This window comes from Pseudomonas sp. A125 (assembly GCF_055409485.1).
The window spans coordinates 1-57,059 of record NZ_JBUZVP010000015.1 but is presented as its reverse complement, the minus strand read 5'-3'; the positions used below and the strand labels follow the sequence as shown (position 1 = coordinate 57,059).

The following is a 57,059-nucleotide window of genomic DNA, read 5'->3' as shown; positions in this document are numbered from 1 at the left end:
CGGCCGTAACGGGTCGATGACAAGGGGTCACCAATACCGCTCCAATGCTGATAGGCCACTTCCCCCATAAGGGAAAGGGTGTCCGCACCCACCATACGCCCGAGGTAGGCAAACGACTGGATCGTTGAAACCTGGACCTGAGTCTTGTCCTTGACATCGTAGCCGCGGACTATCCCGCCAGCCGGGATATTAGCGAACGGTCCCTTGGTCTGGCCAAGGATGCCACCCTTCTGGATGCCGTAGCCGCCGACCAGGTCAGCCCCGTTGATCTGTACCGGGAAATCCTGGGTATGACTGACTTCTCCAAACACCGACCAGCCGCCCAACTCAGTGGCGGCACTGAGTCCGTAGACCTTGATGTTGTTAGCGCTCCAGTCCCAGAAGCCTTGTATGGCAGTGGCACCGCCAGACAGCGGGCCTCCTGCCGTGGACGGGGTGTTGCGAAGACTGATGCGCGGCGAAGTCGTCGTGTAGTTGATGAAATAGGCACCCACATCGACGTCCCCGATCATTCTCTTGACGGAGAATCCATAGGAGCCGGAATCCCTTGGGTACTGGTTGACCCCCGTGATTCTCCCCAAGTTGGCGGCCAGGGCATCGCCATCAGACATGCCGGTCAGGTTCACCAGTGCATAGGTCGAGTCCTGGCAGTTCATGCTGTCGCTGACGCTCCAGTAAGTACCGCACCCCTCCAGTACCGTGCGCTGGACCTTCAATTTATAGAAGGTTTCGAAACTCCACTCCCCTACCCCCAGGCTGAGCGAAATCTGCGGCGTTGGCAGAATGATTTCCTTCACCTGCGCCCCAGCGCGGCGCGCCGCCGAAACATCGATCGGGTTGTACTGGTTGATGCCGCCGCTAACGAACAGGCTCTCGCCCCAGTTCACCGCATGGCTGCCGAGCTTGAAGCCCAAATAGGAATTATCCGTTGGCGCAAAACCGCCAAAGCCGTACCAATCCAACAGTTCGACGCCACTGAATTTGGACAGGCGGTCATTGTACTCGCTGTCTTCAAGACGGCTGTCGGCAACGTACCCATTGGCAGTGCTGCCATGGGAAACCTTGCGATCCTTCTGGGTATAGTCGTACCAGCCCTTCCCGCGTAGGAATACACCGAAGCCGTCCTTTTCGACCTGGAGCTCACCAATGACCTTGGCGATAGTCGAGAAGTTGTCGCCCTTGTGCTTGTAGTTCAGATTACCGTCGTCGGTGGATGAGGACGGCATCGATCCACCATTCTGCCTGCCGATCAGCGCCGAACTGGCATCGCGGGTGCGCCAGGACGAACCAAGCGACATATCGAGACCCCAGCGCCCCGAAAAACCATTGTCGAGTTCAAACGGGCCGGCCTGCGCTATGCCAGAAACGCATGCAATACCTGCCAACGCGGCACAGCATTTGATTTGGTGATAGATACAGCCCCGCTTAAGATCGATTTTCAGTAACATCGCTCCACCTCTTATTGTTGTTCTTGTCCGGACTATTGCTCGTGGTGTTGATACGAGCCACCACCATGAATCCAGACGGCTCCATGGTCATCGTCCAAAACGACAATTTTGGATTGGTGCAGCGCCCTACCAAACAAACCTCTAGCCAAATCGCTCCCCTTTCAACGCCTAAAGATCGGCAAGCAACGCTTGCCGTAATTTACTGATTGCTCCCTCGCTCAGCCCAGCAAACGCAACAAGATAATCGTCAACCGAGCCAAAATCGCACACAGATGTTCAATGGATGCACCCAGGAACTCGACCCGAACATCATCCAGGATCGGAGCAGCTTGCATCGCCCGAGCGGGAACGTCCTCGGGGAAGATAGGTCGCGGCGCAGTCTCGCCCCATCCGGTCAACCTTCGTTTTTCTGAGAGACTTTCTGAACCTCGGACCTAAAAATCGTCGTTTCCGATGATGGCAAACGAGGGGGACAGCCGCACACTGTTCGAAGGGAACCAACCAATGATGATGCGGGACACTCGACTCTCCACAGCATCGTAACTACGGGGTCCAGAAGCGGACCAATATCTGAATTGATACCTCTTGTTCCTAGTTGTAGCGAGGGGAGCTGTTTTGCTTATGTGGATAAGGAGGGGGGATGGAGCGCGAGTCCATGGAGTTTGACGTACTGATCGTGGGTGCAGGCCCGGCCGGATTGGCGGCAGCGATCCGTTTGAAGCAGCTCGCCGCTGAAACCAATCGCGAAGTTTCGGTATGTCTGATCGAAAAAGGAGCAGAGATTGGCGCCCACGTTTTATCCGGAGCGGTGATGGATCCGCGTGCGCTCACCGAACTCTTTCACGACTGGAAAGAGCGCGGCGCGCCGCTTAAGACCCCGGTCACCGAGGACAGACTGATCCTCCTCAACGAAACCGGCGGACGCATGATCCCACATAGCCTGTTACCAGACTGTTTCATCAATCACGGCAACTATATTGTGCGTCTTGGAAACGTCGCCAAATGGCTCGGTGAACAGGCTGAGGCACTGGGTGTGGATATCTATCCTGGCTTCGCCGGTGCCGAGTTACTTTACGATGATTCAGGGGCGGTGAAAGGAGTCGCTACTGGCGACATGGGCCTCACCCGCGAAGGCGAGCCTGGCCCCAACCACCAGCTCGGTATAGACCTGCACGCCAAGTATACGCTGCTAGCCGAGGGCTGCCGTGGTCACCTAGGCAAGCAACTTGAAGACAAATACAACTTGCGCGACGGTGTCGATCCGCAGACCTACGGAATCGGCATCAAGGAGCTATGGGAGGTACCGGCCGAGAATCACCACCCTGGTCTGGTGGTACATACCGCCGGCTGGCCAATGAACAGTGCCACCTACGGTGGCGGCTTCGTCTATCACTTGGAAGACAACCTAGTCTCGGTCGGCTACGTGGTTGGACTCAACTACGCCAATCCCCACCTATCGCCGTTCGAGGAGTTCCAACGCTATAAGACGCACCCCGAGATACGTACGTACCTCGAAGGCGGTAAGCGCCTAGCCTATGGAGCCCGCGCCATCACCGCAGGCGGCTTGCAGAGCCAACCCCGGCTGGTCTTCCCCGGCGGCGCGCTGATCGGCGACGATGCCGGTTTCCTCAACGCCGCGCGGATCAAAGGTAGCCACGCCGCAATCAAATCCGGCATGCTCGCCGCCGAGGCCGCCTTCGAGGCTCTCGCCGCCGAGCGCCAACGAGACACACTCACGACCTTCCCGTCCGCTTTTCGGGAGTCTTGGTTGTACGCGGAACTGCACAAAACGCGCAACTTCAAACCCTACATGAAGCGCGGTCTATGGCTGGGGTCTTTGCTCTTCGGCATCGACCAAAAACTCTTCGGCGGTAAAACACCGTGGACCCTGCACAACACCGCCGATCACGACAAACTCAAACCGGCTGCCGACTGTCCGAAGATTGACTACCCGAAGCCGGACGGCAAACTCAGCTTCGACCGCCTTTCTTCGGTGTTCCTGTCGAACACCAACCACGAGGAAAAACAACCCTGTCATCTTGCGCTAAAGAATACCTCCGTACCGATCACAGTGAACTTGGCAATCTATGACGCACCCGAACAGCGTTACTGCCCGGCCGGTGTGTATGAGATCGTCCAGGACGGTGAAGCCAGCGTCCCCCGGCTACAGATCAACTCGCAGAACTGTGTGCACTGTAAGACCTGCGACATCAAGGATCCGACCCAGAACATCGACTGGATGACACCCCAGGGTGGCGAAGGACCGATCTACCAAGGCATGTGACAGCTTCACCTGCGTCTAACAGATACGTACGGCTAGGATCAATGCATGCTGCTCGATGTCCAGGCTCCGAGACCACTCTTCTCATTAGAACTTAAAATTCGGTGTTCATAATGACCATTCGAGCACATACCCAAAGCGTTGTTATCGCCATCAAATTGTTTATTGGCGGCCAGTTGATTGATCCACCACCTGTCAGTGGCGCGACGTAGTCAATCCGGCGACTCAGGACGTACTGACACGCGTACTTTCGCCACTACGAGGAAATGAACTTCTACACCCAGTCCAACACCATCAAGCAATGCTAGTTCGATGAAAGCGAAGTTGGTGGCTCGGTAAAAACCACCATCACCTTGAAATGATCAAATCGAGTTGGCGCCGTTGCGTCAGCTCTTAGCAGGAGGAATTACAATGGAATATGAAAGCCTATTGCTCGACGTTCAAGGAAGAGTGGGAGTCATAACTCTCAATCGTCCCAAGGCGCTCAACGCTCTAAACGAACAGTTGATCTGCAAGCTGAATCAAGCGCTGGATCACTTGGAAAAAGATCCAAGCATTGGCTGCATCGTCATCACTGGTTCGGCGAAAGCTTTCGCCGCCGGCGCGGACATCAAGGAAATGGCCGAGCTGGCCTTTCCGCAGATCTACCTGGACGACTTCTTCGCCACCGCCGACCGTATCGCCAATCGCCGCAAACCGATCATAGCCGCGGTGGCCGGCTACGCCCTAGGCGGCGGGTGCGAGTTAGCACTGATGTGCGACTTCATCTACGCCGCCGACAACGCTCGTTTCGGCTTGCCGGAAATCAACCTCGGAGTGCTACCAGCCCTTGGTGGCACCCAACGCCTGACTCGAGCAATAGGCAAAACTAAAGCCATGGAAATGTGCCTGACCGGGCGCCAAATGGACGCTCAAGAAGCCGAACGCACCGGTTTAGTGGCGCGCGTCCTGCCGCTGGACAGCCTATTGGAGGAAACTCTCAAGGTCGCTCATAGCATCGCCGCGAAATCCCTACCGGCCACCATGTTGGTCAAGGAGTGTGTCAACCGCGCCTTCGAGGTTAGCCTCGGCGAGGGTCTGCGCTTCGAGCGTCGTGTGTTCCACGCGTTGTTCGCCACCGTCGACCAGAAGGAAGGAATGACCGCGTTCCTCGAAAAACGCCCCGCACATTTCCAGAATCGCTAAGCCTCTTTAAAGACAAGCTCAAAAGGTATCCATCATGCACATCGGCTTTCTCGGTCTCGGCAACAAGGGTGGCCCTGTGATCCGAAATCTGCTCAAAGCAGGGCCTGCGCTGACGGCCGTCGATCTAGGCGTTTTCCTACGCGTGAACGCCGGAGTTATGATCGGCATCGTCGATGCATCCAGTGGCCTCGGCTGGAGTTTGGATACCTACACTCCCTTCCCTAGCGCACTGGAAAACGTGCCGAGAATCGATCGTTATGGCGGGGGTTTTGACTTCGACGCAATGCTCACGGATCTTGGCCTTACGGCTGAAGGGGCGAAACATGCATATCGATCGCTAATATTCGGCACCCCCGTGCAACATCGTTATAAAACCTTCAGCCAGAACGAGCACAGAGGGCTGGCCTTCTCCACCCACATAAACCTTTATCCCAAGAAAGAAGCATCAGCATGAGTGATGCCGACCTATGCGTTCTGACGGCAGTACGCAACCGTATTGGGCACCTGACACTCAACCGTCCGGGCAGATTGAACACTCTAACCTTGTCAATGGTTCGTGCTCTCTGGAAACAGTTGCAAGCTTGGGAGGACGATCCAGAAATTCTCGTCGTAGTTCTGCGCGCCAGTGGAGAAAAGTCATTTTGTGCTGGCGGAGATATCCGCTCTCTCTACGATAGCTACATTACTGGTAATAACCTACACACCATATTCTTCGAAGAAGAGTACACCCTCGATCACTATATCCATGGCTATAGCAAGCCCATCCTGGCATTGATGGACGGCTTCGTTCTCGGCGGTGGTATGGGACTGGTTCAGGGTGCGTCACTGCGAGTAATCACCGAACGCGTCAAGATGGGTATGCCAGAAGTCAGTATCGGTTATTTCCCTGATGTTGGCGGGAGCTACTTTCTCTCGCGATTACCTGGCGAACTAGGGCTGTACCTGGGCGTTACCGGTGCTCAGGTTAGGGCTGCTGATGCGCTTTATGCGCGTTTGGCCGACTGGTGTTTACCCAGTAATCTGCTCGCGGAGTTTGACCGCCGACTCGACAACATGGTCTGGGCTACACCTCCCCTGGAAGCCTTGTGCACCCTCCTCGCCACAGTGGCTGCTAACAAAATACCAGGGGCGGAGCTCAAAGCTTTTCGCCATGTAATCGATGAGTACTTTTCTATTCCGGATCTGCAATCCATTCGTGAAGCCCTACTGACAGAAACCCGCCCTGAGTTTCAGGACTGGGCCGAGGAAACCGTCAAGCTGCTAGATAGTCGCTCGCCGCTCGCCATGAGCGTCACGCTAGAGTTACTACGCTACGGCCGAACACTGTCTCTTGTCGATTGTTTCAAGTTGGAACTGCACCTCAATCACCAGTGGTTCGCCAAGGGCGACGTCATGGAAGGCGTGCGTGCACTGATCATCGACAAGGACAAAAAACCAAACTGGAGTCCGCCGTCTCTTGCGCAGGTCAGTACCGGGCAGGCACGCAATTTTTTTAGCGGTTTCCAGCCGCCTAACGGTAAAGCCAGATCTCGGTTTGATTAGTGACATTCTTGGAGATCGGCGATCTTCGTGTTTGCTCTACATGTGCCACTCAACTATTTGTTACTATCCGACTACAGTCAGCTTTGCCTCAGAAAGGAAAATCCATTTGGCAAAACAGAAGACAAAATTCAGGGACAGTCACCGCACGGAAGCCCAGGTCAACAGATAATCACCCAGAAACGTACCTAGCGGGACGTCCTCCCCATGAGACGAGGCCCCCTATGTACGCATCTCTTAGCTGCAACCCGTTAGAAAAAGTGTTTTATCGCCCGATCGATGCCGCCATACGTTGGTGCAATCTTATGGCTCATGAAACTCAAATTCTTAAGTCCGCCTGGTATGGTTCATCACCGCTATCAGCAACCTTTCCCCAATGGCCATGTCTTCATGTCAATACCGAAAAAATCTTCGATGCAGTCCACAATGGAGAATTACCTTACGGGTGCCTCGGTGTATCTGTTTCCATAGGAACACCCGTCGATGGCGACCAACTAACTGTCCGTCACTCTGATCTTAAAATATGGATGTCTCGCTACTATCCTGACCAAAACCCAGCGTTCCTTTTCGGAGGACTCTCCACCCAACGAGAAAATATCAGCATTGGCAGTTATTTGGCACTTCAAGCCGACCGGGATGCATTACAGCTACAGGTCAGAAGTACTGAGCTCGCTTACCAGGCATTGCTTGAAAAGCTGCATGCAATAGGGCTGGAACGAGAAAACGTAGACCAATTGCTCAAGACCAACAGCATAGTCAGCGACCGTAGCGAAACTGTTTACCTCCACATTATTGGTGCAATGATCAGTCTTTTCCTAGACCACTCTCCCTCGGGGAAGCCTCATTCAGTTTTCCGATCCCAAGCCGCCATTGTCGACGCCCTGACTGCTCATTTTAATAATCTATCTGGCATTTCAAAGCGCACTCTGGACGAGAAGTTTGCGGCCGCGAAACGCAGCCTCGCTAAGAGTTGAATCACATTGCACTGCAATCGCCCCGATTGCGGTGCAATGCATCCCTCTCGCTTCTGCTATTCAATTCAGGTCACTTCCCATAAAACGCCAGTCGGCGCCAGGAGTGACCAGCATGTCCAGCCAATCCTCACCCATCGTTGAAGCACCTCAACCACAGGTGGAACGTCACATCATGCGGCGTGAAGAGGTGGAGCGAAAAACCGGCTTCAAGCGTGCACACATCTACAATTTGATGAAGGAAGGTAAATTCCCTCAAGCCAAACGCATCGGAATGCGCGCAGTCGGCTGGGACTCGCTGGAAATTGAGCAGTGGGTCGTTGAACGCTTAGGCCAGCAGGCCTGATGTTATGCGTGTGGTATTGGTGGTTTCCACCAAAGGTGGCGTAGGCAAAACCACAGTAGCGGCCAACCTCGGTGGTCTGCTGGCAGATGCTGGCCTACGCGTCCTGCTGCTGGACCTGGATAGCCAACCCACCCTCTCCAGTTATTACGCCCTGAACCAGAAGGCTGATGCAGGTGCATACGAGTTCATCGCACTCAACCTAACAACTCCTGCACAGATAGTTTCCAGGACAGTGATCACAGGTCTCGACCTGATCCTCTCCAACGACGATCAAGGTCGACTTCGCACCTTGCTGCTGCATGCCCCTGACGGGCGATTACGGCTGCGCAATTTGCTCGACAATTTCCGCCCACGTTACGACCTGCTTCTGATCTACACCCAGGGCGCACGTAGCGGGCTGCTGGAGATTGCCGTCCTGGCCTCCGATCTCGCCCTCTCTCCCATCACCCCGGAAATGCTCGCCGCTCGCGAACTGCAGCGCGGCACCTTGAAGCTACTCAGCGAACTCGAACCATTCCGACACATGGGCATTCCACCACCACCCTTACGACTTCTGCTGAACCAGGTGAATTCCATTCGAGTGGACACACGGATGATCATCCGTGGCCTGCGCGAAACCTTTGCTGGGACTACCAATATCTCGGTTCTAGACACCGTAGTTCCAGATCGAGTGGCGTACCTCAATGCCGCCTCCCTTGGGCTGCCGGTCCATCGAATCGAGACGCGCCAGTCAGGTGAACGACGCTCGCCATCAGCGCGGGAAACCATGCAAGCGCTGGCCATCGAACTGTTTCCGGAATGGCGCGAAGCGATCTGCAGGTTGAGCAAATGCGCGGAGGTTCAATGAGACGAATCACCAAGCCGGCATTTCTCACCCAGTCATTGGGTTTGATCGACCTTGAGGCCAATAGCGTTTGGCAAGGAGTCTTTTGATGCTGGATCAACTGTCCATCTTCGTTCAGCCATCCATTCGACCACACCACCCGCCTTGCGAGGAGTACTGCACCGTGGTCTTTCGCCTGCAGGGTGGGCGCTCGGCCATGGGTTGGTTCCTCGCAGAACTTTCCCACCATTTCGAAGGTTCAGGGACTGCCGAGATCGTGAAGTTCGAAGTCGGTGACCATTTGCGCAACCAGCGTTAACTGAGGTTGTTCCGATGAAGAAGCTCAGTCAGGAGCAGATCACCGACAAGCTGCACCAGGACCACGTCCCTCGGGGTCCAGAACTGGAGCGGCTGTCCGATCCAGTCATCGACACACCCATGCTGGTCACGCTGGAGCAGTTGCGGCCCTACGAACACAACCCGCGCTTCATCCGTAATCCGCTGTACGACGATATCAAGGCCTCGATCCGTGAACGTGGGCTGGATCAACCGCCGCCGATTACCCGCCGCCCGGGTGAAACCTATTTCATCATCCGCAACGGCGGTAATACGCGCTTGGCGATTCTCAGCGAGCTGTGGCAGGAAACCCGCGACGAGCGCTTCTTTCGGATTCATTGCCTGTTCCGACCTTGGAGCAATGAAATCACTGCCCTGCTCGGCCATCTGACCGAAAGCGATCTGCACGGCCAACTCACCTTCATCGAACGGGCTCTGGCGGTGGCCAAACTCAAAACCATGCTCGAAGCGGATGGCACTGTGCTCTCGCAACGTGAACTGGCACGACGTCTTACCGCTGGGGGTTACCCTATTTCACAGTCGCAAATCAGCCGGATGCTCGACACCCTCGAACACTTATTGCCCGCTATTCCACAAACCCTGTATGCCGGTTTGGGCAAGCCCCAGATTGAACGCCTGATCGCTCTACGTAGTCAGGCAGAGCGAACCTGGAACCGTTATCCAACCGCCACTATTACGTTCGCCGAATTTTGGCTCGAGACTCTGGTCTACGTCGATGCCGACCCCGAGTCCTTCGATCTTGAGCAGCTCCAAGATGAACTGCTCGAGCGCATGAGCCGTTTGCTCGGACAGTCCTACCGCATGTTGGCCCTAGAGCTGAGCGATACCCAGCGAGTCATCTCAACGCCAGGCATCGTCGTGACCACACCCTCAGAGAACAACCATCTGTCGGGCGTTGATGTCGCCGCAGCAGGAGCTCCCTCCTCCGAGCCCCATTCCCAATCAACGGATGCCAGACCCCAGACCGAACCAACGCGAGAGGAATTGCTTACATCGCCTGGAACGAACGTCGTATCAGCGGTCAGTCCTCCATCACGCGTTCAACAGATTCGTGAACAGATCGATCGCGAGACCGCCACCGACGCAGCATCTTCGGTCGACACCTATGCGATCGACGACATCTGGACCATCGCACCAGCACTGGATAGCCCCGAACAACTGCGTTTAGCCATTGCTGGATTGGCGCGGGAAATGGCGGCCTATGCCGGACATCCCGAGAGCGTCATCGATCAGCAGCTTGGCTTGGGCTTCGCCCTGGACATCGAACGGCTTGATCTTGCCGCGCCTCGCGCGACCAGCATTCACCTACTGCTCCTAGCCCTGTTGCGCGCTCAAGACGACGTGAACTGGGACGATCGCAAGCAACTGCCCTCAGCCCTGTTCGGTCAACTGTTGCTGGGGGTTTACCAAGTTCCGCTGCCAGACCGTCCCGCCGTGGACGTGGGTCTGGAGCGACTGCCCGACGCTCTGCTCATCAAGCTGTATCGTCTGATCCGCTTGGCTCGTCGCCTGATCGACTTAACGCTTCCCCCTGAAGACAACTCACCGAAGGAGCTGCCATGAACCTGTCCTTCAATGTGCTCAATCAGGCGATGCTGACTCAGGTGCTGCATGAGCTGCGCTTAGGTAACCTGCAGCGCTGCAAGGCACTCGGACTGGGTGAGGACGACATCTACCTGTTGCAGTCCTTACCGCCCACTACGTTATCGCGCCTGGCCCATGCCACCGTCCCCTGGGTTGAGATCAAGATTGACTCGCCGGTGCTGCATCGGTTGATCGAGCAAGCCGAACGCGACGAACAGAACGAGCGCTTGATCAACCGGGCGCTCAAGCTCGGCGCCAGCAGCACCATCATGTATCAATGCTTCGGCTTGGCGCATTCGGAAACCGCCCTGCGCCGACGCCTGCTCAAGATCGAAACCCGTAAGGGCCGCCCTCAGCATTTGAGCGAAGCGCAGGAACATGCGCTCTGGCAGCGATGGTGCCAACTACGCGCTCAGGACGGTACCGAGGATCAGCTCGACGCCATGATGATGCTGGCGGAGGAGCAACAGATTAGCTTGACCATCGTGTGGCAGCAAATTGACCAGTACAGCAACGGCACATGAACACTGCCCCTTCCAGTCGCTGGCAGCGTGTCCTGCAGCAATGCACCCAGCAGCTGAGTGAACGCTGGCCCGCACGCCCTGCCGCTGAACATCCCTTTAACCAGGCGCTGCAAGCTGGCTTTTTGTTCAGCGGCCAGTCACACGAAGTCGTGCCGCGTCGGTTGCTGTTGGATAATCGGCTGACGCCATTGGAACGCAATGCCTGGCAGGTGTTTCGGCTCATGCTACAAGGCCAGGGCGTTGTCACGCCGCGCTATGAGGATTTGCAACCTTACCTGTCGAGCGTGCCCTACGGTGCATCAGCTTCCCGTGAAACCATCGCTCGCGTCTTGACGATGCTCAGGCTGACACGCTGGCTCAGCTTGGTGAGTCGGGGACGCGATCAGCTTAACGGACGTCTTCAAGGTTCACTGTATGTTCTGCATGATGAACCGTTAACCCCCGCCGAAGCCATGGAGCTGGATCAGGATTACCTGCAGCTGGTCGGACATGCCCTCGGTCATGCGACGAAGGCCGTGCGTATTGTCGCTCAGCACGTTGTGGAGGAGGTCCGCCAGGACACGAATATCGATCGGGATCGGTTACCGACGCGGCTCGACAGCTGGGGCGAGCACTGGACGCAGCAAGGATTGGATCAGCTAGCCGATGATGCCTTCCACGATTCCGAACGGGGGGAAGATCACCGCGTTCGGAATCGTGCAGGCCCTCGTTCGGATTCCGAACCGAGTCTGAACGCCAGTGTTTCCGGCACCGTTCGGAATCCGAACGCCGCCTGTACTGTATTAAAAGAAAGTATTTGTACAGTACCGCGCGCGACCCCAGAGGTGGACAACCTGCACTGGCCTGATCCGCTGCACCTAAGCCCAAGCGAGCGTCAGGCCGTCGCCGTGGCGCTGAACAAGCTCAAACCAGTGGATCGGCAGGCGGTGCTCAACGAAGCGGGGGCACGCTGTGCGGCTGGAGGAATCCGCAAGCCAGCAGCCTATCTGATGGGCCTGATCCAGCGTGCGCTGAAAGGCGACTTTCGTCCTTGGGCAGGTCAGGCAGAACCGTCACCCATTGCAGAACCGCCCCCACCCGCCCCCTCGCGGCCATCTCGACAACAGGGCGCACCCGCTTCTGCCCTTGCCCAAGCGTGCCTGAATGAGCTGCGCCAACTGCGCGGCAAATGCGGTGGACGTCAGTAGATTTGATGCCAGTGGCATCAAATCCATGGAGTTCCAATCTGCGAACACGTCGGACCAAACTATAAAACTTTTAGGGAAAAGCAGGGACACCCTTCCCATGAACGCAGACGTCAATGGATTTGATGCCACTGGCATCAAATCCATTGAGTTCCAACCTATGAACATGTCGGACCTAACCATGGAGCTTTTAGGGGAAAGCCGGGACGTCCTTCCCATAAACGTAGACGTCAGTAGTTAGCCCTCTTAAACCAAACCGAACAGACCGCATTCAGCTTTTTGGCTGCTCTTGACCCGCGTTTGTCGCAACGTTCCCGTCCAAGCTTATGAGAGGACGACACCGTGGCCGATCACTATCAACTCAACCTGGGTTCATTGCGCAGCAGCATCACCCTGACCCTGCACACCCACCACGCCGCCCGTATCTGGCAAGGTCGGAACGCACGCGAAGGCGTCCACTCGATCATGGGCATGGCCGGCTACATCAGTGTCACCAACCTGATCAAACAAACCGCGGCCCAGGACGATCCCTATGCCGACTGGGCCATCGTGCAACTCGAGGAAAAACTGATGCAGGCCAAGGCTGGGATGCTGGAACTGACCCTACAGCTGGATCGGATCAGACAGGACCTGCCGACACAGATCGACATGAGCGACAACCTCAACATCCACCCCGTCACCTTGCCGTTGTACATCGGCAGCCAGCTGGGTTTTCTGGCGGTCTACCTGCTGACCGACTACGACACCCTGGTACGGCGGACTCTATTGGCCCATCACACCGCCCTGATCGGCCGTATCGACATGGAAGCCTGGATCGACGACGGCGCCCATCTTTTGCGCAGCCTATTCGGCCAGGCCCAGCGCTATCGGCATGCTGGCGTCACCCGTGATGACATGGCGGCGAACAATGCTCGTGCTCTAGCGGCCATCGAGAAATTGGGTTTGCCCCCGATGGACGTCCTGGAGGGGCATCGCCGCTCCCAGTTCGCGCCGCCAATCAATCGTCGTGGTGCGGTGGCAGTGGATGATGCTGACGCGTTGGCAGAGGAAGCGGATGAGTCGTCTGCGACAGTGGATGAGCCGAAGGACGAAGTATGAATCCCCTGACCTCTGCTCAACCAATGCCCTTCGACGCGCTGACACAAGATGCCTATCGGCAGCTCGAACACGCTACCTCCCTAAAAGGCCTTTTAAAGCCTTTTAAGGGTAAGGGGGAGTTGGAGCACCTGGCGCAGGTGGCGAGGGAAATCGAGGCGCAGTTATGTCGCCTGATGGAGGCTGTTGTGCAGCAGGCCGGACAGCCTCCTTACTCACTGCTGGATATTCGATTGGTGCTGCAGAACACCAGCGCTGGCAGCACCTTTTTGCGTTGGCGCACCCGTGACTTTGCCCGTATGGGGGTCTCGGTCTGGGAACGCCAGGTATCCAACAAAGCCCTGCCGCAGGTCGTACGCGAGGGATTGCGCCGTTTCGAATGCAATCGCATCGCACTGAACCTACAGATGAGTGTGGTGCATTCGCTCTACCGCCAGGCTACGACCTGCGCGATCAAAATGGACAGTGCCGAACGGCTGCTGCGCCAGTTCACAACCGCAGTGGAGGTATAACGATGAGTACTTTTTTCGTCGGCGAAGGCAACATCGGAAGTGCGCCAGAGTTCCAGGAATTCGCCTCAGGCAATGACGAGCCACGGCGTTTGCTACGGCTGAATGTGTACTTCGACAACCCCGTGCCACGCGAGGGCAGCTATGAAGATCGAGGCGGCTATTGGGCGCCGGTTGAGCTCTGGCACCGCGAGGCTGAACACTGGAGCACGCTGTACCAGAAAGGCATGCGTGTGCTGGTCGAAGGCCGCACCGTACGCGATGAGTGGGAGGATAGCGAAGACAATGCGCGGGTCACCTTCAAGATCGAGGCCCGTCGAGTCGGCATCCTGCCTCACCGGGTGCACAGCGTGGTCATGCGGGAACGATCCAGTGAACCCGCGGCATCTGCGACACACGTCGAGAAAAGTACAGAACAGGCCAGTTCACCTGCGTCGAAACCCAGAAAGCGCAGAGGGCAGCCACCTACGGACTGACAGACTTTCAGGCATAAAAATTGCGCCTTTGCGCGAAGTTGCTGGCGTGTTACTTCGCGCTGCTCGTGAAGATCCACACTGCCGTCGCAACGGGTTAGCAGCCTCGGCCCATTCAAGCCTGCCCTCACCGACTAATATGAGGAACCTGCAATTCAGGTTTTTCATATCTCGCAACTGCTGTTTCCAACAACGCTGCTCCGAACTCAATCCGGAGCAGTTCTATGCGCCTCTTCCTCTGCGAAAAACCTTCCCAGGGTCGGGACATCGCCAAGGTACTCGGGGCCACTCGGCGTGGTGATGGTTGCCTGATCGGTACTGACTCAACCGTCACCTGGTGTATCGGCCATCTGTTGGAGACAGCACCGCCTGAAGCTTATGGTGATCAGTACAAATCCTGGTCGTTGAATCATCTACCGATCATTCCCGCGCAGTGGAGGGTCGAGGTCAAACCCAAGACTGCGGCACAGTTCAAAGTCATCAAGCGCCTGCTCAGCGAAGCCTCTGCTGTCGTCATCGCGACCGACGCCGATCGTGAGGGTGAAATGATTGCCCGCGAGCTACTGGAACTCTGCAAGTATCGAGGTCCCGTTCAACGTCTTTGGTTGTCCGCACTCAACGAGGCGTCGATTCGCAAGGCACTGTCCTCACTGAAGTCTGGTCAGGAGACCTTCCTGCTTTACCACTCAGCCCTCGCCCGCAGCCGTGCTGACTGGCTGATCGGCATGAACCTGAGTCGTTTGTTTACCCTTCTTGGTCGGCGGGTGGGTTATGACGGCGTATTGTCGGTTGGTCGCGTCCAGACACCCACGTTACGTCTGGTAGTCGATCGGGATCGTGCGATTGCCAGCTTCATCTCGGTGCCCTACTGGGAAGTGGAGGTGCACCTGTCCTCAATGGGGCAACAATTCATCGCGTCGTGGTTACCACCAAGCTCAGGACGCGATGAGGCCGGTCGTTGCCTGCAGCAGGCGCTTGCCCGTCAGGCGGTGCAAACGATCTCTAGCGGTAAGACCGCCACAGTACTCTCGCTGCAGACTGAGCGTTTCCGAGAACCTCCGCCCCCGCCCTTCGACCTGAGCACACTGCAAGAAGTCTGCTCGCGCAAGCTGGGACTCGGCGTTCAGGAAACCCTGAACATCGCCCAAGCCCTGTATGAAACCCACAAGGCCACCACCTACCCACGCAGCGATTGCCGCTATTTGCCAGAGAGCATGTTCAATGAGGTACCCGCGGTATTCGATGCCCTGCTCAAAACGGATCCGGCGCTGCAGTCCACATTCGGAAGACTCGATCGATCACTGCACTCCCGCGTGTGGAACGATGCCAAGGTCACCGCGCACCACGGCATCATCCCCACCACCGAGCCGGCGAACCTGGCGCGGATGTCCGAACAAGAACGCCATGTCTACGAACTGATCCGTAGCCACTACCTTGCGCAGTTTCTTCCGCATCATGAGTTTGATCGAACCCAGGTCGAACTGGAATGTGCCAAAGAACGTTTGACCGCTGTCGGCAAACAGATCCTGATCCAGGGCTGGAAAAGCTTGCTCTGCGAAAACACCGAGGAGGATGAGCCCAGTCACAAATCCGAAGTCTTACCCGTCTTGCAACAGGGCACGCAGTGCGCAGTGGACGATGCGGAGCTCAAATCCATGCGCACTGCCGCTCCCAAACCTTTCACTGAGGGCGATCTGATCAAGGCGATGAAAAACGTCGCCAAGCTGGTCAACGACCCACGCCTGAAACAGAAACTTCGGGACACCACCGGTATCGGTACCGAAGCCACGCGAGCCGGCATTATCAAAGGGTTGATTGATCGCGGTTATTTGCTGAAGAAAAAACGCGCCTTGATGGCCTCCGCCGCGGCCCATACCCTGATCGAGGCGGTACCCGCCGCAGTCGCAGATCCGGGTATGACCGCAATCTGGGAACAGGCTCTGGACGAAATCGAAGCGGGGCGTCTGACCCTGGATGCGTTCGTCGCCAAGCAGGCGGACTGGATTGCGCAGCTAGTCGCACACTGCGGAACGCTCACCTTGGCAGTACCTGCCATAACCGGTCCGACCTGCCCCATGTGCAACGCCTCAATGCTCAGGCGCAAGGGGAAATCAGGGCCGTTCTGGTCATGCTCCCGCTACCCGGATTGCAAGGGCACTGTGTCGATCAGTAAAGATACGCGTCGCTCATGATGTTCCTGGGACGATCATCATGAGAACGGTTCGCTCTCTGCCTTGACGTCGTCCCACCCTCTCTGCTGTAGTGCCTCAGGATCATCGCCAACGGCGACCCAAGACCGATTTGCTCCGGGTAGCTCGGTCGAACTCTTCGAGTTCGGAGCCTTCTCTTCTGCGGAATTTAATTCCCGTTTTTTGCTCGACCTGATTGTGGTGGCGGATGACCACTGTTGCCTCTACCCGGCAATAGCGGTCATCCGCTTCGGCGATCGTATTCAGTCCCGGAGCCCACCGGGGAAACACTGGGCACCCTTTGTGCGCGGATGCGTGCCAGCATGTTCCGACCCAGGCCACGACAAGGGTCGGTTGGCGAATCATGGCGCAGTTCAACCAAGTTTTGCGAGGCGCTTGTCGACTGCGTAAGACCGTCAAAGGTGGTTTTTCTCTTCCTCGCCTGGTACCCCGCCAGGCCCACTCTTCATTTTTTCCTTTTCTTAATTCCAGTGACTGCCACCGTATTCCGGCCTTAAAAAAACGGGTGGCAGCGTCTTGACGCTCCCCTGTGACAGGCTTATACAAAGGGCGTGGTTCGCTGTCGTTGACAGCCCAGGTAGTCAGAACCTTCAAGGCTACGCCATGTTCGTGGTGGTTTACCCAAGTGCGATCAGCGTTCGGAAGCTCGCACGGTTACCGCTTCAGCGGTGATGAATGCCCACTACCCATATCCGTAGCTCAACACTGCGAATTCTCATTTGCTGCATCGCTATTCCTCAGACGCACTGTTCTGCTCGTCATCGGCTTGCCGGTGACGAGTCGTTCATCGCTCGCCTTCACCTTACCCACCCTGACGGGGGCTCACTTCCCCATCAGGGATTGTGCGTCGCCGTTTTCCCTTGAAACAGGAGAACCACCATGGTCCACGCCAACCACTCCCAAGAAGCGACCACTTACTTCAATCTGCACACCGTCGGTATCGGCTACCTCAACCGTGTTCGTGAAGTACAAGTCCGCCGCGGCCAGCCATTCATGGCCTGCGATATCGCCGCCCTGCACGGTGCCACCGATGCGGTGGAGTACACCCGCTTCGACTGCAAGGTCGCTGGAGGCGAAGCTGAACGTTTGATTCGTCTCTATATGGACGCCGTCAAAGCCGAGAAAAAGGTCTTGCTGTCGTTCCGTATCGGCGACCTGTGGATAGATCCGTTTCTCTACGAGAAAGGCGCTAAGCAGGGTCAACCGGGCGCCAGTTTGAAAGGTCGTTTGTTGTTCATCGACTGGATCAAGGTCAACGGCACGTTCGAATACAAAGCGCCTGCCAGGCAGGAAGCAACAGCACCTGCTGAGCAAGCGCCAACCAGTGAGTCCTTCCCAGCGTCGGCTGATGCCGAAGCTGAGGAGACCGCAAACCCAACAGAGTCCAGGATTGAACCTGAATCTCCACCCACTCCCCGCACGGCCCGCCGTGTCGCCACGCGTACTGTTCAGTCTGCCTGAACAATCCACGACGTTTTACATCAAGGCGCTCAATCGAGCGCCTTTTCTTCAATCAGCACAGGAGAACCTTATGGAATCCTTCTGGCTTTGCGACGAGTGCCTGTTCGCTTCGGCTTACGAGGACTGCAGCACGTTGTCGCTATATCACTCGCAGGATGAGGTCGAACAACGCATCGCCGCGATACACCGTGGGCTGGTTCGGTTGATGCCCATCAGTGCCGACTTCGATCCCGAAGCCGGCTGGGGAATAAGAGCCTTTTCTCCATTGCCTTGCGACGGCTGTGGTTCACATCTACACGGTCAACGCCACCGATTCACTCGGCTGTAAACAGCGCGTCATCTGCTAACGCCCGCGACTCCACACCCACCTTGGGGATACCACTCCCCTCGGGCGTGTACCCCTGATTGTTCCCTTCGGAGGTACCCCTGTGAACACCCAACTCACACTGATTGACACCCCGAATGTCGAGGCTGATCGTATCGTCCAAGAAAACCAGGTGATCGACGAAGCGCTGCATATTCTGGATCGTCGACTGTTCAGCCGCGGCCCTAACCTGACATCGCCTGACGTCGTGGCCTCATACCTAAAACTGCACCTTGCGCAACAAGAGCATGAAGTCTTCGGTGTGATTTTTCTCGATGCCAAGCACCGGGTGCTGGCATTCGAAGTCCTCTTTCACGGCAGCATTGATGGCGCCAGCGTTTACCCGCGCCAAATCGTTAAGCGTTCCCTCGTGCATAACGCTGCGGCCGCCATTTTTGTTCACAACCACCCCTCAGGTTGTACGGAACCCAGCCAGGCGGATCGCGTCTTGACCGCACGATTGAAAGAGGCCTTGGCCTTGATCGAAGTGCGCGTACTGGATCACTTCATCGTCGGCGAAGGCCGTCCCCTCTCTCTGGCCGAACATGGCTGGCTTTAACTCTCACAGGCGCCTTCGGGCGCCTTGTTCATTTTCATCTGGAGAACCCTCATGCACCCCACACACCAAGCCCCAGCCCTGCTGCCGGCCTCAAACCCATTTGCTCGTGGCTACGACAATCTGCATATCGAACGGCTGCTCCTGATCACCTACGAAAACGACTGCCCTCCCTGCTTTCGCCCCGTGCATGACGCACAAGCCAATCTGCCCGACGATGAGCTGCAACTGTTCCCCTGCCTGTTCAACGACGATTTCGCCTTGATCAGCGAAGGCCAATCCATTCCGGATGATTTGGATGAACGCTGCCAGTCCACCGGGCTGGTACGCCAAGTAATCTACGCCGTGATTGGCGAAATGCTCAACGAGCGGCATCACCTCGGTGACCTGTACTCCCTGGAAGAGGCACAAGCCATGGTCCATCGCTTGAGCTTCGAAACGGGACACTACAGTCGAGCCTGGGAAATCAGTACCGCACACCTTCCCGAAGAAGCGATGCTTTATCTGGAAGAGTGGGTCAGTCACTTCGCTCCGCGGCAAACCGGCCTCTTGTTCGAGCTTTTCACTATGCCAGATTGCTGCGGTATCGGTTGCAAACTAATCGGCACACCATGGACGGACGAGAACTTGCTGAACATTGAGGGCAATCGTTATTCGAGCTTGAGACAAGAGCAACTCGACGCAGGCACACCGGAAGCCTTGGTCAACGTACTGTACCTAGCGGCATTGGCGGATGTGCGATTGTTGATCTTCGACCCCGACGCTACCGTCTTGGATGGGCTCGCCATTTTTGATGAATAGCAACGTGTTCAACGTTAACACGACTCGTCTTGAATCAACTTTCTCACTGAATCGCTCCTTCACCTCATGTCAGGTTCTGCACTGAATCTGACATGAGGTTTTTTCCATGGAGCGTTTTTTCACGCCTGTCTGCCTGCTCGGTTTGTTGAGCGCCTGCACCGCGCAAATTCCCACCCCATTGCCAACCCATCCAGAGATCGACAGCGGCTCCAATCGGGCCCAGTTCTCGAGAGGTACAGCCAAAGAAAGTCATCCGGCAGAACTCCGCTATGGCCGCTATACGCTGGTCAGCACCGGGCCCACCACGGAACAACGCGATCTTCTCGCCCAGATCATCGACGTGAGTATTCCGTCCAACCTAAATCCTTCGGTACAGGAGGCGATGCACTACGTGCTGCAGCGCTCGGGCTATTCGCTCTGCCCTGCTGCCGACCCAGTGAAGGTACTTTTTACCCGGTCTCTACCCGCAGCCCATTACCGGCTCGGCCCAATCTCTTTGCGCAGCGCGCTACAAGTGCTGGCTGGCCCCGCCTGGCAACTCACGACCGATGAAGTCAGCCGTTCGGTCTGCTTCGAACAGCAAAAAACTGATGCCGGCATCGTGCTGATCACCCCAGTCTCGCCCCATCAGTCGGAGTCACGCCCATGAAAGCCTCGACGTTTCAAACCCTCATCATTGGGCTGCTGTGCCTGGCGGTCGCCGGCCTGAGCGGTGGTTTGTATAACCAGTATCAACGCGTGGCCGAACTGCAGAGCACGAACACGCAATACCGACAAACCCTGGACACCCTGCAACATGATTCAAGCGCCCTCAAGGACGCCCAGGAGAAGTTGCAGTACGCGCTGAAAGACCTGAAGCAGATGGTCGATACCGGTGAGCAACAGGCCAATACCCTCGATCCCATGTTGGATCAGTGGGCGCAAGAGATACAGGAACTGCGCGATGGTCTCGCAGCCTGCGCCACCCAGGCAGACCTGACAGCGCTGCGCGCACGCCTTGAACAGGTCGAGCAGCAGCTCCTGGACCTCAGGAAAAAGCCATTCCCTCCACCACCGACGCCTTCTGCGACCAAACCGAAAAAGACCGTTCGCCCCAACCCCGCCCCGCTCTCGCCACCATTTTCAGTATTGAGTGTCGAGTCCCGCGGTGGTGAGCGCTTTCTGGCGGTTGCACCTCATGACAGTCGCTCGCTCACGGATGTCCGGCTGCTACATAGCGGTGAGCAGCAAGGGGCTTGGCGCCTGAAAATACTGGAGCCGAACTCAGCCATCTTCGCGGTGGCCGCTCAGCCAGATCAGACCGTGCACCTCCCTTGAGACGCAATCATGAACAGAGCGCAACTGCCCGCCGTTGTCTGTCTCGTTTCGCTGCTGACCACAGGCGTTGCAATGGGTAACCCCATCACGACACAGTCACGGACCCAGGACACGCAGTCTGCTCCGCTGGGGCGCTCTGACTCTGAACAGGCAGCGAGCTGGGGTCTGACGGAGCAGGAGTGGACGCGCTTCGAACAGATCCAAGCCGGCCCGCGCGGTTTCTGGAGCCCGAACCTCGATCCGTTGACCGCACTCGGGGTCGAGGCCCAGACCGACCAAGAGCGCCAGCGCTATGCCGAATTACAGGTAGCGCTGGAAGCCAAACGTGCCGAGCACGAGTTGGCTTACCAAAACGCTTACACCGCGGCCTGGACCAAGCTGTTTCCCGGGCTGCTGCCGATCCAGGGCATGGCGTCCCCGCCCCCTGCCAGCTCATCGGTCATGCCACGCCAGGCCCTGTTTGTGGAGGACCACTGCCCGGCGTGCACCGCCGAAGCGCAGCGTCTGCAAAGTAGTGACACTGCGTTCGATATCTACCTGGTGGGCAGCCAAGGCGAGGATGAACGCGTCCGTCGCTGGGCTCGGCAAGCGGACATCGATCCGGTCAAGGTCCAACGCCAGCAGATCACCTTGAACCATGACCGTGGTCGCTGGTTCGGCCTGGGTGCCCCGGGGCCGTTGCCCGCCACGTTCCAACAGGTGAATGGACAATGGCAACGCCTCGACTGAGTGGTATTGCGCTCATGCTGACGATGCTCGCCGTCCAGGCTGACGAACTTCCGCCTCCTGCCTACCAACTGGCGGCGCATGACGCCGATATCCCTTCTACGGTGCTGTTCGCGATTGCCCTGCAGGAGAGTGGTATCCGCGTCCGTGGTCGACTGCTGCCCTGGCCGTGGACCCTGAACATCGCCGGAACCCCCTACCGCTTCGCCACTCGCCAGGCCGCCTGTCACGCCTTGCTTCAGGCACTCGCCCGACATGACGCCAAGCGGGTCGATGCTGGACTCGGCCAAACCAACCTGGGTTATCACGGACAACGTTTTTCCAGCCCCTGCGAAGCCCTCGACCCCTACCGAAATCTCGCCGTGACCGCCGCGCTGTTGCAGGAGCATCACGCCGCCACCGGTGATTGGGTGTCAGCGGCCGGACGCTATCACCGCCCGGCGGGAGGAGCGCTGGCCGCACGTTACCGCGCAGGTTTTTCCCGGCAACTTGAACGACTGCTGGTTTCCTTCGAACAAGGCACACCGCCATGAAGCGAATCCCCCTTACCTGTTATTTCATCCTGCTCTTCGCACCTTTCGCCCAGTCGGAACTGACCGTAGCTCGGGATCAGCCTAGCGACTTCACCCGCCCCCATTTTCAGGTTGCCAGGTCGCCCATAAACAACAAGACCCAGCCTGATCGGGCCATGCATGCGGACCTGTCCACGTTTGCCGACGAAGCCTGGATACTGCCCGTTCGCAGCTCTCACTTGAGCCCCGGCAAGATCACGTCTCGCGCCCTGAACATGCCGGGCTTGCGGCCTTTTTTCCTGGTGGGTGACGACCCCCAGTCACTGGCTTGGTTGCGTCAACGCGCGACTGAACTGCAGGAAATGGGCGCGGCCGGTCTAGCGGTTGAAGTAACCGATACCGAAGCTTTGGCCCGAATTCGCGCAGCCGCTCCGGACATCACCATCCTGCCGGTCAACGGCAACGACATCGCCACCCGCCTGCAGATTGAGCACTACCCCGTCTTGATCACCGCCACCTCACTGGAACAGTGAGTCCAGGTCATGGCCGAGCATGCGATGGAGTCCAAGCTCCGGCCAGCGGTGGAGCTGTTCACCGTAGCGATCTGCATCGCCGCCGCGGTGTTGTGCGTGTACTCGCCCTGGGCCGTGGCGCTGTCACCCGAGATCGGTCTGGTTGCAGCACTGGCCTATGCCCTGTTCGGCCTTATCCGATTGCGACAAGCCTGGGAGGTGCTGCGTTATCGGCGCAATATCCGCCGGCTGCCCCGCTACGAACTGACCAGCCGACAGATTCCGGTCAGCCGCAAGCGTCTGTTCATGGGCCGCGGCTTTCGCTGGACCCGCCTGCACACCCAGCGCTTGGTCGAGGCCCAGGATCCGGCTGTTGCTCACTATGTCGACCAACCGACCCGCTATCGTCTGGCACGCGGACTCGAACGCCGCCTGGAACATGCACCGTTTCCGCTCTCTACATTGGCCCGTGTCACCGCCTGGGACAGTGCCTTCAATCCGTTGCGCCCTTTGCCCCCAGTAGGTGGCTCGCCGCTGTTGCATGGGGTCGAGCCCAACGAAACGGAGGTCAGTCTGCCACTGGGCGAACGGGTCGGACATACCCTGGTGCTGGGCACGACCCGTGTCGGCAAGACGCGACTCGCCGAGGTGTACATCACCCAGGACATTCACCGCGTCGAACATGAAGTGGTGATCGTCTTCGATCCGAAGGGTGATGCCGACCTGCTCAAACGCATGTACGTCGAAGCCAAGCGAGCCGGGCGGGAGAAGGAGTTCTATGTCTTCCATCTGGGGTGGCCAGAAATCTCGGCCCGCTACAACGCCGTGGGACGTTTCGGTCGTATCTCGGAAGTGGCGTCACGCATCGCCGGGCAGCTTAGCGGTGAAGGTAACTCCGCGGCCTTCCGCGAGTTCGCCTGGCGTTTCGTCAACATCATCGCCCGCGCCCTGATCGAGCTAGGACGACGTCCGGACTACCTGCAGATCCAGCGGCATGTGGTCAACATCGACGCACTGTTCATCGAATACGCCCAGCAGTTTTTCGCCAAGACTGATCCGAAAGCGTGGGAAGTGATCGTCCAGCTTGAAGGCAAGCTCACCGAGAAAAACATTCCCCGGCATATGATCGGGCGCGAAAAGCGTGTGGTGGCCATCGAGCAGTACCTGGCGGTGAAGCGGGTATTTGATCCGGTAATGGACGGACTGCGTTCGGCGGTACGATATGACCGTACTTACTTCGACAAAATCGTTGCCTCGCTACTGCCGCTGCTGGAGAAACTCACCACCGGCAAGACCGCCCAGTTACTGGCCCCCAACTACACTGACTTAGATGACCCGCGGCCAATCTTCGACTGGATGCAGATCATCCGAAAACGTGGCATCGTCTATGTCGGCCTGGATGCACTGACCGACGCCGAGGTGGCCGCCGCTGTGGGCAACTCCATGTTTGCCGACTTGGTCTCGGTCGCCGGACACATCTACAAACACGGCATCGACCATGGCCTGCCCCAATCGGGTAACAACAGTGACAAGTTGCCGATCAACCTCCACGCCGATGAGTTCAACGAGTTGATGGGGGATGAATTCATCCCGCTGATCAATAAGGGCGGCGGTGCCGGTATCCAGGTAACCGCCTACACCCAGACCCTCAGCGATATCGAAGCACGTATCGGCAACCGCGCCAAAGCTGGCCAGGTTATTGGTAACTTCAACACTCTGCAGATGCTGCGGGTGCGCGAAACCGCGACCGCTGAGCTGCTCACCCAGCAGTTGCCCAAGGTTAACGTGCTGACCAAGACCCTGGTGTCGGGTGCCACCGACACCTCCGATCCAGAGGCGAATACAGACTTTACCTCGTCCTCGCAGGACCGCGTCAGTAGCACCAGTGTGCCGTTGATCGAGCCTGCTCATATCGTCAGTTTACCCAAAGGGCAAATGTTCTCCTTCCAGGCCGGTGGGCAGCTCTGGAAAGTCCGCATGCCATTGCCAAAACCCTCCAACGACGATGCCATGCCCAAGGACCTGCAGGAACTCACCCAGCGAATGCGGACCACCTACAACGCGCAGGCAGGGCAATGGTGGAGCGCAAGCGGTGGCGGTCCAACTACCAACTTCGATCTGGATCAGGTGGGGTAGCCCGCCCCTGCCACCGGTTTTTATTCAACAGAAAACTATCCAGAAGGCGTCGTGACCACATCACCTCTGCAACGCACAATGGAGTGAACTATGGCGACTTCCGCCCAGAACACGCCGCCACAACCGATCCAGCGTCCGGGATTGATCATCTCTGCGATCAGCCTGGTCCTGCGCATCATCGGTTTGCTGATCGCCTCGTTGCTGTTCTCGATCCTGATCGAGTTCGTCGGGCTGCTACTGTTCTGGGGTGATCAGGGTTGGCGGCATAGTCAGGCCATGCTAACCAGTGAGTTGGGCTGGCTCAGTGAGTACTTCAAATCGTCACTTATCCTCCAACAACCTGGGCCAACGATTGTCCAGTTACTGGAATTCCTCAATCAGTGGCTGTTGGTCAAGACCGGCTTTGCAGATTTTGCCCAGCAGGCGCGGGTGTCAAGCCTGGGTAACGGCTTCTGGAGTTGGGTAAACCAGTTCTACGTGAGTATCGAGGATTTTGTACTGGCAGCAATGTATGTCACCTTCACGTTCGTGGTCCGCCTGACCATTCTGGTCCTGGCCACGCCGCTGTTCTTGCTGGCCATGTTCACTGGTTTTGTCGATGGTTTGATGCGCCGTGACCTGCGCAAATTTGGCGCGGGGCGAGAAAGCAGCTTTGTCTATCACCGCGCTAAGCGAGCAGTGTTACCACTGTTGATCGTGCCCTGGATCATTTACCTATCCCTGCCCTTTTCGCTCAACCCCATCGCTGTGCTTTTGCCTTGCGCAGTACTACTTGGAGCGGTAGTAGCGATCACATCGACGACGTTCAAAAAATATCTCTAAGTGCTTAGTTAAGCTGTTTCCCTCAACATCTCAGACGCGAAAATGTGCGCCCTGCTGTCTTGGTCGCGCACTTCAGGGCGAGCTTGTGGTGTACCTGAGCGTTTTCATCGCCGTCCGACCAGTATTCGGACAGGCCTTATCACTATCTCTCTCGACGCTGTGGATCAGTCATTAAGCAGATCGGTGATCTCTTACGATCCGGTAATGTAATTGGTCGTTTGTCCAAAATCAGTGTCGGTTCGGGCAACCTCCTGGCCAATCATTACCAGCCATTACGTTACTGAGCCGGGATGAACGAGTTCAGCATTCTCAACAGCAAAAAATCGTCCGGCGCGTCGATAAGTAGTTCACCGTCATCCGCTACTGTCACTTCGCAAAGGCGCGGATGGCTCAAGAAGCCCCGCGGTATCGGGTATTTGGCAAATGGGTTATGGAGCACAAACAGTCCATCCATCAGATGCTCGCTGTAGTCACGCTTTAACGCGGCGCGCACCACCGGAATGAGCTCTCCTGGATTGGGGTGAAGGGTTGTGTAGGCACTCATTGCGCCTGGGTTGTCGGCCAGAGCCCGAACCTTTCCCCATGTGGCCAGGCTGCTGTAGACGACTGCCGACACCTCTGGATAGCTGTCATCACAGAACAGCCCCACTTTGATGTTGGTATTTTCATTCTTGGGAGCTGCCGAGACGTTGTAGGACGGGACGTGCGTATCGGTTGCCGTTGTTGCCGCCTCATCATGGTAGAGGCCATAGAGTGCCGCCAGGATGGGACGCCCGGCGGCAAAGTGTGCGTGTGGCCTATCAAATGAAGCAATGCCAATGACGAACGGCTTGTCTTGGACATGAACGAGTTTCGAGTACTGGCCCCTGTATTTCTTCACTTTACTGTCAAAGCTATTGCAGATGCGCACCGTAGACTCAATGTTAAACGCCGTGAAGTCAGCAGGCGGATCAACTTGCGAGCACCCATATGCTGATTGGCCACCAGCGGGCGGATTCGCGATTGTCGCTTCAAGGCAAAACGGAATCGGCCCACCAACTAGGAAATCGGGCGCATGGTGCCGCAGATCGATGGAGAGGCCCCATACCTTCAAAGCCGCATGCAGATACAGTTCCCAAAACGAGGACTCAAAGGTCTTTTGGAATTCTTTGACGAATTTTCCATCCCGGTCCTCGAAGCCTTCCGCCCATTGATTAAGCACCTCACGTTCCGGTCTATACGGCTCTCGCAGCATCATCCGAAAAATCGGATGCTGTTGGTCTTCGGCCGTCAATGGGTTGAACAGGTCAATGGGCATGCTGTGTCTCTCCACTTTTTTGACTGGTAATTGACAATCCATTTTAGCTTTTCAAAGCATGCTCGGTTCAGAGCTGAAGAGCGTGGTCTGTGTGAGTCCGCTCCTGGGAATGAGCCGGGAGAAGTGGATTGTGACGATATCGTCATCAACGAAACTCATCGAGAGTGGAGTGTCCCTAGAGCCTCAATAACTCCCCCCGCCCAAGGTCGAAGTGCCATATTAGCTGTAATGCAAGCATCCTCAGTCCTTCCCCAGAAAAAGCGATTTATCAGACCTCAGGTTTCTTACAGAAAAATTCGACCTCTGACTTGATTCTGTTCCCAGATCCATATGGGCCAGCATCATGCCAACTACCGTCTTTCGCTGCTTGTTACTGTTCTCGCTTGCTATCGTCGATGGCAGCAGTTATGCCGCATCTGCTCATGAGCAGGATCAGCTCAGCCGAGTCCAGCAGCAGCTCGACATTATCGAACGCTTTGCAACGCTAGCCGAGGTAGCCAGTACCTCTGAACCAAGCGAACGCTATCGCTTCGACTATCCCCGGCTGACTCAGGACATCCAACGCATCCGTCACGGTGTGCAGAACTATCTGTCTCCCTCCCGTGCTCAACCCCGTGATCCCAGTGAACTGGTCGGTGATTACCGCCTTGACACTCCGCCTGCGGAGCCTTCGCCATGAGCATGACTGACGCTCAGACAGCGGCTTTCCAAAACGCCTCCGGCTTTTCGGCACAGAGCAGTTCGACACTGTGGCTGTCCCTGGTTCTCGTCCTGGCTTTGCTGTGGTGTGCCTGGGTGATGTGGACGGCTTACCGAGGTTGGGCAGCCGGCAGTGTGCGCTTTGGAGCCTTCGGCGGCAGCGCCGCGCGCGTGCTGCTCACCTTGCTGGTTCTGATGTTCTTCACCCTGTCCTAACACCGGAGATCCATCATGCTCAAGTGCCTTGCCCCCCTGAAAAACAACCTGCGTAATCGTGCAAGCCAGCGCTTGATCGGTCTGCTGTTGGTACTCGGTCCAAGCCTGGCTTTTGCTGAACTCCCGACCATGGAAGCTCCTTCACGTGGTGAAGGTTCCGGGTTGATCGAGACGATCAAAAACTACGCCTACGACGGCGGTATCCTGCTCGGCTTGCTGATCGCCCTGCTCGCTTTCTTGGGTGTGGCGTGGCATTCCCTGACCGTGTATGCCGACGTCCAGAACCAGCGCAAGACCTGGAAAGACCTCGGCGCGGTGGTTGGCATCGGCGCCCTGCTGGTGGTGATCATCATCTGGTTTCTGACCAAGGCCGCCGCGATTTTGTGAGGTTGGCATGAACGACACTATCGAACGCCTTGCCGACGGCACCTTGGTCTTTCTGCCGGAGCGGCTCAACCGCGATCCTGCCGTACTGCGCGGTTTGACCAATGATGAGATGTGGGTAGCGCTCGGCACCGGCGCCGTCATCGGCCTGCTGCTGGGTGCTCCTCTGGCGATCGCCACCGCCTCCATTGCCGTGGCGCCGACCAGCATGATCGCAAGCATGGCGGTGGTGTTATTTGCCGGTAGCACACTACTGCGTCGGGCCAAACGGGCCCGTCCCGAGACCTGGCTGTACCGCAAGCTCGAGTGGGTACTCGCCAGCCGTTGGCGCCTGGGGCGCGGGAGTTTGATTCTCCACTCCGGCGCTTGGACGGTTCGCCGTTCGCGTCGACTGCGCCCTGCCCTGTCCCGGTGGCAGCCATGAGCCAATTTCGAAACAAGGTGGATGCCCAACAAGCCCATATCTTCAGCCTGCGTCTGGCGGTAGTGATCCTCGCCCTGGTCTGTGCCGGACTCTGGTATGGCTGGCGCTCGGCTCCAACCGATCTGACCGTGCATGTACCCCCGGATTTGCGCTCGGGCAGCACCCGTAAGTGGTGGGATATCCCCTCAGAGAATGTCTATGCCTTTGCCCTGTACATCTTTGGCCAGCTCAACCGCTGGCCCTCGGATGGCGAGCAGGATTATCGCCGCGCCATCTATGGCTTGCAGTCCTACCTGACACCCGCCTGCAAGGCCTTCCTCGACGGTGATTATGAGTACCGCAAGGCCGCCGGCGAACTGCGCCAGCGGGTGCGTGGCGTCTACGAAATTCTGGGCCGAGGCTACAGCGAAGATCCAGAGCTCAGGGTCAAGCAACTCGACCGCGACAGCTGGCTGGTCACGCTCGACCTCAACGCCGATGAGTATTACGCCGCCGAACCGGTAAAACGGGTCGTGGTGCGTTATCCATTACGCGTGGTGCGTTTTGATCTGGACCCCGAACGCAATAAGTGGGGGCTGGCACTGGATTGCTATCAGGGCACTCCGCAAAAAATCGCCCTGCCTGGAGGTGAACCATGAAGCGGATTTCTACCCTGGGGCTCACCGTCGCACTGATGTCATGGGGTGCTGCAGCGCAGGCCGTCGAACTGATGCACTGGGAGCGCCTCCCCCTCGCGGTCCCACTGGTGATCAATCAGGAACGAGTGATCTTTGTCGACGAGGATGTTCGAATCGGCGTGCCCTCAACCCTGACGGGCAAGCTGCGCATTCAATCAACCGGCGGCACGCTGTACCTGCGAGCGTCGGAAGCCATTGCACCGACCCGACTGCAACTGCAATCGGTCACGACGGGCGAGATTATCCTCCTGGATATCGCGGCCACGCCCGGCGATCAACCGCTGGAGCCCGTGCGTATTCTCAAGAATGCTCAGGTGCAAGCTACCGAGGCTGAATCTAGCACTGTCCCTGTTCCAGAACGCACGCCGACTCCGGTCGCTTTGACGCGCTATGCCGCACAGAGCCTGTACGCGCCGCTGCGCACCGTGGAATCCCTGCCCGGCGTACGCCGCGTCCCGCTCAAGCTGCGCACCGAATTGCCGACCCTGCTGCCGACCGAAAATGTGTCCAGCACACCCATCGCCGCCTGGCGACTCGGTGATTACTGGGTGACGGCGGTGATGCTGCGCAACCGTGGTCCAGAGACGGTGCAACTCGATCCGCGTCGGCTGCAGGCCAAGCTGTTCGCCGCGGCCTTCCAGCATGCGTTCCTCGGGCCTGTCGGCAGTGCTGAAGACACCACAATCGCCTACCTCGTCACTCGCGGTGCCAGCCTCGAACACGCCGTGCTGCTCCCGCCTATTGCGCGAGGTGCTGACGATGAAAGCTAACGCCTTGCTCAAATGGCTGGTACCGGCTGCGCTGCTGGCCGTGGTGGTGATCATCCTGAAAAGCTGGGTCGCGGGTAATACTCCCTCTCCAGAGCACCCAGTTGATCAGGGCAATATTCAGCTATCCGCCGAGCAAGCCAAGTCGCTCGGCATTGCTGGCGACACCCCACGCGACACCGTCGCGACCCTGGTCGGCCAGGTGAAGGCCATGCGCAGCGACATGCTCGGTTTGAAGAAACACAACGATTCGCTGCAGACGGAGAATAGCCGCCTGCGCGAGCGGGAAAACAGTGTCGATTCGCGTATCCAGACGGCGCTTGGCAGCGTGACCCAACAGGTCGACGAAGGCCGCCGACAAGCCAACGAGGCCCGGCTCAAAGCAGAACAAGACAGTCGTCAGGCACGCGGTCTGCTGACGCAATTGCAGGAGCAGTTGTCGGGGCTGACTGGCAAAAGCAAGGACATGCCGATCGGATTGGGGCTAGAGCCGGGCGATGGGGCTCAGTTCGAATGGCGACACTCTGCCACTGATACGCTGCAGTGGATTGAACCCTCGGATGCTCCGTCCACCAACGTCGGAGGCAAAACCAAGACCGCCTCCGCACTGAGTCTGCCTACCACCTTCAACTCTCTTGAAGGCTTGAAAGATAACGCGATTGATCGTAGCCAGAAACAGCTACGTGCGGTCACCCAGGGTGAGCATGACCTGACGCGATCAGTTGATCGTACCGAAGATGCGAAGCCGGTCTACACGATCCCCGAAAACGCGACATTGATGGGCTCGGTCGCCATGACCGCGCTGATCGGCCGAGTCCCGGTGGACGGCACCGTGAATGATCCCTATCCCTTCAAGGTGCTGGTCGGTCCCGAGAACCTGACGGCCAACGGCATCGACCTGCCGGACGTCGCGGGGGCCGTGATGAGCGGTACGGCGTCCGGTGACTGGACCCTGTCTTGCGTACGCGGACAGGTCGAGTCGATCACCTTTGTGTTTACCGATGGCACCATCCGCACGGTCCCTCAGCCGAAAGCGATCTCCAGCCGCACTGCCTCTTCCACTCAGAGCTCGAACACCGACAAGATCCGCGGAGGCCTCGGTTATTTGTCCGATCCGTATGGCATTCCGTGCATCGCCGGTGAGCGCCGCTCGAACGCCCAACAGTACCTCGGCAGCCAGAGCCTGATCACTGCGGCCGGCGCCGGTGTCGCCGCCTTGCTCGGAGATGAGCAGAACAACAGCAGCGTGATCAGTTCGGGCGGTAGTACGCTCGGGGTTACCAACAGTACGGGCAACAGCGCGCTGAATTCAATTCTCAGTGGTGGGGTCAGCGACATCCGCGAGTGGGTCAACAAGCTGTATGGCGAGGCCTTTGCGGCTGTGTACGTGCCACCGGCCGCACAGGTCGCCCTGCACCTCGACCATGAGATCACCATCGACTACGAGCCCAAGGGCCGGAGCGTTCGCCATGAAAAAGACCAAGCTTCTCTGCCTGACCTGGATTAGTTTGCTCTGCTGGGTCCTGGCGGGGTGCTCCACCGACAAGGAGACGCTGCTGCCCCATGGCGAGCAAACCATGCTGGACATCTGGAACGGTGGTGGTTCGCTAGGCACTCAGAAGCAACTGCTGGAGGCTCGGCAGCAGTTACGCCGCCCGCTGGCTCAGGCAGATGTCTCCGCGGCTCAACAGGAACCGTACACGCGCACAGCGGCGAACGAGATCCGCAACCTGTTCCCGCGCCTGCCCAATCCCGATCTGGTGCTGTACGTGTATCCGCACCTGAGCGGTACCGAGCAGGCACCGGTCCCCGGTTACTCGACCGTCTTTCCGTTCTACCAACGGGTGCAGTACGCATTGCCGGGTGAACGTCAGGAAGACTTGTAGTGCGTACCGGCGATTCGCGGAACCGTGCTCCTGCGTGGAAAGCCTGGCGCCACCCATTGCGCCCTCGCGCCACCTTGGCCGATGACGCCGCACTGTATGCGCACAATCCCAGCTTCACCGATCACCTGCCGTGGGTCGAATACCTCGACACCGAGCAGTGTTTTTTGCTGGATGACAATCGCTCGGTGGGTGCGGTGTTCGAGCTACTGCCCATCGGCACCGAAGGGCGCGAACCCGATTGGTTGATGGCCGCCCGCGATGCCCTGGAGGATGCCCTGCAGGACAGCTTTGACGAGCTGGATCAAGCGCCTTGGGTGGCGCAGTTTTTCTGCCAGGACGACAACGACTTTACCCCCTACCTGACCCGGTTCACCGACTATATCCAAGATAGAGCACGAGGCACGGTCTTCACCGAGGCATATTTGGAGCTCAGCCGCCATCATCTGCAGGCCATCGCCAAGCCTGGCGGTCTGTTTGAGGATAAGGTGGTGACGCGCTTGCCCTGGCGTGGCAATAACCGCCGGGTGCGCTTGGTGATCTATCGCTGGCTCGAGTCTGACGCTGAGGAAACGGGGCCCACCCCGGTGCAACCCCTGCAACAGGCTTGCGAACGTATCGCGGCTTCGTTGCAGGCATGCGGGGTGCAAACAACGCGAGTCGATGGCAGAGGTCTGTATGCCTGGTTAGTGCCCTGGTTCAATCCGGCACCCAGGCTCACCGATGAAGCGCCCGAGGAGTTCTACCGCCGCGTGACCTATCCGGAGTCGGGCGACGGCGAGTCGCTGGAACTGCCCTTCGATCATGACTTCGCCGAGCGGCTGTTCTTCAACGAACCGCGTTCGGATGTCCAGCACGGATTCTGGTTTTTCGATGATCAACCTCATCGGGTGATGGTGGTGGACAAGCTGCGCCGAGCGCCCTTGATTGGTCAACTCACCGGAGAAACCCGCAAGGGTGACGCGGTGAATGCACTGTTCGACCAGTTACCCGAAGGTACAGTCATGAGTCTAACCTTGGTGGTCAAACCGCAGGATGTACTTGAGGAGCAATTGAACCGACTGGCGCGCAAAGCCATCGGTGAAAACCTGGCCTCGACCCAGACCCGCCAAGATGTTGAAGAGGCTCGTGCGATCATCGGCCGTCAGCACAAGCTGTACCGCGGAACCCTGGCGTTCTACGTGCGCGGTCACGATGAGCAGCAATTGCACCAGCGCTCGGTCAGCCTGGCCAACGCGCTGCTGGGCGCGGGGCTGCAACCGGTACGCGAAGGCGATGAAGTCGCCGCCTGCAACAGTTACCTGCGTTGGCTACCGATGGCTTACAACCCGGCCCGCGACACGCGCAACTGGTACACCCGGCTGATGTTCGCCCAGCACCTGGCGAACCTGGTTCCAGTCTGGGGCCGCAGCACCGGCACCGGCCACCCAGGTATTACTTTGTTCAACCGCGGCGGTTCGCCACTGAGCTTCGACCCTCTGTCACGCCTGGACCGGGCCATGAATGGTCATCTGCTGTTGTTCGGCCCCACCGGCGCCGGCAAGTCGGCCACTCTGGTCACCCTACTGATGCAGGTCATGGCCGTGTACCGCCCTCGCCTGTTTATCGTCGAGGCCGGCAACTCATTCGGCTTGCAGGGCGATTACTTCGCGACACAAGGCCTGTCGATCAACAAGGTCCAATTGAAACCTGGTGCCTCGGTCAGCCTCGCGCCCTTTGTCGATGCCTGGCGCCTGGTCGAGCAACCGGATCAGGTGGCGAGTCTGTCGATTGATGAGCTGGACGATGAGGCGGTAAGCAGTCGCGAAGACCAACGCGATGTTCTTGGCGAATTGGAAATCACCGCTCGGCTGATGATCACCGGTGGCGAGGCCAAGGAAGAGGCGCGCCTGAGTCGAGCCGATCGCAGCTTGATCCGCGAGTGCATCCTGGATGCGGCGCAGACGTGTGTCGCGGCGGGTCGCCAGGTACTGACCCGCGACGTACGCGACGCCTTGCTGCGCGTCGCTGCTGACACGCACTTGCCGGAGAAGCGTCGTGAGCGTGCCCAGGAAATGGGCGAGTCCATCGACCTGTTCTGCCAGGGTTTCGAGGGCGAACTGTTCGATCGCGAGGGCACGCCTTGGCCCGAGAGCGATGTGACCATTGTCGACCTGGCCACCTATGCTCGTGAAGGTTACGAAGCCCAGATGTCCATCAGCTACATCAGCCTGATGAACACCGTGAACAATCTCGCCGAGCGCGATCAGTACCTGGGCCGACCGATCATCATGGTCACCGACGAGGGCCATATCATCACCAAGAATCCGTTGCTGGCACCGTTCGTGGTCAAGGGGACGAAGATGTGGCGCAAGCTTGGCGCCTGGTTCTGGCTCGCCACGCAGAACCTTGCCGACTTCCCCACTGCCGCGCAGACCATGCTCAACATGATCGAGTGGTGGATTTGCTTGAACATGCCACCGGCGGAAATCGAAGAAATCGCTCGCTTCAAGAAACTCACGCCGGCACAGAAAGCCTTGTTGCTCTCCGCCAGCAAGGAGCCGGGCAAATACACCGAGGGGGTCGTGCTGTCGAAAAAACTCGAAACGCTGTTTCGAGCCGTGCCGCCCAGTTTTTATCTCGCCCTGGCCATGACGGAGCCCGAGGAAAAAGCCGAGCGCTGGACACTGATGCGAGAGAATGGCTGCTCAGAGTTGGAAGCGGCTTACCGGGTAGCCGAACGGATCGATAGAGCGCGAGGCATAGAACCTGCATAGGGAAATCTATTCAGGTATCGCGCTCTAGAGCGAGGGATAGGTTATTGCGATGCGCCTCGAAGCCGCTGCTGAATCCTCAACAGGAATCCGGCTTCAAAAGCATCTTGACAGTCGCCCATAGGAAAGGTCTTCCGTGTTTGCGCCAGTTCCCACCACAGTGGAATCTCGCCGGGCGTATCAAGCCAAGCCTGGGCGCATTGGACGCCACGTTCGATCATCGGGACAAATTCGTTGCCCCAAGGGGTCAGAAGACTTGGGCAGCCATCCGCCGCAGGAATTGAAATGTAGTTTTCGTCCATACACACCTTAGAGTTCTGATTTTATTGTTAGACGCTGGACCCAGCCGCGAAATCATAACGAAACCAAATGAACGCTGGATAACAGGCATGAGCATCAAATGGCCTAGATCAATACCAATGTAGACTATATCCCGTGGATTGAGAGTCCCTCAAGGCGCAATTTGCGCGCATGACTCAAGACTACGAACAGCTGCGTCTGCAGCTAGCGGAAAACATCCGTTTGATGCGACGCGTAAAGAACCTTACCCAAGAGCAGTTGGCGCTCATGGCCGAGGTCGATCGTACCTACGTCAGTCAAATCGAGCGGTGCACGGGCAATCCGTCGCTGATGGTCCTGTGTAAGCTCGCCAATATCCTCGAGGTTACGACGGATCAGCTCCTCACTGAGTCAGACACCCTTCGCCGTGCGTTGAGCATCGAATAGTCACCTCGTCGCCCTGAAAATCCTTGTAAACCGACAACGCCAGCTTCACCTTTATCACTGACGGTGTAGGTTCAATCATTGAACGTGTCCAGGTCATTAGCCCAAAGAGCCTGGATCATGCCTGTCGTATGCCCATCAATTGCGCCCCAGAAGCTACGACCTTTGGCGCTGAGTATCCTGCTGGCGTGCGGGCCAAGCATGGCGCTGGACACCGGCAGCATCACGTCCTCTGTGCTTTCACCCAATTGCCTCGCCTACAGAGTCGTCGGCATTTGTTTCTGGCTCCTCTGCACACCCTTCGGCTGCACAGTCAAAACCTCGACCAAGGTGCGTCATTTCATTCCTGAACTCGTGGTTTCGAGCTACGCCACCACGGGCAATAACCCCTGGACCGAGATGGCCACCCTCTCCTCTCCCATCAGCGGTGCGGTAGGTGGCGGTAACCTGATCACGCCGAATACCCGCCGCGACAATCTGCCTCGCTTCAAAAACGTTGATGGCATCGGTCACCCCGGTGGCTGGGCCGCCACACAACTGGCCTCGCAGTCCGGTTACGCTTGCGTCAGCGGCGCAACCGCGTTCATGCCCTACTACCTGAGTACCCTGGATTCACTGGCCTGGCGTCATGGCATCCCGGAAAGCTTCTATCCCGAATCCCTCATATCAGGCGTTCGTGAAATCGGTCGTCAGGCCTCGGGAAATATGTGGGGCAACGTTTATCCCCGGCAGGGTTTTCTGGTACAGCCCGACGACTTCAAGGCGGCCGCCGTCATGGCGCAACGGGCCGGCGATGTGATTACCCGTAACGGGCAGCCGCATGTGTACTTACCGCTCACGCCCGCGAAACGCGACGGCTACTGGCCGCCTGGCCCGATCGTTGAAAACAACGTTTCAACCCACAAGTGGCAATTGCTTTCCCCTCAGATTCAGCCGACGTGCGGCATCTTCCCCAGCGATCCGGTGCAGAGTGCGGATGAAGGCTACGCCTGGTCGCTGTGGCGTCCCTATAGCTGCTGCAAACGCGAAGGACAGACCTTCCTGTTCAGTATCGACTTCGAAGGCGGTGCATCATGAGTCGGCTTTGCGGGCGATCATGGTTGGTCGTGATGAGCCTGTTGCTCTGTGGACTGCTCGCCATGGCCACTCATGCCCACGCCGCCGAGGGCGATTACCGCCTGGGTACTCAAGGCGAAGTACTCGACGACCGAGTGATGTACACCATTGGTGGCGGCTCGGCAGTCGGCTCACCGAGTTCGCTCTACCGGCCCAGTGGTCTCGGTGTCGGCGGGTCCTGGCGAGCAAACATGATGTGCGGAAACATGAGCCTCACCAATACCCTGCAGAACCAGCTGAACGGCGCCACCGAAGGTTTCCAGCAGATCATGGGCAGCATTGTGCAGAACGCGACCCAGGCGGTGATGTCGCTGCCGGCGTTGATCATCCAGCGCGCCAACCCGGGACTCTATGAGTTGCTCAGTAACGGGGTGATGCAGGGGCGTATCGACTTCGACCGCTCCAAGCTGACCTGCCAGGCCATGGCCGAAAAGATGGCGGACAAGGTCGGTCAAGCCGGCTGGGGCGCGCTGGCCAAGAACCAGGAGATGCAGGGCAACCTGGAGCAAACCGGCGGTGATGCAGTGGCCGCGGTGAAAAACACCGAGGCCCATAACGGCAACAATGGGGTGTCCTGGGTCGGCGGCTCAAAGGCCGGAGGTAACGGGCAGACGCCCATTCGGGTGACTTCCGACGTGGTGCGCGCGGGCTATAACCTGCTGCACAACCGTACGGTGGATGACAGCACTTCGATCAGTAGTAGCGACTGTTTGGGTGGGGCCATTTGCCAGACCTGGGCTTCGCCCCAAGAGGAATCCGAATGGGCCGTTCGCGTGTTGGGCGAGAGCGAAGTCGCGACCTGCGACAGCTGCGAAACCCTGCGTGCGACCGCTGGCAGTGGATTAACGCCGCTGATCCAGGAGGCCTACAGCGAGCGCCTCAAGGCCTTGCAAGAGCTGCTGTCTGGCTCACTGCCGCCTACCCCTGACAACCTGGTGAAAGCCTCCAGCCCGATGCTGCCGGTGACCCGTGGTGTGATCGAAGCGCTGCGCGACGATCCCGACCAGGAACTCCTGGCACGACGCCTGGCCAGTGAGACAGCCCTGTCCAGCGTGCTCGACAAGGCGCTCCTGCTACTGCGCACCCTGTTGGCGGGCAGCCACGAACCCAACATCGCTTCCGCCGAACCGGCCCAAACCGCCTTGACGAAAAACATCGACGCTCTGGAGCGCGAAATTCGCCTGCTGCAGACCGAACTGCAGGTCCGGCAGATGCTGGCCACCAACACCGCTAGCCTGGTGCTCGATCGGCATGCCGGTGGTGCCAATGCTTCGCGTACCGTCGAGCAAGGCGACCCTGAGCCGGGTCGACTCAATGATGCTGACACCAGGCGCAAATGAGCCATGAAACGCTCACTGCTATTCACTTTGCTTTCGAGTCTGGGGATTGCAGCGGTGATGATCCTGACCGCCGCACTGGTCGCCTGGATCGGCTGCACCGCGCTGGGTAGTTTCGAGGTCTGGCAGCAGGCATTCGGATCCGCACGACCTTACCTGCGGTGGTGGCGCACCCTACTTTACGCCGCCCTCTTTGCGCTCTGGTGGAACCTGCTTCGACGCTACCGACATCGACCACAGAATCGACTGCGCGTGAAACGCATCGGGACATTAGGGCTCGTGCTCTTTATCTGCGTCGAACTCACCCGACTGTGAGGTCACCCCCATGCTTATGAGCACCAACAGCTACCTGGAGTTTTACCTCTCACTGCTGGCATGGATCATCAACAACGCCCTCTGGAGCGTCCTGTCCGACACCGGGCTATTCGCCGCGCCCTTTGGTGCAATCATCCTGCAAGAATGGCTATCGGCCCGTCAGCAAGGCGCGGATGAAGGTAACAAGGGACTGCTCTCAGTGCCGCGGATCGAGAACCGGTTGTGGCTGGCCTACATCGTGGTGTTGTTCGGCTGCGCGCCGGTCTTTCCGTTGAGCCTCTCGTCAATGACGTTCGATGATGCGGCGAGCCAGCGCTGCGGTGTCAGTGTGGCCAAGCCGGCGGAAACCGCCTGGAGTGCCACCTTCAATACCATCGGCGAACGTTCCGCCAACGTACCGATCTGGTGGTTTCTGGTGCATGCCTTGAGTAAAGGGGTGACCGCTGCGGCCACCGCTGCCATCCCCTGTGCACCGGATATCCGGCAGATGCGCATGGAGATCGACAGTTCGCGCATCGACAGTCAGGTCCTGCTGCAAGAAGTCGCCGACTTCACCCGCGACTGCTATGGCTACTCCCGCTCTCGTCTGTTCACCAACCGTCCGCAGTTGGACAAGGCACAAAGTCACGACGCGTCCTGGATCGGCTCAAGCTATTTTCTCGACACGCCCGGCTACTACGATACGGATCGCTCACGTACACCGCGAGTCAGTTGGCCGTATGACGAAAGCCGCGATATTTCCTTACCTAGGTTGGAGAATGGCGCAGGCTACCCCACCTGCACGCAGTGGTGGAGTGATAGCGGTGTTGGGTTGCGCGAACGTTTGATCGAGCAGGTCGATCCCTCGCTGCTGACTCAGCTGAAAGGTTGGTTGACTGGTCGTTCGAGCAACGAGATCGAGGATGCCACCCTGCGTGAGCTGGTCAGCCCGCGCCAGCAATCGATGTCCATGTCGCCCGGACAGGTGTACCAGGACTATGGCTCCAGTGCCCGCGGCGGCTCGATCAATCAGGGGCTCAATAATCTGGCCACCAATACCGGGTTAGCACTGGGCTCCTTCAGCAACTTCCCGGCGATGAATGCGTTACGCGCCGCTCTGCCGATGGTGCAGGCTTTCCTAATCATGGGCGTCATCATCAGCTTGCCGTTAATTCTGCTGGTCAGTACCTACCAGTTGAAGACCGTCATGACCGTGACGTTCGCGCTGTTCACGCTGCACATGCTGAGCTTCTGGTGGGAGCTGGCGCGCTGGATCGACTCCAGCATGCTCGACACCTTGTACAATCAAGTTTCGGCTTCCAATCAACTGCTGTTATCGCTGCCCACATCCGGTTTTATGGATGGGACGGTCACGGCGCAGGTAATTGAGTATGTGATGGGGGCGATGTTCATCGTGCTACCGATGCTGTTTCTAGGGGCCATGAGCTGGGCAGGGTATTCAGTCGGCAACGGCATTCAAGGCATGTTGGCGAACGGTAGCAAAGCCGCAAGTGATTCAGCGAGCAAAGGTACGGATCAAATATTGGGTGCTGCTAAGCGCTCAATTAGATGACTTGCTGTCGCCTATATAATGCCCATTGTCGTCGAAGTCACCGATGTAGAGATCGGCACCTAGGTAGTCTGGCCCTGGATTTTTCTCTTCGTGATCGGCACCAATAAAAGCCCTGAGCCATAGCAAAGTAATGACAGCCAGCATCATCACAATGAAAGTAACCAGCCAAGCACTGACAAAGAGCAATCCTCCAATCAATGCCAATTTGGCAATCAGAAAGCTCCCGCGAACGAGTAAATTACCTGCAGGCATACCTGCCGTCACCGCACGCTCAGCCACGCGGGACTCAAACGCTTTCAACTTACGATAGCCACGCTTCACCGACATGCCACAGGTATATGCCCAGCGGTGGGCACGGGAAACCTGAACAGGGTTAGGAGTTGGCATGGTCTCGCCCTCTTCTGAGCGTTTTCATGGTTGAGACAGGAATAACAGCCTACTACTGAAAACGGTCCGTGCCTGACCGTTTATCAGTTTACCCAGCCGAATAATCTTCACTGGAAGACAGAAGACTAGCCGCGTGAAACAGCTTCTCTACAGCGATTGACCCATATAAATCGTCCGGCTAAATACAAGGTACGGATCGCTGTTATCGACAGCATCTTCCCAGGTAGCCAGAGCCTTCAAGACTACGTCACTTCGGTGATGGTTCTCCCCAAGTGCGATTAGCGTTCGGTAGCTCGCACGGTCACCGTTTCTACGGTGATGAACGCCTACTGCTCTCCTGAGCGCCTTTCGAGCTCTGCTCGCCAGGCAAATCCTCTTGTTTTTCTTCAACCCACAGCGGGGAAATCCTTTCCCCCAACGGGACAGGTTTCTTCGCGTCTTCAACGGAGGCACACCATGTCCGACTCACTTACACCGGAAATACTGAACACCCTTCGGTTGCCCATTGTGTTCACTCCTGGCGCGTGGCAACGCGTAGTACTGCTCGAGCGCTCAGGTCATCCTGAGAGGCTGCAGGTCGATCGGCTGAGCAACGTATTGCGCGCAGCCTTCGAGGCTCACCTGGCCTATCCACACGAACCTTATGTGGTGTTCGAGGTAGCCCACATCGCGCCAATGGGTCATCCACACGATGACCCGTTGCTGCAACTGAGCCTTAGCCTGCTCCTCGAGCCAAACCAACCTGGCGCCTTGCTGATAGCTCTCGCAGGAGAACACCAACGCTAAACGCATACGACCGTACTCGGCATCCAGATCCACACTCAGACGGCATGCAAGTCCTACATCAATCCAACCCATCACCCACCGGGGAACCCTCCCCGACGGGTAAGGCGTTCCTCCGTTTTCTCTCGAGGAAAATGCCATGCGCGATATCTACCAAGATGTGACTAACAAGATCGTTACCGCTTTGGACCAAGGCGTTGCCCCCTGGATTAAACCCTGGTCTCCAAGTGGCTCAGCTTACGTCAATCATCACCAACCCTACCCCATCAACGCAATCACGCGTCGCCCCTACTCGGGCATCAATTTACCTTTGCTCTGGGCCGAGGCCAGGTTGCAGGGATTCACTCAAGATCGTTGGCTGACCTTCAACCAAGCCAAAAAGGCCGGCGGGCACATCCGTAAGGGTGAGCGCAGCGCCCTAGCAGTGCTCTATAAGCCGATGGAGCGCGAGGAACAGACCGAGACAGGCCAACCCGTACTTGATGAAAACGGTCAGCCCAAGGTCGCTCACTTCGGCATTCTCAGGACGCATTTTCTGTTCAACGTCGAGCAAACGGAGGGGCTCGAAGCGCTCAATGAAACCCTGCTCGAGACGGAACTGAGTGATCCCTTCCAGGCCAACAGTGCTGCGGAAAATCTGCTGTTAAGTTCGGGGGCACACATCGTTCATCGATCTGCCGACGAAGCCTTTTACCACCCGATCAGGGATCTCATCCAACTGCCGACAAAAGGGCAATTTCACGATGAAGGTGGGTACTACGCCACCGCACTTCACGAGCTGACGCACTGGACCGGGCATCGCACTCGGTTGCAGCGCGAAGGCGTGACGTCAGTCTGTCCGTTTGGCTCGCCAGGCTACGCGTTTGAGGAGTTGATCGCCGAAATGGGCGCTGCGTTTTTATGTGCCTACTCCGGTATACAGGGAGAGCTTCGGCACGAGGGCTACATCGACTCCTGGCTCGGTCTGCTCAAGGCAGACAAGCGCGCGATCTTTCGTGCCAGTGGTCACGCCCGAAGCGCATCGGAGTATGTACTCAACTTGGAGCAGCAACTGAAGCAAGCGATCATGGATGACTCGCCTTGCATGAACGATGGAGCTTAATCGATACCTCACCGTTGCAAACGCTTCAAAGGGCCTGACACGAGTTGGGCCCTTTTTTATGCTCAGAAGAAAGGCTCCATGCCGCGGGACTCTGACGCAAAGAACAAGAGAGGCGCGCACACCAGCAGCCTGTCATTCCGCATCCAGGTTCTGCGCCAGAAAATCCACCAGCTCGAGTGGTCTCCGGCTGTCGATCACCTTGTAGATCAGATCGCGCTTACTGCGCGGCAACTTCTTGACCACGCTCTTCGCCGAGGCCCTGACGGCTTCGTCTGTCCCATGGATACGTGCCGCAAGGAGCAGCACAAGCGTGGCGTCAGTCAGATTCATGGCAAGCCCCGAGAAAATTCGCACCGCAGTGTACCGACTCTTGTCTTTTTCGTACCAGCCCCCAACAAAACGATGCCTAGCAGTATCCATATTCCGATTGCGGCACAAAGGGACACAAGCCAAAAGGTCGGGTAAGGGTTGAAAGGGGAATGGGGACTCAAGGGTAAGAGCTCTATCCGAAAAGGCTAAAAGGCCACTGACCTACCATTTCCTGGGAGGCACCGATGCTCAGTCTGTTTCGCCACAAAAGGCAGAAGTCCCCTCCGACACCAGCCATAAGCGTCGCTGAAGGTTACCTGCCCATCGAGTTGCCCCATAACTTGTTAGCAGCGGAACACCGCCGCCAGTTGCTCGATCGCATCTGGCAGTACACCGCCCTCTCCCATCAGCAGTTCAGCCAGCTCTATTTAAATCCGATCCATCGCTACGCCGAACTGGTCCAACAACTCCCGGCCAGCGAGACGCACCACCATGCTTATCTTGGCGGCATGCTCGACCATGGACTGGAACTGGTCGCTTGCAGTTTGAAACTGCGTCAGTCGTATCTACTTCCCACCGGCGCCGCGCCCGAAGACCAAGCCGCCCAGACCGATGCCTGGTCGGCGGGTATTGCTTATGGTGCCCTGCTGCATGATATAGGCAAGATCGCCGTGGACCTGCTGGTCGAACGCCAGGATGGCCGTCTTTGGCATCCTTGGCAGGGCCCGCTGGATCGGCCCTACCGCTTTCGTTACCTCAAGGGTCGTGACTATCATTTGCACGGTGCTGCCGCAGGCTTGCTTTACACCCAGATTCTTGACCGACCAATCTTGGACTGGCTGAGTGGATTTCCATCGCTGTGGGCCAGCCTGCTGTATGTCCTGGCCGGCCAATACGAGCGCGCCGGCGTGCTGGGCGAGTTGGTGATTCAAGCCGACCGCGTCTCCACCGCGCAGAATATTGGAGGCAACCCAAACAAGGCGCTGCAAGCGCCGATTCATTCGCTGCAACATCACTTGATCAGCGGACTGCGTCATCTGGTTCAACACGAGCTAAAACTCAACCAGCCAGGAGCCGCGGGTTGGTTGACTCACGACGCACTTTGGCTCGTCAGCAAGGCCGTCACCGACAAGCTGCGAGCCTATCTGCTGTCGCAATCGATTGAGGGTATTCCCTCATCCAACATCGCGGTCTTCGACGAACTCCAGTCGCATGGACTGGTCGAGTCTACTGCCGAAGGCAAAGCCATCTGGACCGCGCTCGTCGTACAAGGAAACTGGGAGCAGACCTTTACCTTTCTGCGCCTTCAACCGGCGTTGATCTGGGGGAACGAAGACCGGCCCGAGGCCTTCAACGGAACGGTGAGCGTGGCAGCTGATGACCATACAACTGACGCTCCGGTATCACCACCAGCCCCCAAGGCTGTCAATACAAAGTCAACTCAAAACCCATCGCAGCCAGATCCCATGGCGCTGGAGGATGCCGACTATCTCGGCACGCTGTTGGATATGTTCGATTTGGAAGAGTCTGAGGTCAGTGACTCATCGTCACCAAGCACTTCCGAAATTTCAAATCCCTCGTCGAAAGACCCCGGTCAGGCATTCCTGAATTGGGTCAAAGAAGGGATCCAGAGCCACAAGCTGATCATCAATGACAGCAAGGCCAAGATTCACACGGTGGATGGTACCTTTTTCTTGGTCACGCCTGGTCTTTTCCAACGCTATGTTCAGGCGTGTCCTGGTATTTCACAGGGGGCCGACCAAGAATTTGAAAAGTGGCGCTGGGTCCAGAAGCAGTTCGAAAAACTGAAGATCCACAGGAAGCGTGACAACGGCATGAACATCTGGGTGTGCAAAGTACAAGGGCCTAGGAAGAAATCGACCTTGAAGGGGTATCTGATTGGGGAGCCGACTTCACTTTTAACATCGATACCACCAAACAACCCTTTCCTCGCGTTTGATGATGGCTAGCGACCTAGCATCGATAGCCCAGGCTCGACTGGTTTCTTAGGTATTTCTTTGGCAAGAAAACGTCCAAGATCCACTGTTTTTTGCCACCTACAATTCAGGCCTACAGATCTTTCAGTCCATGACCTGCACTTCTCGGAACGTTTCGCTCTGCTCCAAAGCCGCGCTTCGGCGATCACCAAGATCAATCAAGGGTAAGCGTACGCCGAACTCACCTTGCGCGACTCAGGCAGGCGCCCACTGATGCGGCAGCAGTTGGCCGACCTCACTCGCCCGTTGCGTCGGCAGGCGTGTCAGCACGTCCTTGAGATAGGCATACGGATCATGCCCGTTCATGCGGGCCGACTGGATCAGGCTCATGATCGCCGCCGCGCGTTTGCCGCTGCGTAGCGACCCGGCAAACAACCAGTTCGAGCGCCCCAGGGCCCATGGACGAATCTGGTTCTCGACCTGGTTATTGTCGATGGGCACAGCACCATCCTCGACATAGCGAGTCAGTGCCTGCCAGCGTTTAAGGCTGTAATCCAAGGCTTTCGCCGTGGCCGATCCGTTGGGCACAAGATCACGCTGGGCCAGTATCCAGTCATGCAGTGTATCGAGGATCGGTGAAGCCTTTTCCTGTCGTATTCGCCAGCGTTCTTCATCGCTCATGTCCCGTGCTTGCCGTTCGATTTCGTACAGGCTGCCCATCGCGTGCAGTGCTTGTTCGGCCAACTGGCTTTTGTTTGCAGCGTGCAGATCGAAGAACTTGCGGCGGGCGTGGGCCATGCAGCCGATTTCGGTAATGCCTTGCTCGAAGCTGGCCTTGTAGCCAGCGAAGTCGTCGCAGACCAGCTTGCCATTCCACTGACCAAGAAAATTGCGCGCATGCTCGCCGGCACGGCTGGGACTGAAGTCATACACCACGGCCTTCAGATCGGCGAAGGGTGTGGTGCTGTAGGCCCAGACGTAAGCCCGATGGGTTTTCTTCTCGCCTGGGGTGAGCATTTGCACCGGGGTTTCGTCAGCGTGGATCACGCGTTGGCCCAGCACGGCTTCGCGCAGGGCATCGACTAGCGGCTGGAGCTGCACGCCGGTTTGTCCGACCCACTGCGCCAGTGTCGAGCGAGCGATGGCCAGGCCGGCACGGCCAAAGATTTTCTCTTGCCGATATAGCGGCAAGTGGTCGGCGAATTTGGCCACCATCACGTGAGCCAGAAGGCCGGCGGTGGGGATGCCCTTGTCGATCACCTGGGCCGGCACGGGGGCCTGGATCAGTGTTTCGCACTGGCGACAGGCCCATTTCCCACGCACATGCTGTTCGACGGTGAAAACGCCCGGCGTGTAATCCAGCTTTTCGCTGATGTCTTCACCGATGCGTTGCAGCTGGCAGCCGCAGGCGCATTGGGTGTTCTCCGGTTCGTGGCGGATCACGGTGCGCGGAAATTGTGCCGGCAGCGGTGTGCGCTTGGGCTGTTGGCGGGGTTCGGCTGGAGCAACCGGGGGATTGACAGCTTTCAGCTCCGCCTCGATGGCGGCGATGTCAGTGTCGAGCAGGTCGTCCAGCAAGCTACCCTGGTCAGGGCTCAGTTGCTCGCTACGCTTGGCAAACTTGTGCCGTTTGTACCAAGCGATTTCGTGTGTGAGCTGCTCAATGATGGTTTGATCACGGTGGATTTTCTTGCCCATCACGTCGACCTGCGTCAGCAACTGCGCGGCCAGTGTGCGCAGTTGCTCAGCTGTCAGTTGGTCGAGATTGGGCGAGGAGTTCATGCTGCTGATTGTGCCAGAGCAGACGCTCTGCGCAGATACACCGATGGGCTAATGGCCGGTGCTACAGCACTGTGATCGCGCCGCCCGCACCGACCCGCTGCCAGGGCAGCCCCAGTACCAACGCCTGAAGTTGCTCGGTGTCGAGTTCAACTTCCGAGCCGTGGCGGATGCCTGGCCAGTGAAACTTGCCCTGGTTCAATCGCCGCGCGGCCAGCCAGATACCCACGCCGTCATGCACCAGGACTTTCATGCGGTTGGCGCGGCGATTGGCGAACAGATAGGCGCAGTGCGGCTTCGCCGCACCGAACACCGCCACCACGCGGGCCAACGCGGTTTCAGTGCCCGCGCGCATATCCATGGGTTCGGTGGCGAGCCAGATACTATCGATACGGATCACTGGGCGAGCCCCCGGACAAAGCGGGCGCATCCTTCAGGATCGGAAGCTGGCCATTTCACTGTGATCGATTGCTCGCCCAGCGGTAGCTCGATAATCACAGCTGGTTCAACTGGTCGTTTTGGCGTAACTCTCGCAGGAACGAACGCCGGCAACGCCGCTGGCAGTTGATCTCGATAAAGCGGTAGCCACTTGCGAATGACGTTGGCATTGATGCCGTGGCGGATGGCAACGCTGGAAACGGTCGCACCGGGTTGCAGGCACTCCTGAACAACCTGGGCCTTGAACGGTTTGGGGTAAGAGCTTCGTTGGCGCATGGAAATCCCGGCGATAAGGGCTATCGCGTCCGCTTAAAAATACGCGGACACCATCGTCCTTAATGCTGGAGTTCGGAAGGTGAGTTGGCCGGACGGATACAATCAAGGTATCAAGTATGCGGAGCAATCCTTCAGCCTGGTCTTGGCAGAGAGGATAATGTTTATCAGCAAGCCGCTGGATCACAGCGGCTAGCGCTCTCTCTTCAGCAGGTTCGGATCACCTAATCGTCCACAAAAAATAGCAGGCAGGTCACCATCTTATATGGCAGAAACTTCGCAATCTCACTCGCACGTTGCGTTGGGAGGCGCGTCAGCACCTCTTTGAGAGATCGAGAATTAACCGACAGCATGAAGCGCAGTCTCTTGCTTGAACGAGAACCGCTCCGAGATGCACACGCTATCTCGACGAGGACCTCGTGATAGCTCAAGTGTCAGGAGGCTATCCTCGGGGAATGCAGGACTGAGCTCTAGTTTGAGGTACTCGAAGAGTTGGCGGTCATGGACAGCTATTACAACCTGCCGACCATGTTCCTTTGACAAGGTCTTCAGAAGTGCCGCGAAGTGGGCGATATGCACGTCGTCCATCGATTGCACCGGGTCATCGAGAATGAGGCACGGTAGATCACGCGGGACTGATAGATGCAAGGCGATAAACAACGAGAGGGCTCCGGTATTAAGATTACCTGCGCTCAGCATTGCACCTGGTGTCCCACCGGCTTCGCCTCCATCTCTATGCTCAGTAATTAATTTAGGCTGGAGCCTCTGAGTGGATGATTCTGGAATGCGAAATGCCGGTACAAATGGTTCGCCTGGCGCCAAGCGTACAAAGAGATCGCGCCACACAAGGTTGAGCCGATCATTGAATTCCCGACGAATAATTGCGGAACGCACCTTATCAACGGCACTACGGATCGTGTTGCCCTGCTCGCGTAGGACTTGCGCCCGCTCGAGGGCAACGTTAGCGAATTTCCAAGATTCGTCATCGGCAGAAATCCTTGCATCCACTTCTAATCGTTGCCTAATCGCGGCGCGAATCGTAGCGATTAGATCGGCAGCCTTTCGCCGCAATGAAAGACGCTTTTCAAATCGCGCCGCCTGGGTAGCCAAAAGCGATTCCAACCTAGTCGCTCCGGCCTCGAAGGACTCTCCTTCACCTAACTCAGGTGCGCGAATTGAAAGCGCAAAATCATTCAAAATGTCGTGCGCTGCGACTAGAGAAACATCGCGGATCTGGGCGTCGCTCACTGAACGACGCGCGGCGACATCGGCCGCGCGTAATTTTCCACCCAACTGCAATGCGTCGAAAATACTCTTGAGTTCGCTGATCAGAACATTGATAACAGCTAGCCGCCGGTCAAGGTTAGCTAGGTCACTCTCTTCAGGACTGCGCGCCGCAATCGTCTCAATGTCTCGCTCCAGTCGCTCAATGACGACTTGCATTTCACTGCGCGCACGTCCGAGTGTCAGTAATCGCTCTGCCGATGCAGATAAACTTCGAACCTTGTCATGGACATGTTCGCTTAACGGAGCCAAGCCCGTTTCGGTGAAATTTCGATCGCAAACTGGACACGTATCATCAGCAATAAATGATGTCAGCTCCGAAAGCGCCGCCGCCAGGCTGCCAGCACTACTGGATAAAAGAACGACTTCTTCATCTATCGTGTTCCTCTGGCGCAGAGCCACATCACGTTCATCTTGCGCTTTCGCGCGCCCTGCAATATCAGTCCGTGCTTGAGTAACACGTTCAGAAACATGCTGCTGCTCAGTGCTTAATCGCACCAGTGCCGTTTCTGCGAATTGCTCCGGGTCGCTTGGAAGCGAAATATTTGATAACACCTCTTCGACACGACTGCGTAGAGATTTGACTTGATCTCCATATGTCGCTTCCCAATGCGAAAACTCCTCACTGGCTTCATCCGCGCCAATAGTAATGAGGTCCACGGTGGTTCCGGTTGCAGCCTGCGCCCCCTCAATTTCACGCCGAATGGAAGCTAGTTTTCGTTGCTGGTCCGTCAGTAGTGAAAAAGCATCCGCGTCTTTGTCATCTGAAAGGCTAGTGGCAACTTCATCGAGTGTTTCTTCCCGCACCTCCACGGATAATTCCAACTCCGCACAGAGGATTGCAATCTCATCAGCCACGGTTTGAACTTGCTCGTTTAAAACTGAGTGTGCCTTGCGTTGTTCGGTGAGCAGGCGATCTAGGCGTAATTTTTCATTTTCCGCAGTAAGCCAGCCTTCCACACTTTTGCGGACGTTGCGCACATCTGCAAGCGGCTTTAGCCCAGCTTCGAGCGCGTCAAGGCGATCCAGTCCTAGAAGTTTGGCTACAAATTGAGCTAGAGGGGATGTCGCATCGTGCCCCGCTTCTTGATAGATCTGAAGCAACTGACCAAGCAGAGCCTGCGGTAGGAATGCCCGCTCGCGGAAGAATGTCGCACGCATATTGTCAAGCGCGTTGATGGACTGCGCACCGGTTACATTGAGAGTAGCGTTGAAACTTTGTTCTAATATTCCGCTGATGGCCCGCAACAGAACACTGCCCTCAGAAGCTGATCGATGAAGTAGTTGCTTCTCATAGCTGGGATCAGCGCGCTCCAGCGAATGAACCTTCCCTGTCAGGGCGAGTTCGATAGCTGAAAGAATGCTCGTCTTTCCCGCACCGTTTTCACCATGGATAAGCACAACCTTGGCGTCAAGCGGTGCATGAATCTTTCCGCGGATGCTTCGGAAATTGTTGATGTCGAGGCTTTTAAGAATGAAATCGCTCAAGACTGCTTCGCTCCCAGATCGGATTGGAAGGCACCGCTGATCACCTGTGAAATGGTATCGATCACCGCTTGCTCTCCGTCTGTTGATGCGGCGATAACAGCATCTATTAGTTCGCTATTAGTGTTTGCGGAAAGCGCAAGAATAAGCTGTTCTAAGGCAGGGCCATTACCAGTTGGGGATTGTCCTATCGGAGCAGGAAGCGTAAGCGGTAGTAGCACACGTATACAATCGTCCAACTGGCGTTGCGCAGCCTCGCCTGTCGGCCTCCCTTGATCATCAAGTGAGACTCCTTCGACATGCAGTACACGGCAGATTTCAGACAGAGCCTCAATCCCCTCCACCAGCACTGCACCTGCAAGGACTACCGTCACCACATAACGTGAGCCGGTTACGTCGAGCGCGCGACTTAACGCTTCGACACGTTGTTTGACACTTGCGCCTTCGCGGTCACCGTGCCCCCCCGTTGTTGTGTCGACCACTAGCACTAGATCTAGCGCCCTACCATCGTGGCCACGCATCGCAGCGGTGAACGCGAACTCCACACCAGCAACCTTGAAAGGGATCGTCAAGTCAGTGTAATCAGCGCCGTGAAGTCGCTCCTGAATCGCATGTATGATAGGTGCAACACTCACAGCATCATCTCCTTAACAAACTCCTGCTGTAATGTCGCGGCATCACCACAGTTCGCGAGTAGATTACCGAGGCTGACATGCGTTTCGCCAATGCGTCCGGTTCGTCCCGGAGCAGCACGGACGCGTCTCGCACTCCCTCCGTTCCCGCCCATCTGATACCAGGCATCGTCAGCATGTAGGATGATTGCATTGTTGTCGGCGAATCCACCGTTCATTTTTAAAGCGATCGCCTCAGTGGCCGACTTCACGACAAAAATTGGTCGATTTATTCCGTCAGGACGTAATGCGCACGCAGATATTGCCCCTGACTTCAGATCTTCATCCGCGGGTTTATAAATATCCCAAAGCCCCGTTTCTCGCCCATATTGCAACAGCGACAAGGCGACCCCAAGACGTCCCAAACCCATAGCTTTGGCGTTCTGGTCAGTGGCGATGAGGTTGAGAGTTGAGTTGCTTAACGTCTCGTAAGCGTCCGCGCTTGAAGGTAGGCGGCCACTTCGAAACAAAGAGAGCATACGGGACCATTGCCTGACAGCTTGGTTTACAACGTCAGTCCGGTTCCAATCCCCAGGAGTGGGAACTGCAAGCTCTGCTATGTCATCTCGTAACGACTTCAGGAAAGACTCGAGTTCGCTTGCAACCAGGCCTTTACCGATTTCGGTAAGAGCAAGCTGCATTAATGCAGTGATCTTATCGCCGAGGACCTTAAGAACTAGCGCGATTAATACCTTTTCACCCCAGGCGCGCAGCAGCGTAGCTTCATGAATGGCAGCGGCATTTTCGTTGTATACCTCACCATAAGAGAGGCGTAACACATCTCGCTGTCCCTGCTGGATCTTATCCTCACAGAAAATATGCGCTGGAGCAGCCGGCGCACACGGCCAAGGCCATGCATGCGCCGCCTTGGCTCGCGCGAAAAGAGTCTGGAGATTGTTGTCTTGGATCGATAGTCCGAGCACGAGCGTTTTTTGAGCTGTTGCAAGCCCGACGACAGCATTGCACATAGCTAAGAACTCAGGCTTCTCCGGCCAATCCATTATCTGGGTGTAGCTTCCGGTTAAGAATCGGCGAAAAACTAATGGCTCACGCGAAGCATGCACAATGCAGCCATGAAACTTCAGCAATCGTGCCCGCCCGGCAGGCCCCCTAAGCTGGTCGGGGTCAACGACCACCTGCAGCACACCAGGAACACGATTGCTCAAACGATCGACCGCGGCCTCTATAAATCCGTCCCAATTCGCCGAGGCGACCGACTGTACTGCCCCCTCTAGAATTAGTATCGCAATACAAAGATGTTCGGCGGCAGGCGGCGCGGGATCTTGGAAGGCCAGCCTGATATTGATCGCATCCCACAGGATAAAGTCAGCGTTCGTTCCCACGATACGAATGTCAAGAACACGCGCGTACTTGTTCCAGAGCCGGTCAATGATGCTGTCATGCTCTGGCCAAGACGCGAGCGGTTGTACGTACTGCGCCTGAACTGTCGCGGGCTCTATCTCAGCAAGCCCGAGGGCTTCTTCAAGTGCGGGCAAGTACGCAGCGGCAGTCCCAACTGCAACTGCCCTCTCTCGAATATAATCGAATGCTCGTTCTATGAGGTTACCGAGGTTTGGAGCTCGCCTTGAAATCCCTGAACCTACCCATAGCGCAAATTCGCCATTCGCGACCGCGTTGGCAGCCGGAGCGAAATCGGACTCGAGTTTCTCAAGCACCTCACGCACCGCAATGTCATTAGCCGTTGGAGCTGGAGCCATGTCTACCACTTCTCCCTGTTATGACATCGTCGTATTACTTTCGGACATGGACAATATAGCCATCTCAGAGCGCATTGATATAGAGAGTTTTTGCAGTTCCTCCTTGGCTACCGGAGTATTCGTGTTCATTTGCGTCGTCCATCCTCTGCGGAGGAAATGTCGAAGATGCTTGAAGAGCGTTGCCAGGCGTTCGCACAAGGGCGTGTAAAAATTGTGGTGCTCGATCTGGCACGTAGTGATGCCAACGCTGGAGCCGAACCACGCCCTGCTATATGTCAGCCTTAACCGATGTCAGCCTTAACCGCCAATCCCCCTCATGGTGGATGGACGCACACTGAACGCCACCCAGCTCCACCTTGGTTTTCTGTCAGAAATTGCCATTCGCAATCGCTCGCATATTGGCTGCGATTGGGGGCAAAAATGGGGGCATAACGCAATTTTTTTGACCTGAAACTACCGCTCTAGAGGTAAGTCAAAATGTTCTTTGGCTTGCCTGAGAGTATCTAACCCTCTCTGGACGGTCGAATTAGTTGTTTGCTGGATCGCTTCGTAGCGATAAACGGGCGCAGCGATCATGAGTTACACCACCTCCTGGGAAACGATCCGTTGCGTGCTAACCGGCCCCATGAGCACTGCGCTAGCTTCTCAACGGTCGTGGGGCCGCCTGCGACCACGTTCTACTGGCCATCTTGGCAGACAGGTGATAGCTGCCCCGTTCTCTGAGGAACAGAGCATCTCGAAAGGCTATGCCAGTGTCGGTACGTCCGTGCGGTACAAACCGGCGCCAATCGGATCATCAAGGGCGAACCCCGTACTGTCGGCTGACCGTCCTGGCCTTGTGCGTGGCCAGACTCCGTCCCACAAGACCCTTACCCCAATATGAAGTGATGGCACGAAGCCTTCCATCGAAGATCTATGCGCCCTATACTGTTTATACATACAGATCAACCTGCGCGTCCCATCTTCTCCCGCTTTAACCAGATTGGAGCAATTGATGCCATCAACCGACTTCATGGAATTCAAGACTTTCGCTGACATCCAAGGTCACTTCGAAATCGCCCTAGATCTGCTGCTTAAGAAAGAGAATTTCAGCCACGGAGTGTGGCCTTATAAACTCTATCAACCTGAAGCAAGCTGCCAGTATGAAAAGCTTGGTAAACGATGTGCTCAGCAGCACCAAAAAGGTTACGTCGTTGGTTGTACCGATGGTTCCGTGGTCCTGATCGGCCATTGCTGCGCTCACAAGTACCTCAGCCTGGATGATGAATCGGTCAAAGCAGGCTTCAAGCAGCTTGACACGAACCAGCGGCAATCAATCCGCCGTCGTAAGGTGGAATCCCTGCTCAAGAAGCGGCAATCCTACGTAGAGCAGGGCAAAGCCCTTCACATGCAACACAGGGATTTGCAAGCGCGAATCACTGAGTTGTACAACACACTCCCCCGGCAGATTTGGCATAAATTAATCGACCGCTGGAAGACGAATAGGCTGGAGGTGGTCTGGGAATATCAGATAACCAAGACAGGTACCTATAATGGAAAGAAGGTTGTCGAGAGAACCTGGTACCCGAGTTCCTACGGCAAGCTCAACGGGTTGGGAGCATGGCTTGAACTGGACTATCAAACGTACGCCGGGCAGATATCAGACTACCGTAAACAGCTCGAACTCATCCCTGCCAAAGATCATCTGACTAACGCTGAAATCGATCACGCTGAGGCCACTCTCAATAACGTGGCTGCTATCACGAGCATGGAGCGAGAGCTCGGAGCTCTCTCCAAAATGCTGAGCGACTTTTCCGAGCCATCCAATTTGGTACGTGCAGTTCAGCTCACCAGCAATCAAGCCGTTCGGGCGGAAACTGTAGTCGCTGTGCACCGGTTGACGGGGAAAACTCTAGCGATGACGCCCGAAAGGTTCGTTGCGGATATTGATGTAGCTCTGAAGCGCAAACACGATGCAACCGGATTACGTATTCAGCAGTGACGAACGTTAGGATGGCCTGGGTTAAGAAACAGCATCACTCACAGCAAGCCCAGTACTATCCGATCTAGCAGGGCAAACTAGCGTCAACCGTGATTTAGCACGCGCCTTAGGATGGCGGACCTGGTGTACATCAGCACTCATCTTTCAGGCACCCAGCTTGCATCGCCCGGTCTGGACATAGGTACCCTGATGAGTGCGGTGACGAAACCGGCTGATCGGGTGGCCTTCGCTGGCGACGCTGTGTCCAAGACGAACCTCATAATCCAATAGCCCGGCGTATAGCGACAAGGGCGAATATGCTGGCCTTAAAGCTCGAACAGCCTTAGGTACTTCGCTGAAGGCTCACCGGACACGCCGTCGTTGATGCGTTCCGGGTCTACAGCAACCCTATGCTGGCGATAACATCCTCAGCTCATCGTCCCAAACTGACATTTGTCTGATAAAAAGGAGTTTTCAATGCAATTAACCGTTCGGCAGCACTATGTGCCTCGGGTCTATCTTCGTGCGTGGGCTGATTCAAATGGAAATCTGGCAGTTGATGCTAAAGCAGGGGGACAGAGAATCCACCCTCAGCCTGAGGCGATCTGCTTGGAAAGATATTACTACGAGGACCCGGCCAACCCTCCTACGAATGAACTTGAAAAAAAATTTTGTGATTCCGAAGGAGCGTTTGGACGAGTGCGCGACTTTCTTACGTTCGTGCAGGGCAACGCTATCGCAGATGGGCAACCTGTAGCGCGGACGCTGGCAAGCGCTTTAATGGGCCTTCCAGACTCTCTGAGCGCGCTGAAAGATTTTGCTGCTACGGCATATTTCCGTACTCCGGCGGCGCTTGCACAAATGAAGCGGGAGCTTGCTGATGACAACTCCGAAGCAGCTAAGGAAGCACTAGAGAGCCTCACTTCTCCCTATTTTTTTGGCCAGCAGGCGTTTGACTCTACGCTATTGGACCGCTTTCGAAACCTCCACGTTGTACTGATGCACTCGCCCAATCGCAGATTGGACACAGGTGATTGGCCCTGCTTCCCAGTCGCTGGTGGGACCGGCCATGCAAGCTTTGCTTATGACATCGGCCGGCATGATTCTGCAGTCGCGGTTATGGTTATCACGCCGACGCTCGCGGCAATGTTTCTTCCCAACATCGACAATAAACAACCAATCGTCATCCCTGGAGAGATGCCTTTAGCTCTTGCCAAGCAGACGAACGACATGGTTTTTAGATTCGCAGAGCGGTGGGTCATCCGCGGTTAGGCCCCAGGCAGGATCCGCTCAAGCAAGTGCAGGTCCAAAGACGTGGTCACCCACCCTTTCCGCAGACCGTGCACGAACACGCTTGCGAAGGTCTTGCTGTTGGCGCTGGCGTCGAATTGACCCATTGGCCGATGCCATGATGTTCCAACAGCAATCCGCAAAAAACCAGCACTGGTAGCGGTTCATAAGGTAGAAGCTTGGATCAGTATGGTTTCAGCAACTGGGTCAATGCTGTGCTGGCGATAACACCTGCGGCTAAGAATCGAGCATCTCTGCAGCTATGCCACTGCACTGTTCGAGAAGCGCCGCTATCACAATTTGTAACTTACTCGCATCATAGGCACCTGATTCAATAGTTTCAGGGGTGATCTTATAAAACGCCTTCGCGTAGCTATCTTTGTAGTCGAGCGAGCCTTGGTAAATATCCAGCGACTCCTTGTAATTCGTCCAAGTGACCTGCGGTGATGGACGGCCCTCCAACCTGAGGTCGAGGTAACACTCGATAGCCGCCGCGCAGCCGTTGATATCAGCATTCGCAACCCCACTAGGCCCGTTGGCCGGGAAATCGCGCAGCTCATCCAGGTCGGGTAGCACCATCACTCTCATGTTTACTGGGAATTTGAAGCGTTGAAGGAGGCTTCGGTAGGTATCAATGCCTTCGGCATCGTTGTCTAACAGGAAGATCACACGATTGTGAACGTCAATTTTTACCAACCCTTCAGCGAATTTCGAAAGATTTCCAGTGCCGGAGAAAGGGTGACGCTCTTCGATATCGATGAAGCGGAAAAAATCCTCGATATCTGGCCTTAGCAGCGATAGGCCGCGCTTCAAAATGTGAGTATCAGATGTGCCTTCAGTCGCGATCAAATAAGTCTGGGTTCGACGCGCGCTGCCGACGAAATCCTCGTTTCTTGCCCAGCCGGCATCAACGAAGATGCCGTAATCCCAGACAACGTCTTCGTTCAGGTTGGCAGGATTTTCAGCAACGACCCGAAGGGTTGAATACGGGCTCAAGAAGCCGATCAGAGAGCCGAAGTGGCGGCGCTCGGAATAACCTCCGATGTCGCGGTCAAAAACCCCGCTCGGCAATAGCGAAACCGCTGGATCAGCGGCGAAGCGGCCTTGTCCCTGCGCATGCTCAGCATCATAGCCGTCTACATACTCATTTTTAAGGTCCCTCAAAGCATGCGCCTTGATGAAGTCGACAAACTGTTCGAACGTCAAACGCTCGGGCCGTACTTCGGTGGGTTCATACTCGGCGAACTGGTCGCGGTCGAGCACGACCTGCTTTTCATACTCCGATTTGACTGATCCCATTGTGTACCCGAGTAGCTCCAGCCGTGACACCATGGAACCAAGAGTTCGGCAAAAACATAACTCCATTTGGTGAAGGCCTTCAGGGCTATGGGCGTAGTCGTAATCAATATTGCCGTGACGGCGGAACCGGCGGTCGCTCTCCTGATAGAGCATACCGTGGTCCATACCCATGTAGCCCGTATTATAAGTGAGATCAATATCGCCCACAGACAGTGTGATTGGAGTGCTCATGAAAACCTCATCACCTAGCGTTGATCTGCTATTGATATCCCGATGCTGGCCGCAATGGCGGTACACCAGACATTCTCCAACTTTAGAACCGAGATAGCGCCCGTCGATACCAAACACCTTCCCAAAGCGGCGATATGAGTAATTGCATGGACTTGACCACCCATTTGCATTCGACTTGACCAGGCGTTTGCATCGGACGTGACCAGTGCACATGATATCCATGACTGGCTGGAC

The 57,059-nt window shown here is 56.9% G+C and carries 57 protein-coding genes (1 of these 57 running past the window's edge); 45 read left to right on the top strand and 12 right to left on the bottom strand.

The genetic code is table 11. The annotated features are described in order from the left end of the window. Positions 1–1,448, bottom strand: partial view of a DUF1302 domain-containing protein gene (locus ACZRN6_RS20425; protein ID WP_464008672.1) — the 5' portion only. Its footprint begins 391 nt before the window's first position; only the first 1,448 of its 1,839 coding nucleotides appear in the window; its start codon is at positions 1,446–1,448; its stop codon lies beyond the left edge, outside the window. Positions 1,449–2,088: 640 nt separating this feature from the next. Between ACZRN6_RS20425 and ACZRN6_RS20420 the strand changes: the two genes are divergently transcribed. The 26 genes from ACZRN6_RS20420 (at position 2,089) to ACZRN6_RS20295 (ending at position 25,736) form a co-directional block, all read left to right on the top strand. After that, on the top strand, positions 2,089–3,732 hold the full coding sequence (locus tag ACZRN6_RS20420) for an electron transfer flavoprotein-ubiquinone oxidoreductase (RefSeq protein WP_464008671.1): 1,644 nt from the start codon (positions 2,089–2,091) through the stop codon (positions 3,730–3,732). A 408-nt stretch (positions 3,733–4,140) separates the two neighbouring features. Beyond that, complete coding sequence (locus tag ACZRN6_RS20415) at positions 4,141–4,914, top strand: enoyl-CoA hydratase (protein ID WP_464008670.1); 774 nt, start codon at positions 4,141–4,143, stop codon at positions 4,912–4,914. 34 nt (positions 4,915–4,948) lie between these two features. Then, positions 4,949–5,368 (top strand): HIBADH family dehydrogenase, encoded by a 420-nt coding sequence (locus ACZRN6_RS20410; protein WP_464008669.1) that lies wholly within the window; start codon positions 4,949–4,951, stop codon positions 5,366–5,368. After that, positions 5,365–6,456: an enoyl-CoA hydratase/isomerase family protein gene (locus ACZRN6_RS20405; protein ID WP_464008668.1), complete on the top strand. Its 1,092-nt coding sequence runs from the start codon at positions 5,365–5,367 to the stop codon at positions 6,454–6,456. Before ACZRN6_RS20410 ends, ACZRN6_RS20405 begins: the two co-directional genes overlap by 4 nt. A gap of 221 nt (positions 6,457–6,677) precedes the next feature. After that, a complete protein-coding gene (locus ACZRN6_RS20400) occupies positions 6,678–7,427 on the top strand; it encodes a hypothetical protein (protein WP_464008667.1) in 750 nt (249 codons plus the stop codon). A gap of 112 nt (positions 7,428–7,539) precedes the next feature. Next, the gene (locus ACZRN6_RS20395) at positions 7,540–7,770 is read left to right on the top strand and encodes an AlpA family transcriptional regulator (protein ID WP_464008666.1); all 231 of its coding nucleotides are present in this window, start codon (positions 7,540–7,542) and stop codon (positions 7,768–7,770) included. Positions 7,771–7,774: 4 nt separating this feature from the next. Beyond that, a complete protein-coding gene (locus ACZRN6_RS20390) occupies positions 7,775–8,617 on the top strand; it encodes a ParA family protein (protein WP_464008665.1) in 843 nt (280 codons plus the stop codon). Between the two features lie 85 nt (positions 8,618–8,702). Next, entirely contained in the window at positions 8,703–8,912 is a 210-nt protein-coding gene (locus ACZRN6_RS20385) for a hypothetical protein (RefSeq protein WP_464008664.1), read from the top strand. Between the two features lie 14 nt (positions 8,913–8,926). Next, entirely contained in the window at positions 8,927–10,513 is a 1,587-nt protein-coding gene (locus tag ACZRN6_RS20380) for a ParB family protein (RefSeq protein ID WP_464008663.1), read from the top strand. Then, positions 10,510–11,058 carry a DUF2857 domain-containing protein gene (locus tag ACZRN6_RS20375; protein ID WP_464008662.1) on the top strand — a complete coding sequence of 183 codons (549 nt, stop codon included), beginning with the start codon at positions 10,510–10,512 and terminating at the stop codon, positions 11,056–11,058. Before ACZRN6_RS20380 ends, ACZRN6_RS20375 begins: the two co-directional genes overlap by 4 nt. Continuing rightward, the gene (locus ACZRN6_RS20370; RefSeq protein ID WP_464008661.1) at positions 11,055–12,245 is read left to right on the top strand and encodes an STY4528 family pathogenicity island replication protein; all 1,191 of its coding nucleotides are present in this window, start codon (positions 11,055–11,057) and stop codon (positions 12,243–12,245) included. The genes ACZRN6_RS20375 and ACZRN6_RS20370 overlap by 4 nt, the downstream gene beginning before the upstream one ends. 339 nt (positions 12,246–12,584) lie before the next feature. Then, positions 12,585–13,340: a PFL_4669 family integrating conjugative element protein gene (locus tag ACZRN6_RS20365; RefSeq protein WP_464008660.1), complete on the top strand. Its 756-nt coding sequence runs from the start codon at positions 12,585–12,587 to the stop codon at positions 13,338–13,340. Next, positions 13,337–13,849, top strand: a complete 513-nt coding sequence (locus tag ACZRN6_RS20360; protein WP_464008659.1) for a DUF3158 family protein — start codon at positions 13,337–13,339, stop codon at positions 13,847–13,849. The genes ACZRN6_RS20365 and ACZRN6_RS20360 overlap by 4 nt, the downstream gene beginning before the upstream one ends. 2 nt (positions 13,850–13,851) lie before the next feature. Further along, on the top strand, positions 13,852–14,322 hold the full coding sequence (locus ACZRN6_RS20355; RefSeq protein ID WP_169900345.1) for a single-stranded DNA-binding protein: 471 nt from the start codon (positions 13,852–13,854) through the stop codon (positions 14,320–14,322). A gap of 221 nt (positions 14,323–14,543) precedes the next feature. Next, on the top strand, positions 14,544–16,511 hold the full coding sequence (locus tag ACZRN6_RS20350; RefSeq protein WP_464008658.1) for a DNA topoisomerase III: 1,968 nt from the start codon (positions 14,544–14,546) through the stop codon (positions 16,509–16,511). Between the two features lie 897 nt (positions 16,512–17,408). Continuing rightward, positions 17,409–17,990, top strand: a complete 582-nt coding sequence (locus ACZRN6_RS20345; RefSeq protein WP_464008657.1) for an STY4534 family ICE replication protein — start codon at positions 17,409–17,411, stop codon at positions 17,988–17,990. Positions 17,991–18,060: 70 nt separating this feature from the next. Further along, positions 18,061–18,318: a hypothetical protein gene (locus tag ACZRN6_RS20340; protein WP_464008656.1), complete on the top strand. Its 258-nt coding sequence runs from the start codon at positions 18,061–18,063 to the stop codon at positions 18,316–18,318. A 100-nt stretch (positions 18,319–18,418) separates the two neighbouring features. Further along, positions 18,419–18,913: a RadC family protein gene (gene radC, locus ACZRN6_RS20335; protein WP_464008655.1), complete on the top strand. Its 495-nt coding sequence runs from the start codon at positions 18,419–18,421 to the stop codon at positions 18,911–18,913. Between the two features lie 51 nt (positions 18,914–18,964). Next, complete coding sequence (locus tag ACZRN6_RS20330) at positions 18,965–19,711, top strand: DUF5983 family protein (protein ID WP_464008654.1); 747 nt, start codon at positions 18,965–18,967, stop codon at positions 19,709–19,711. Positions 19,712–19,817: 106 nt separating this feature from the next. After that, positions 19,818–20,360 (top strand): PFGI-1 class ICE element type IV pilus protein PilL2, encoded by a 543-nt coding sequence (gene pilL2 / locus ACZRN6_RS20325; RefSeq protein WP_464008653.1) that lies wholly within the window; start codon positions 19,818–19,820, stop codon positions 20,358–20,360. Then, positions 20,357–21,028, top strand: a complete 672-nt coding sequence (locus ACZRN6_RS20320; RefSeq protein WP_236530797.1) for a tropomyosin — start codon at positions 20,357–20,359, stop codon at positions 21,026–21,028. The genes pilL2 and ACZRN6_RS20320 overlap by 4 nt, the downstream gene beginning before the upstream one ends. A gap of 9 nt (positions 21,029–21,037) precedes the next feature. Continuing rightward, positions 21,038–21,757 (top strand): TIGR03759 family integrating conjugative element protein, encoded by a 720-nt coding sequence (locus ACZRN6_RS20315; protein WP_464008652.1) that lies wholly within the window; start codon positions 21,038–21,040, stop codon positions 21,755–21,757. After that, the gene (locus tag ACZRN6_RS20310; RefSeq protein ID WP_464008651.1) at positions 21,739–22,287 is read left to right on the top strand and encodes a lysozyme family protein; all 549 of its coding nucleotides are present in this window, start codon (positions 21,739–21,741) and stop codon (positions 22,285–22,287) included. The genes ACZRN6_RS20315 and ACZRN6_RS20310 overlap by 19 nt, the downstream gene beginning before the upstream one ends. Next, entirely contained in the window at positions 22,284–22,799 is a 516-nt protein-coding gene (locus tag ACZRN6_RS20305; protein ID WP_236530794.1) for an integrating conjugative element protein, read from the top strand. The genes ACZRN6_RS20310 and ACZRN6_RS20305 overlap by 4 nt, the downstream gene beginning before the upstream one ends. Positions 22,800–22,808: 9 nt before the next feature. Continuing rightward, a complete protein-coding gene (gene traD / locus ACZRN6_RS20300) occupies positions 22,809–24,914 on the top strand; it encodes a type IV conjugative transfer system coupling protein TraD (protein ID WP_464008650.1) in 2,106 nt (701 codons plus the stop codon). 90 nt (positions 24,915–25,004) lie between these two features. Beyond that, positions 25,005–25,736 carry a TIGR03747 family integrating conjugative element membrane protein gene (locus ACZRN6_RS20295; protein ID WP_464008649.1) on the top strand — a complete coding sequence of 244 codons (732 nt, stop codon included), beginning with the start codon at positions 25,005–25,007 and terminating at the stop codon, positions 25,734–25,736. Between the two features lie 277 nt (positions 25,737–26,013). Here ACZRN6_RS20295 and ACZRN6_RS20290 read toward each other — a convergent pair whose 3' ends face one another. Next, positions 26,014–27,033, bottom strand: coding sequence for a glycosaminoglycan attachment site (locus ACZRN6_RS20290; RefSeq protein WP_464008648.1), 1,020 nt, complete (start codon positions 27,031–27,033; stop codon positions 26,014–26,016). A gap of 343 nt (positions 27,034–27,376) precedes the next feature. Here ACZRN6_RS20290 and ACZRN6_RS20285 point away from each other — a divergent pair, with 343 nt between their 5' ends. The 9 genes from ACZRN6_RS20285 to ACZRN6_RS20245 are packed head-to-tail and all read left to right on the top strand — an operon-like array spanning position 27,377 to position 34,839. Then, the gene (locus ACZRN6_RS20285; RefSeq protein WP_464008647.1) at positions 27,377–27,712 is read left to right on the top strand and encodes an integrative conjugative element protein, RAQPRD family; all 336 of its coding nucleotides are present in this window, start codon (positions 27,377–27,379) and stop codon (positions 27,710–27,712) included. Then, on the top strand, positions 27,709–27,948 hold the full coding sequence (locus ACZRN6_RS20280; RefSeq protein WP_332509051.1) for a TIGR03758 family integrating conjugative element protein: 240 nt from the start codon (positions 27,709–27,711) through the stop codon (positions 27,946–27,948). The genes ACZRN6_RS20285 and ACZRN6_RS20280 overlap by 4 nt, the downstream gene beginning before the upstream one ends. Before the next feature lie 15 nt (positions 27,949–27,963). Next, positions 27,964–28,335, top strand: a complete 372-nt coding sequence (locus ACZRN6_RS20275) for a TIGR03745 family integrating conjugative element membrane protein (RefSeq protein WP_016978883.1) — start codon at positions 27,964–27,966, stop codon at positions 28,333–28,335. 7 nt (positions 28,336–28,342) lie between these two features. After that, the gene (locus ACZRN6_RS20270; protein WP_464008646.1) at positions 28,343–28,756 is read left to right on the top strand and encodes a TIGR03750 family conjugal transfer protein; all 414 of its coding nucleotides are present in this window, start codon (positions 28,343–28,345) and stop codon (positions 28,754–28,756) included. Next, positions 28,753–29,394 (top strand): PFL_4703 family integrating conjugative element protein, encoded by a 642-nt coding sequence (locus ACZRN6_RS20265; RefSeq protein WP_464008645.1) that lies wholly within the window; start codon positions 28,753–28,755, stop codon positions 29,392–29,394. Before ACZRN6_RS20270 ends, ACZRN6_RS20265 begins: the two co-directional genes overlap by 4 nt. Further along, a complete protein-coding gene (locus ACZRN6_RS20260; protein ID WP_154946756.1) occupies positions 29,391–30,203 on the top strand; it encodes a TIGR03749 family integrating conjugative element protein in 813 nt (270 codons plus the stop codon). Before ACZRN6_RS20265 ends, ACZRN6_RS20260 begins: the two co-directional genes overlap by 4 nt. Continuing rightward, entirely contained in the window at positions 30,193–31,707 is a 1,515-nt protein-coding gene (locus tag ACZRN6_RS20255) for a TIGR03752 family integrating conjugative element protein (RefSeq protein ID WP_464008644.1), read from the top strand. Before ACZRN6_RS20260 ends, ACZRN6_RS20255 begins: the two co-directional genes overlap by 11 nt. Continuing rightward, positions 31,670–32,086 (top strand): TIGR03751 family conjugal transfer lipoprotein, encoded by a 417-nt coding sequence (locus tag ACZRN6_RS20250; RefSeq protein WP_154946754.1) that lies wholly within the window; start codon positions 31,670–31,672, stop codon positions 32,084–32,086. Before ACZRN6_RS20255 ends, ACZRN6_RS20250 begins: the two co-directional genes overlap by 38 nt. Then, complete coding sequence (locus ACZRN6_RS20245; RefSeq protein ID WP_236530989.1) at positions 32,086–34,839, top strand: conjugative transfer ATPase; 2,754 nt, start codon at positions 32,086–32,088, stop codon at positions 34,837–34,839. The genes ACZRN6_RS20250 and ACZRN6_RS20245 overlap by 1 nt, the downstream gene beginning before the upstream one ends. Before the next feature lie 41 nt (positions 34,840–34,880). Here the strand turns inward: ACZRN6_RS20245 and ACZRN6_RS20240 are convergent, their stop codons facing one another. Beyond that, the gene (locus tag ACZRN6_RS20240) at positions 34,881–35,138 is read right to left on the bottom strand and encodes a LasR-specific antiactivator QslA (protein ID WP_154946752.1); all 258 of its coding nucleotides are present in this window, start codon (positions 35,136–35,138) and stop codon (positions 34,881–34,883) included. A 169-nt stretch (positions 35,139–35,307) separates the two neighbouring features. Here ACZRN6_RS20240 and ACZRN6_RS20235 point away from each other — a divergent pair, with 169 nt between their 5' ends. From ACZRN6_RS20235 to ACZRN6_RS20215, 5 genes are all read left to right on the top strand, one after another. Beyond that, a complete protein-coding gene (locus ACZRN6_RS20235) occupies positions 35,308–35,562 on the top strand; it encodes a helix-turn-helix domain-containing protein (RefSeq protein ID WP_154946751.1) in 255 nt (84 codons plus the stop codon). Positions 35,563–35,679: 117 nt separating this feature from the next. Continuing rightward, the gene (locus ACZRN6_RS20230; RefSeq protein ID WP_464008643.1) at positions 35,680–36,636 is read left to right on the top strand and encodes a TIGR03756 family integrating conjugative element protein; all 957 of its coding nucleotides are present in this window, start codon (positions 35,680–35,682) and stop codon (positions 36,634–36,636) included. Beyond that, positions 36,633–38,015 (top strand): integrating conjugative element protein, encoded by a 1,383-nt coding sequence (locus ACZRN6_RS20225; RefSeq protein WP_464008642.1) that lies wholly within the window; start codon positions 36,633–36,635, stop codon positions 38,013–38,015. The genes ACZRN6_RS20230 and ACZRN6_RS20225 overlap by 4 nt, the downstream gene beginning before the upstream one ends. A gap of 3 nt (positions 38,016–38,018) precedes the next feature. Next, positions 38,019–38,327 (top strand): hypothetical protein, encoded by a 309-nt coding sequence (locus ACZRN6_RS20220; protein ID WP_464008641.1) that lies wholly within the window; start codon positions 38,019–38,021, stop codon positions 38,325–38,327. A gap of 10 nt (positions 38,328–38,337) precedes the next feature. After that, positions 38,338–39,879 (top strand): conjugal transfer protein TraG N-terminal domain-containing protein, encoded by a 1,542-nt coding sequence (locus ACZRN6_RS20215; RefSeq protein ID WP_464008640.1) that lies wholly within the window; start codon positions 38,338–38,340, stop codon positions 39,877–39,879. On the opposite strand, the gene ACZRN6_RS20210 is transcribed toward ACZRN6_RS20215, so the two are convergent. Further along, entirely contained in the window at positions 39,868–40,266 is a 399-nt protein-coding gene (locus tag ACZRN6_RS20210) for a DUF3742 family protein (protein WP_154946747.1), read from the bottom strand. The genes ACZRN6_RS20215 and ACZRN6_RS20210 overlap by 12 nt on opposite strands. A 456-nt stretch (positions 40,267–40,722) precedes the next feature. Here ACZRN6_RS20210 and ACZRN6_RS20205 point away from each other — a divergent pair, with 456 nt between their 5' ends. After that, positions 40,723–41,052, top strand: coding sequence for a hypothetical protein (locus ACZRN6_RS20205; RefSeq protein ID WP_464008639.1), 330 nt, complete (start codon positions 40,723–40,725; stop codon positions 41,050–41,052). Between the two features lie 136 nt (positions 41,053–41,188). Beyond that, the gene (locus tag ACZRN6_RS20200; RefSeq protein ID WP_464008638.1) at positions 41,189–42,151 is read left to right on the top strand and encodes an ArdC family protein; all 963 of its coding nucleotides are present in this window, start codon (positions 41,189–41,191) and stop codon (positions 42,149–42,151) included. Positions 42,152–42,283: 132 nt separating this feature from the next. Here the strand turns inward: ACZRN6_RS20200 and ACZRN6_RS20195 are convergent, their stop codons facing one another. Beyond that, on the bottom strand, positions 42,284–42,481 hold the full coding sequence (locus ACZRN6_RS20195; RefSeq protein ID WP_032830353.1) for a DUF7740 domain-containing protein: 198 nt from the start codon (positions 42,479–42,481) through the stop codon (positions 42,284–42,286). 224 nt (positions 42,482–42,705) lie between these two features. Here ACZRN6_RS20195 and mobH point away from each other — a divergent pair, with 224 nt between their 5' ends. Then, positions 42,706–44,430, top strand: a complete 1,725-nt coding sequence (gene mobH, locus ACZRN6_RS20190; RefSeq protein ID WP_464008637.1) for a MobH family relaxase — start codon at positions 42,706–42,708, stop codon at positions 44,428–44,430. A 222-nt stretch (positions 44,431–44,652) separates the two neighbouring features. On the opposite strand, the gene tnpC is transcribed toward mobH, so the two are convergent. From tnpC to ACZRN6_RS20160, 6 genes are all read right to left on the bottom strand, one after another. Then, positions 44,653–46,179, bottom strand: coding sequence for an IS66 family transposase (gene tnpC, locus ACZRN6_RS20185; RefSeq protein ID WP_034128273.1), 1,527 nt, complete (start codon positions 46,177–46,179; stop codon positions 44,653–44,655). Between the two features lie 61 nt (positions 46,180–46,240). Next, a complete protein-coding gene (tnpB, locus tag ACZRN6_RS20180) occupies positions 46,241–46,576 on the bottom strand; it encodes an IS66 family insertion sequence element accessory protein TnpB (protein WP_003282984.1) in 336 nt (111 codons plus the stop codon). Beyond that, entirely contained in the window at positions 46,573–46,890 is a 318-nt protein-coding gene (gene tnpA, locus ACZRN6_RS20175) for an IS66-like element accessory protein TnpA (protein ID WP_003282986.1), read from the bottom strand. Before tnpA ends, tnpB begins: the two co-directional genes overlap by 4 nt. 336 nt (positions 46,891–47,226) lie before the next feature. Then, positions 47,227–49,659 carry an AAA family ATPase gene (locus ACZRN6_RS20170; protein WP_464008636.1) on the bottom strand — a complete coding sequence of 811 codons (2,433 nt, stop codon included), beginning with the start codon at positions 49,657–49,659 and terminating at the stop codon, positions 47,227–47,229. Then, the gene (locus ACZRN6_RS20165) at positions 49,656–50,291 is read right to left on the bottom strand and encodes a hypothetical protein (protein WP_464008635.1); all 636 of its coding nucleotides are present in this window, start codon (positions 50,289–50,291) and stop codon (positions 49,656–49,658) included. The genes ACZRN6_RS20170 and ACZRN6_RS20165 overlap by 4 nt, the downstream gene beginning before the upstream one ends. Further along, complete coding sequence (locus ACZRN6_RS20160; RefSeq protein ID WP_464008634.1) at positions 50,288–52,045, bottom strand: SIR2 family protein; 1,758 nt, start codon at positions 52,043–52,045, stop codon at positions 50,288–50,290. The genes ACZRN6_RS20165 and ACZRN6_RS20160 overlap by 4 nt, the downstream gene beginning before the upstream one ends. A 994-nt stretch (positions 52,046–53,039) precedes the next feature. Here ACZRN6_RS20160 and ACZRN6_RS20155 point away from each other — a divergent pair. Together ACZRN6_RS20155 and ACZRN6_RS20150 are read left to right on the top strand one after the other, a co-directional pair. Then, entirely contained in the window at positions 53,040–54,026 is a 987-nt protein-coding gene (locus ACZRN6_RS20155) for a hypothetical protein (RefSeq protein WP_464008633.1), read from the top strand. A gap of 456 nt (positions 54,027–54,482) precedes the next feature. Next, positions 54,483–55,277, top strand: a complete 795-nt coding sequence (locus ACZRN6_RS20150) for a DUF4238 domain-containing protein (RefSeq protein WP_464008632.1) — start codon at positions 54,483–54,485, stop codon at positions 55,275–55,277. Between the two features lie 255 nt (positions 55,278–55,532). Here ACZRN6_RS20150 and ACZRN6_RS20145 read toward each other — a convergent pair whose 3' ends face one another. Then, positions 55,533–56,825 (bottom strand): HEPN/Toprim-associated domain-containing protein, encoded by a 1,293-nt coding sequence (locus ACZRN6_RS20145; protein ID WP_464008631.1) that lies wholly within the window; start codon positions 56,823–56,825, stop codon positions 55,533–55,535. Positions 56,826–57,059: the final 234 nt, after the last annotated feature.

Coding starts and splice junctions, on each gene's coding strand:
- ACZRN6_RS20405 (WP_464008668.1), top strand. CDS start 5,365: ATGAGTGATGCCGACCTATGCGTTCTGACGGCAGTACGCAACCGTATT.
- ACZRN6_RS20360 (WP_464008659.1), top strand. CDS start 13,337: ATGAATCCCCTGACCTCTGCTCAACCAATGCCCTTCGACGCGCTGACA.
- ACZRN6_RS20160 (WP_464008634.1), bottom strand. CDS start 52,045: ATGGCTCCAGCTCCAACGGCTAATGACATTGCGGTGCGTGAGGTGCTT.
- ACZRN6_RS20250 (WP_154946754.1), top strand. CDS start 31,670: ATGAAAAAGACCAAGCTTCTCTGCCTGACCTGGATTAGTTTGCTCTGC.
- ACZRN6_RS20305 (WP_236530794.1), top strand. CDS start 22,284: ATGAAGCGAATCCCCCTTACCTGTTATTTCATCCTGCTCTTCGCACCT.
- ACZRN6_RS20215 (WP_464008640.1), top strand. CDS start 38,338: ATGCTTATGAGCACCAACAGCTACCTGGAGTTTTACCTCTCACTGCTG.
- ACZRN6_RS20395 (WP_464008666.1), top strand. CDS start 7,540: ATGTCCAGCCAATCCTCACCCATCGTTGAAGCACCTCAACCACAGGTG.
- ACZRN6_RS20230 (WP_464008643.1), top strand. CDS start 35,680: ATGCCTGTCGTATGCCCATCAATTGCGCCCCAGAAGCTACGACCTTTG.
- ACZRN6_RS20295 (WP_464008649.1), top strand. CDS start 25,005: ATGGCGACTTCCGCCCAGAACACGCCGCCACAACCGATCCAGCGTCCG.
- ACZRN6_RS20320 (WP_236530797.1), top strand. CDS start 20,357: ATGAAAGCCTCGACGTTTCAAACCCTCATCATTGGGCTGCTGTGCCTG.
- ACZRN6_RS20290 (WP_464008648.1), bottom strand. CDS start 27,033: ATGCCCATTGACCTGTTCAACCCATTGACGGCCGAAGACCAACAGCAT.
- ACZRN6_RS20285 (WP_464008647.1), top strand. CDS start 27,377: ATGCCAACTACCGTCTTTCGCTGCTTGTTACTGTTCTCGCTTGCTATC.
- ACZRN6_RS20235 (WP_154946751.1), top strand. CDS start 35,308: ATGACTCAAGACTACGAACAGCTGCGTCTGCAGCTAGCGGAAAACATC.
- ACZRN6_RS20270 (WP_464008646.1), top strand. CDS start 28,343: ATGAACGACACTATCGAACGCCTTGCCGACGGCACCTTGGTCTTTCTG.
- ACZRN6_RS20255 (WP_464008644.1), top strand. CDS start 30,193: ATGAAAGCTAACGCCTTGCTCAAATGGCTGGTACCGGCTGCGCTGCTG.
- traD (WP_464008650.1), top strand. CDS start 22,809: ATGGCCGAGCATGCGATGGAGTCCAAGCTCCGGCCAGCGGTGGAGCTG.
- mobH (WP_464008637.1), top strand. CDS start 42,706: ATGCTCAGTCTGTTTCGCCACAAAAGGCAGAAGTCCCCTCCGACACCA.
- ACZRN6_RS20240 (WP_154946752.1), bottom strand. CDS start 35,138: ATGGACGAAAACTACATTTCAATTCCTGCGGCGGATGGCTGCCCAAGT.
- ACZRN6_RS20380 (WP_464008663.1), top strand. CDS start 8,927: ATGAAGAAGCTCAGTCAGGAGCAGATCACCGACAAGCTGCACCAGGAC.
- ACZRN6_RS20280 (WP_332509051.1), top strand. CDS start 27,709: ATGAGCATGACTGACGCTCAGACAGCGGCTTTCCAAAACGCCTCCGGC.
- ACZRN6_RS20205 (WP_464008639.1), top strand. CDS start 40,723: ATGTCCGACTCACTTACACCGGAAATACTGAACACCCTTCGGTTGCCC.
- ACZRN6_RS20345 (WP_464008657.1), top strand. CDS start 17,409: ATGGTCCACGCCAACCACTCCCAAGAAGCGACCACTTACTTCAATCTG.
- ACZRN6_RS20400 (WP_464008667.1), top strand. CDS start 6,678: ATGTACGCATCTCTTAGCTGCAACCCGTTAGAAAAAGTGTTTTATCGC.
- ACZRN6_RS20275 (WP_016978883.1), top strand. CDS start 27,964: ATGCTCAAGTGCCTTGCCCCCCTGAAAAACAACCTGCGTAATCGTGCA.
- ACZRN6_RS20225 (WP_464008642.1), top strand. CDS start 36,633: ATGAGTCGGCTTTGCGGGCGATCATGGTTGGTCGTGATGAGCCTGTTG.
- tnpA (WP_003282986.1), bottom strand. CDS start 46,890: ATGCGCCAACGAAGCTCTTACCCCAAACCGTTCAAGGCCCAGGTTGTT.
- ACZRN6_RS20375 (WP_464008662.1), top strand. CDS start 10,510: ATGAACCTGTCCTTCAATGTGCTCAATCAGGCGATGCTGACTCAGGTG.
- ACZRN6_RS20310 (WP_464008651.1), top strand. CDS start 21,739: ATGGCAACGCCTCGACTGAGTGGTATTGCGCTCATGCTGACGATGCTC.
- ACZRN6_RS20145 (WP_464008631.1), bottom strand. CDS start 56,825: ATGAGCACTCCAATCACACTGTCTGTGGGCGATATTGATCTCACTTAT.
- pilL2 (WP_464008653.1), top strand. CDS start 19,818: ATGGAGCGTTTTTTCACGCCTGTCTGCCTGCTCGGTTTGTTGAGCGCC.
- ACZRN6_RS20420 (WP_464008671.1), top strand. CDS start 2,089: ATGGAGCGCGAGTCCATGGAGTTTGACGTACTGATCGTGGGTGCAGGC.
- ACZRN6_RS20385 (WP_464008664.1), top strand. CDS start 8,703: ATGCTGGATCAACTGTCCATCTTCGTTCAGCCATCCATTCGACCACAC.
- ACZRN6_RS20370 (WP_464008661.1), top strand. CDS start 11,055: ATGAACACTGCCCCTTCCAGTCGCTGGCAGCGTGTCCTGCAGCAATGC.
- ACZRN6_RS20150 (WP_464008632.1), top strand. CDS start 54,483: ATGCAATTAACCGTTCGGCAGCACTATGTGCCTCGGGTCTATCTTCGT.
- ACZRN6_RS20330 (WP_464008654.1), top strand. CDS start 18,965: ATGCACCCCACACACCAAGCCCCAGCCCTGCTGCCGGCCTCAAACCCA.
- ACZRN6_RS20265 (WP_464008645.1), top strand. CDS start 28,753: ATGAGCCAATTTCGAAACAAGGTGGATGCCCAACAAGCCCATATCTTC.
- ACZRN6_RS20315 (WP_464008652.1), top strand. CDS start 21,038: ATGAACAGAGCGCAACTGCCCGCCGTTGTCTGTCTCGTTTCGCTGCTG.
- ACZRN6_RS20210 (WP_154946747.1), bottom strand. CDS start 40,266: ATGCCAACTCCTAACCCTGTTCAGGTTTCCCGTGCCCACCGCTGGGCA.
- ACZRN6_RS20350 (WP_464008658.1), top strand. CDS start 14,544: ATGCGCCTCTTCCTCTGCGAAAAACCTTCCCAGGGTCGGGACATCGCC.
- ACZRN6_RS20415 (WP_464008670.1), top strand. CDS start 4,141: ATGGAATATGAAAGCCTATTGCTCGACGTTCAAGGAAGAGTGGGAGTC.
- ACZRN6_RS20410 (WP_464008669.1), top strand. CDS start 4,949: ATGCACATCGGCTTTCTCGGTCTCGGCAACAAGGGTGGCCCTGTGATC.
- ACZRN6_RS20390 (WP_464008665.1), top strand. CDS start 7,775: ATGCGTGTGGTATTGGTGGTTTCCACCAAAGGTGGCGTAGGCAAAACC.
- ACZRN6_RS20200 (WP_464008638.1), top strand. CDS start 41,189: ATGCGCGATATCTACCAAGATGTGACTAACAAGATCGTTACCGCTTTG.
- ACZRN6_RS20260 (WP_154946756.1), top strand. CDS start 29,391: ATGAAGCGGATTTCTACCCTGGGGCTCACCGTCGCACTGATGTCATGG.
- ACZRN6_RS20340 (WP_464008656.1), top strand. CDS start 18,061: ATGGAATCCTTCTGGCTTTGCGACGAGTGCCTGTTCGCTTCGGCTTAC.
- ACZRN6_RS20220 (WP_464008641.1), top strand. CDS start 38,019: ATGAAACGCTCACTGCTATTCACTTTGCTTTCGAGTCTGGGGATTGCA.
- ACZRN6_RS20355 (WP_169900345.1), top strand. CDS start 13,852: ATGAGTACTTTTTTCGTCGGCGAAGGCAACATCGGAAGTGCGCCAGAG.
- ACZRN6_RS20195 (WP_032830353.1), bottom strand. CDS start 42,481: ATGAATCTGACTGACGCCACGCTTGTGCTGCTCCTTGCGGCACGTATC.
- ACZRN6_RS20155 (WP_464008633.1), top strand. CDS start 53,040: ATGCCATCAACCGACTTCATGGAATTCAAGACTTTCGCTGACATCCAA.
- tnpC (WP_034128273.1), bottom strand. CDS start 46,179: ATGAACTCCTCGCCCAATCTCGACCAACTGACAGCTGAGCAACTGCGC.